This is a genomic window from Yinghuangia seranimata (genome assembly GCF_029953285.1).
In the GTDB taxonomy this organism is placed as follows: domain Bacteria; phylum Actinomycetota; class Actinomycetes; order Streptomycetales; family Streptomycetaceae; genus Yinghuangia; species Yinghuangia seranimata.
Genome location: NZ_JASAOI010000057.1, coordinates 1 through 55,514 on the forward strand (window position 1 = coordinate 1; position 55,514 = coordinate 55,514).

Below are 55,514 nucleotides of genomic sequence, written 5' to 3' on the forward strand. Positions count from 1 at the left end.
AGCCACCCGTCGCTGGCAACAGCGGTGCCAGCACGTCCCATTCGGCCTGCGTCAGATCACCACGACCCACGACCAGCACAACGATCGACCGGGACGACAGTCACAAGATCCTCAAAACGCTGCCTAGCGGGCTGGGCGCGCACTCGTCATGACTCCGCCGCGTCGGCGGCCACCAGCCGGTTGAAGTGCGGGCACGCGGCCACGTCGTCGCGCTCGCAGCCCAGCGCGCACTCCACGATCTCCAGCGCCGCCGTCGCCGCCGCGATCCTGGCGCGCAGCGCGTCGGCCTCGGCCTCGAGGACCGCGCGGCGGTCGGTCGACCCCTCGGCGTCGACCAGGAGGCGGATCGCCTCCAGCCCCAGTCCCGCCTTTTTCGCGCGCAGAATGACCGCGACGCGGCGTTCCTCGGCCGGGCCGTACCGGCGCCGGCCGGCCGGGTCGCGGTCGGGGGTGAGCAGGCCTACGGACTCCCAGTGGCGCAACACGTGCGCGGCCAGCCCGAACCGCGCGGCCAGCGCGCCGATCCCCGTCGCCGTCGCGGGCGTGGCGGTTGACGTCATGTCGGCATTAAGTCGCAGGCCGGCCCGCGTGTCGAAGCGATCCGCCTCCCCTGTCCCGGACTTCGCGCACAACGACCTGCCGGCCCGCCCCGACGGAGCCGGAAAGCGCCCCGACGCCGCGCGTCGCCGCGACCACCCCACCGGGTCTCGGGCCGGACAAAATCCTATAAACAGAACGTTGCGTTTCGTGATCTCCGGGTACCAGTCGATCGGGTGCACCCTTTACGACGAAAGGCAACGTCATGAGCGGTTTTCTCGACCGGGCCATGGAAAAGGCCAAGGAGACGGTTGCCACCGGCAAGCACAAGGCCGACGAGTTCCAGGCGAACCGCGCGCAGGGCGACCTGTACAAGCAACTCGGTGCCGCCTACTACGCCGAGCAGCGACAGGGCGCGTCGCACGACGAGGTCGCCCGGCTGCTGGGTCTGCTCGAGGAGCACGAGCGCGTCCACGGGCGCAGCACCGGCAACCCCGAGGACGGGCCCATGGGCCTCGCCTGACCGCGCCGCGTCCGGCGCACGCCCGACCCATGCAGGCCCGCCCGCCGCACCGCCACGGCGCCTCCGCCGCCCCGCTCAGTCCGTCCCGTCCACCCCTGACTCCGCCTCCGGACCGGCCTTCGGTGTGTCGGTCGCCGCGCCCGGCCCGAACCGCACCACCGTGATCGACGGCCGCCGGTTCCGCACCACCGGGATCAGGTGCGCGTGCGGCGCGACGCGCGTGTAGAAGAACCCGCGTCCGGGAGCGAGCGCGAGGTCGCGGATCTCGACGATGTTCGGGTGGGCGCCGTGCAGCTTCCAGCGCTCCGACGCGTCCATCCCCCACGGCATCGGCGGAGCGACATAGCCCTCGCGGGTCTTCATGCGGCCCTTGACGGTCTGCGCGCTGAACCACCGCGGCACGGCGTCCAGCACCAGTTCGCCGCCGGGGAAGCGTTCCGCGCACCGCGCGATCAGCAGCCGCACCTCGGCGGGCTTGAGGTACATGAGCAGGCCCTGCGCGGTGACGACGACGCCGCGGGACGCGTCGACCTCGTCCATCCACCGGTCGTCCAACGCCGAGCACGCGACGTGCCGCACGCGCGGTTCGGCCGGCAGCAGCTTGCGGCGCAGCTCGACGATGTCGGGCAGGTCGACGGACAGCCAGGTCAGCCGCCCGTTGTCGACGCGCCAGAACTGCGTCTCGAGGCCTTCGCCGAGTGCGACGACGGTCGCCTCGGGGTGCTCGTCGAGGAACGCGCGGATGCGTTCGTCGAACGTGCGCGCCCGCAGCGCCTGCCCCTGCGCGCTGCCCATGTGGGCCTTGCCGAACCGGCGTTCGAACGGATAGTCGATGCCGTCGAGCAGTTCGACGGCCATCGGGTCGTCGAGCACCGCGTCCGGCCGCCGCGCCTCCATCGCGCGGTGGTAGAGCGTCCACAGCAGCGTCTCCGCCACCCCGTCGAGTGCGACCCGGGTACGCGGACCGTTCATCGTCGCCGGCGCCATGTCGACCTCCTCCTGCCGCCCTCTCCCGACCACGCTAGTGCGCACGCCGGGAAAACACCGGCAAGTCGGCCGTGAAGCCGCGCGATCCTGACGACCCGGCGCGCGGCGGCCGTCGCGCGGCGGGTCGTCACGCGTGGGCGACCGCGAGCACCGCGACGCCGGTCAGCACCGCCGCGCCCGCGGTCAGGCGGAGGTAGCCGAGGCGTTCGCGGAAGACGACCGTCCCGATGACGGCCGCGAACAGGATGCTCGTCTCGCGAAGTGCCGCCACGGTGGCGAGGTTGCCGTGCGTCTGCGCCCAGATCACCACGCCGTACGCGATGAGCGACAGCACGCCGCCCACCAGGCCGGGGACGAGCGCGGGTCGCAGCTGTCCCGCGAGCGCACGCCCGCGCCGGGCCCGGGCGGACAGGATCAGGAGCGGTGCGTGGCACAGGAACATCCACGCCAGGTAGCCGACCACGGTTCCCGATTCGCGGCCGCCGGTGCCGTCGACGACGGTGTACGCGGCGATCACCACGCCTGTTCCCGCGGCCGCGCCGAGCGCGGGCAGTTGGGCGCGGCGCGGAAGCCCGTCCTCGAAAGCGAGCCCGACCAGCCCGCACGAGACCACCAGCACCCCGGCTGCGGTGCCCGGCGAGAGCGGCTCGGCGAGGACGGTCGCCGACACCACCGCGACGAGCAGCGGGGCGGTGCCGCGCGCGATCGGGTACATCTGGCCGAAGTCGCCCAGCTCGTACGCCCGCAGCAGCAGCGCCTGGTAGGCCACGTGCAGCACGGCCGACGCCGCGATGTACGGCCACGCCGCGGCGTGCGGCAGCGGCACCAGGCAGACCAGGACCGCCGAGCAAGCCGTGTACGCGATGTTCATCAGCGTGAAGCCGACGAGCTTGTCCTTCATGCCGTGCGCGAGCGCGTTCCACGTCGCGTGCATGACGGCCGCGCCGAGCACGGCCGCAGGGACGACGGCGCCCACCCCGATCGCCGGAAGCATTCCGTACTCCCCTCCGCTCTCGGAATCCCGTTCCGCGATACTATGCATTCATGGAATCTGGTTCCACTGCGGGTCAGGAGCTGGCCGCCCGGATCCGCGCCGGGCTGCCCGAACTGCGCGAGACCGAGGCCCGCGTCGCCCGCGTGCTCCTCGACAAGGGCGCCGATCTGCTGCATCTGAGCGTGAGCGACGTCGCGGAACTCGCCGGCACCGCACCGTCGTCCGTCGTGCGCGCCTGCCAACGGCTGGGTTTCCGCGGATACCAGGAGGTCAAGATCGCGGCCGCCCGCATGGCGCCCGCCGCTGCGCCGGACGCCGACGCGGACGCCGATCCGGCCGCGCGGGCGCTCGCCGACACCGTGCGCGCGGCGAAGGCCGCCCTCGACGGCCTGGCCGTGACCGCGCCGCCCGAACGGCTGCGCGCCGCCGCCGACGCGCTGGCCGCCGCGTCGCAGGTGCTCGTCGTCGGCATCGGCCTGTCCGGCGCGGTGGCGGCCGACGCGGCGTACCGGCTGCGCGCGCTGGGGCTGTTCGTGGACGCGCCCGCAGACGCCATGACGGCGCAGCTCGCCGCCGGGCGGTTGAACGCGGATGCGGTGTGCCTCGCGGTCAGCCACTCGGGCGCGTCCCGCAGCGTCGTCGACGCGGCCCGGCGGGCCCGCGCCGGCGGCGCGTCGGTCGTCGCGCTCACCAGCTACGCCCGTTCACCGCTGACCGAGACGGCCACGCACACCCTGGTCGCGGGCGGCCAGGACGCCGTGTTCGGCCTGGAGACCACCGCCAGCCGCCTCGCGCACCTCGCCGTCGTGGACGCCCTCGCGCTCACCGTGCTGGCGCTGCGCGGCGAACCCGCCGAACAGGCACTGCGGCGCTCGGCGGACGTCAACGCGGATCACGCGTACTGAGACGCCGGCTTGCCCGCAAGGCGGCCCGCGTCCGGGGTCAGTCCGTGCGCGGCAGACCGGGCCAGACCTCGACCGCCCGGGCCGCGGCGTCGCGTACCGCGGTGGCGTCCAGTTCCACGGCGGTCTCCGGGACGCCCTCGGCGGGCCATGCGACCACCAGCGTCAGCGGTCCTGCGGTCGGCAGCTGGGACAGGTGCAGGTCCACGTCGTAGTGGTGGGCGCCGCCGGTGTGCGGGCTCAGGGTCAGGGTCAACGGGTCGGCTTCTCCGCGCTGTTCGCCGTCCAGGGTGGTGACGCGCCGCCCGTCGGACAGCCGCAGGCCGCAGCGCAGCCCGTCGGCCGAGTCCGGGCCCACGTGGTCGAACAACCGACTTGTGCGGACACGGCGCAGGAACACCGCCAACCGCAACGTCACGGAGTACGGCCAGACCTGCCAGCCCGTCAGGAACACGCGTGCGTCCGGCCCGGCGGCGACCGGCCGGGTGTCGTCTATGTACGCCGGGACGAACCAGTCCGTCGGCGCGAACTCCTTGCCGCCGCCGGGGACGTACGCGCTGAGCACCATCTCGTCCGGCACCTGCCGCTGAGGCGGATCAGGCATGACGAGACCTTCGAAGAAACCCATGTGGCCAGCGTCTCAGTTGCCACCGACACCACCACGCGCCCCGCAGGCCAGGCGAGTTCACCGGCGCACCGCACGCGCACCCGGATGCGGCCGAAAAGAGATCCACAAAACGCCGGGCACCGGAGACGCTCCACCACTACCGTGCCCCGCATGCCACTCGCCTACATCGCCCTCGCCTCCGGTCGGTCCGTCGAGCTCACCGACCTGCGTGTGGACATGACGTACGCCGGCGTGCTCGAGGGCGGTCCGTTCAAACGGCTGAACGACGAGATCGTCGCGTCCTCGGTCCGGTACGCCGAAAAGGCCTTCCCCGGGACCCCCGTGCACCTGGTCGAGCCCGTGCGCACGCCGCTCGACCGGGAGCCGAACCCGCGCCGCGGACCGGCCGAACTGCTCCCGTCGGTGCGGTGCGTCGGCGGGTTCAGCTCGGCACCGCTCGACACGGACCTCGAGTCCGGACTCGACTACTCCCGGCTCGTGGTGGTCTGGTTCCAGCCCGAGCCCGCGCTGCCGACGTCCGAGGGCACGCAGGCCCTGCTGCGCGACATCCCGTGGGAGAGCCTGGCCGAGGACCGCGCGGACTGAGCGGCATACCCGAGGGGGTTCCCTCGATCTTGCATCCCCGCTGGCCAGATCACCTGTCGCGGCATCCATACTGCTGCCAGCACGAAGGTCGTCGGGACGGGGGTACGGGGGTGCGACGGTGGCGACAGCGATAGCGCCGGGGAGTTCGGCAACGGGGACGGCACCGGCCGCGCGGCCCGTGCCCGAGCCCCCGGCGGCGCCCGACCCGGGCGTCGGCAGGGTGCGTCGGCTGCGCGCCGCGGTGGCGACGACGCCTGGGCGGCTGCGGCTCGCGAGTGCCGTACTCGCCGTGCTGATGGTCACGTTCGCGGCGGTGGCCGCGTTGCAGGCGTTCGACCGGGCGAGCGCGGCCGACCGGCTCGCGAGCGACACAGGACCGCTCAGCCGCCGGGCCACCGAGATCTACCGCTCGCTCGCCGACGCCGACACCACGGCCGCCGGCGGGTTCCTGCTCGGCGACAAGGAGCCGCCCGCCCTACGTCAGCGGTACCAGGACGACCTGGCGACCGCCGCGCGGCTGTTGACGGAGTCCGCCACGTCCAGCGGCGGTTCGGCCGAGGCGCAGCGGCTCATCGCCTCGCTGAACACGCAACTCCCGCAGTACGCCGGCCAGGTGGAGACCGCGCGGGCACTGTCCCGGCAGCGCCTGCCGCTCGGCGGGGCGTACCTGCGCTACGCCTCCGCGCAGATGCAGGACACCATGCTCGCCGACGCCCAGCGCCTGGTCGACACGCAGCAGCGGCGCCTGGACGACGACTTCGCCGCGGCCGAGGCGTTCCCGACAACGGCCGTCCTGCTCGCCGCGGTCACGCTGCTGGCCCTCGGCTACTGCCAGCTGGCGCTGTTCCGGCGTACGTCCCGGGTGTTCAACATCGGGCTGCTGGCGGCGTCGGCGGCGGTGCTCGTCGGCATGCTGTGGCTCGCCGTCGGCGCGGTGTCCGCGGGCGACGCCCTGGCGAAGGGGCGCGACGACGGCGCGCACCCGCTGCGCCTGCTCGGCCAGGCCCGCATCGACGCGTTGCAGGCGCACGCCGCCGAGAACCTGGACCTGGTGGCGCGCGGCGGCAGCGAGAAGTACACCGTGCGCTGGAACGAGGAGCAGAACACCCTCGCGCCCGCCGACCCGGCCAAGGGCACGCTGCGCGACGCGGTGCGTGCCGCCCCGGACGCCGCACGGACGCAAATGGCCTCCGGTGTGGCCCAGTTCGAGCAGTGGAAGGCCCGCCACGGCGCCGCCGCCGCGAAGGGCACCGACTACGACGCGCAGCTCGCGCTGACCATCAGCGCCACGGCCGCCGACACGTCCGACGCCGCGTTCACCGCGATGGACGGCAGCCTCGCGCAGGCCGCGGCGGCCGAGGACAAGGCGTTCGCGGACGCGGTGCACGGCGTGGACGGCGACCTGCGCATCCTGGGCATCGGCGTCGCCGTGCTGGCCGTGCTCGGCGCGGCGAGCGCGGTCCGCGGAATCGACCGCCGCCTGGCGGAATACCGGTAGGGGGCCGAAGTGCTGCAGCGAATCAACCGGTTCGGCCGCCGGGCGGCCGCCGCCTCGGCGACGCTCGTCCTCGTCGCCGCCGTCGCGAACGCCGACGGCTCCCCCGCTGTCTCGCAGGCGCCGCCCCCCGAGGTCCGGGTCGCCGCCGCGCCGCAGGCCGACGACACCTGCGACACCAAGTCCAGCCTGCCGCCCGCGAAGAACGTGAACGGCGCGAAGATCCAGAAGATCCGCGCCGCCGGCACCCTGGTCGTGGGCATCGACCTGAACAGCTACCACTGGGGCTACCGGAACCCGGGCACCGGCAAGATCGAGGGCTTCGACATCGACCTCGCGCACGCGATCGCCGCGTCGGTCCTCGGCGACCCGAACAAGATCACGTACAAAGCCGTGCCGACCGCGCGCCGCATCGACGCCCTCAAGTCGGGTGAGGTCGACATGATCGTCCGCACGATGACGATCACCTGCGACCGGCTGAAGGACATCTCGTTCTCGGTCCCGTACTTCCGCGTCAGCCAGTCCGCGGTGGTCCCGGTCAGCGCGCCGGAGGCCGCCACGATAGACCAGGCGCTCGTCGGGAAGCGGGTGTGCGCCGCCGACAAGTCGTCCTCGTCCACCGAACTGGCCACCGGCAAGTACCCGGCCACGTCCGTCACCATCGTGGAGAACCAGCTCGACTGCCTGGTGCTCATGCAGCTCGGCAAGATCGACACGACGCTCGCGGACACCGTCCTCGCGTACGCACAGGCCGCGCAGGACCCGGGGGTCCGCGTCGAGAAGCCCCGGATCGTCCCGGCCTACATGGGCGTCGGCATGAACAAGGCCGACACCGACCTGATCGCGTGGGTCAACCAGGTCATCGCGGACTACCGGTCCAGCGGCGGCTGGCAGACCAGCTACGACCAGTGGCTCAGGCCGACGATGGAAGACCCCGGGCAGTACCTGCCGTGACGCCCGCCCGTGGCGCCGTGCCACGGGCACCTCGGCGCGGATGCCCCGCGACCCGACAAGATAGGGGTGCGGGGCACGACGACGAGGAGAGCGCATGAGCGGGTTCGCCGACGACCGATACGACCGGATGGTGTACCGGCGCTGTGGGCGCAGCGGGCTCCGGCTGCCGGAGATCTCCCTCGGCCTGTGGCAGAACTTCGGCGACGAGAAGCCGCTGTCGACGTCGCGGGCCATCCTGCGGCGGGCCTTCGACCTCGGCGTCACGCACTTCGACCTCGCCAACAACTACGGCAAGCCGTACGGCTCCGCCGAGACCAACTTCGGCCGGATCCTGCGCGAGGACTTCGCCGGGCTCCGCGACGAGCTGGTCATCTCGACCAAGGCCGGCTGGGACATGTGGCCGGGCCCGTACGGCGACCTCGGCTCGCGCAAGTACCTGACGGCGAGCCTCGACCAGAGCCTGAAGCGCATGGGCCTGGACTACGTGGACGTCTTCTACTCGCACCGGCCCGACCCGGAGACGCCGCTCGAAGAGACGATGGGCGCGCTGGACCACGCCGTGCGGCAGGGCAAGGCGCTGTACGTGGGCATCTCCTCGTACAACGCGGAGCAGACCCACGAGGCGGTGCGGATCCTGCGCGAGATGGGGACACCGCTGCTGATCCACCAGCCGGCGTACTCGATGCTGGACCGCTGGGTGGAGCCGCACCTGATGGACGTGCTGGGTGCGGAAGGCGTCGGGTGCATCGCGTTCTCGCCGCTCGCGCAGGGGCTGCTGACGAGCCGCTACCTGGAGGGCATCCCGGAGGGCTCGCGTGCGACGCAGGGCTACTCGCTGGGCTCCGACCGGGTCACGGAGGACCTGCGCGAAACGCTGCGCGCCCTGAACGCCCTTGCCGCCGGGCGCGGGCAGACGCTGGCGCAGATGGCGCTCGCGTGGGTGCTGCGCGACCCGCGCATGACGTCGGCCCTGATCGGCGCGAGCAGCGTGACGCAGCTGGAGGAGAACCTCGCCGCCCGCGACAACCTGGCCTTCGACGAGGCCGAGCTGGCAGAGATCGACAAGCTGCTGGCGGGGCGGACGGTCGAGTCCTGACGGCGTGGGACGGGCGCGGCCGGCACTCGTTCCTGCCGGCCGCGCCCGTCCGAGCGTCAATCGTCCAGCGTGCCCATGGTCAGGTTCAGCGTGGTGCCGGTCAGCCCGCCCGCCCGGTCCGACGCCGCGAACACCGCGGCGCCGGCGACCTCGTCGAGGACCATCACGCGGCCGGTGTGGTTCATACCCGCCAGGTAGCCCTGGAACTGCTCCCAGTCCAGGTCGGACGGCTTGGACGCGAAGACCTCCCGCATCAGGCTCGACTCGGGGATGCCGGCCGGGCGCAGGCCGACCACGCGCAGGCCCTGCGGGCCGAGTTCGGCGGAGAGGTCGCGGGTGAGCGCCTCCTTGGCGGCGGCAGCGGCGCCGTACCCGCCGTTCAGCTGCGTGCCGGCCCGCGACAGCAGCGGGGTGACGGTCATGATGACGCCGGACCGGTTCGGGAGCATGTGCCGGGCCGCGGCCGTCGCGGTGAGGAAGTACGAGCGGGTGAACTCCGCGATCGGCGTGTCGAACCGCTCGGCGTCCAGCTCCACGAGCGGCGTGCCGATGAGCCCGCGGCCCGGGACGCCGACCGCGTTGAAGGAGACGTCGACCCGGCCGGCCCGCTCGACCACCGACCGCAGGTGCCGCCCGATCGCCTCCTCGTCGAGCGCGTCGACCTCGGTGGCGTCGGCCGACCCGCCCGCCGCGGCGATCTCCTTGGCGACCGCATCGACGGGGCCGAGGCGACGGCCGGTGAGGTAGACGTCCGCCCCCTCGGCGGCGAACGCGCGTGCCACCGCACCGCCGATCGCGCCCCCGGCGCCGTAGACGACGGCGGCCTTGTTCTGCAGGAACATCTCGATTTCCCCTTCTCGCCCGACGGCCCCACCGCGGAACCGCCGTGCATGCAGACACCCCGGTCCCGGGAAAACGGTCGGCCGAGGACCGCCCAGTTCGGGCCTCGGCCGGTGTCCGTACAGGCAAGGAGTCAACGGACGGAAGGCGAGGCCGAGCCGCGGTGGAGACGACGGACCTGATCACCCGGGCGCGCGCAGGCGACGGCGACGCGTTCCGCAAGCTGACCGAGCCGCACTGGCACGAGCTGCAGGTGCACTGCTACCGGATGCTCGGGTCGTTCCAGGACGCCGAGGACGTCCTCCAGGAGACGCTGCTCGCGGCGTGGCAGGGGCTCCGCTCGTTCCAGGGGCGGGCGTCGCTGCGGACGTGGCTCTACCGGATCGCGACCAACCGCTGCCTCAACGCCCGTCGGTCGGCGGGACGGCGGGCGGCCAAGGAGTGGGACATCCCCGGCATCGAGCCGCCGGAGCCGACGCGGCTCGGCGAGGTCGTGTGGCTGGAGCCGTACCCGGACGCCCTGCTCGCAGACGCGGTCCCGGTCGGACCAGAGGCGCGCTACGAGCAGACCGAGTCGATGACGCTGGCCTTCGTGACGGCGCTGCAACTGCTCCCGCCGCGCCAGCTCGCCGTGTTGATCCTGCGCGACGTCCTCGGCTTCCACGCCCACGAGGTGGCCGACATGCTCGACACCTCCCTCGACTCCGTCAACAGCGCCCTCCGCCGCGCCCGCGCGGGCCTCGAACGCCGCCGCCGGCCCGACACCGACGGTGAGCCCGCCCCCGCCGCCGGGTCCCCGGCCGAGGAGGCCATCGTGGCGCGCTTCGTCAGCGCGTACGAATCGGCGGACCTGGACGCGGTCGTCGAACTGCTGACCGACGACGTGTTCATCTCGATGCCGCCGATGCCGCTGGAGTACGAGGGCCGGGTTGCGGCGGCCGCCTTCTGCGCCGAACTCTTCGGCTCGGGACGGCGCTTCGACCTCGTTCCGACGCGGGCGAACGGCCAGCCGGCCTTCGGCGCGTACCTGAGGACCCCGGGCGGGGTGCGGCACGGCATCGGCCTGCTGGTGCTGAGGCTGAGCGGCGACCGGATCAGCGCGATGACGAGGTTCGAGAGCGGTTCGCTGGCATGGTTCGGGTTGCCGCGGTCGCTACCGAGCTGAGCCGGGTCCGTCCTTGGGGATGCCCTCGCTCTCCTGAGTGGCGTCGCGCGGTCACTTCGTCAGGCCGTGCCTCCGCCGGTAGTCGCGCACGATGAACAGGACCAGCGGCCCCCACAACACCGTTGGCAGGTACGCGAATCCGACCCAGAACGCCCCGCTGTCCGTCATGTCGTCGTGCGGCATGAGCCACCAGAGCAGGAACTGCCCCCACAGGAGGACCAACACGACCCCGACGACCGTCCACGTACGGGCGACACGCCGAGGGGCGAGGTACTTTCCGCCGATGCGCGGGACCCACCTGGGGACGACCTCGCCCCATGGCCGGACGAGGGAGAGCGTGAGCAGCGCGAGGACTTCACTGCCGACGGTCAGGAAGAGCATCCATGCGCCGCCCCAGCCCTGGGCGTTCATGTCGTGGTAGCCGGCATCCGTATAGCCGCTGTGCGACCCGGCTATCAGCGACAGCCGCCACAGGCCCGCCGGCAGGGACACGATCGTGGTGACGTGCGCCGCCCACACCGCCCTGTGCGGGGCCGGGGCGACGGGCGTGGCGGCGGGACGGGACGCGGCGGGATCCGTGGTGGTGGGCACCCTGCCATCGTGACGATCTTCGCGGCGCGGAACCTCGTCCGCGCGGACCGGATCGGAATCCTGCCCGAAGACGATGCCCCTCTGCGCGCAAACCTGCTGCTCGGCGCCCTGATCCCGAAGAACCAGGGCCACCCGAGCCGCGGCCCCTCACCCCAACCGCTCGTCGAGGAACCCCCGGACCAACGCGGCGAACTCAGCGGTATGCGTCAGGTAGAAGTCGTGTCCCGCGCCGCCGATCTCGACGAGGCCGGTGTTGGCGCGCCGAGCGACCATGTCCTTCGCGTGGTGCGGTTCGACGGCTTCGCTGTCGCCGCCGCGCACGAGGAGCGCGGGCATGGTCGAGGCGGTCCACGCGGACCACCAGTCGCCGCGCGTAGCCCGCCTGGCCGCGAAGACGTTCTCGGCGCGCCACAGGAAGCCCCACCCGTCGGGGTGTTCGACGGCGCTCTCGTAGAAGTGGCCGATGTCGCCGCCGACGTACGGCGCGAGCGCGTGGCTGAGGGCGGCGAAGCTCGGGAACCGTCGCGGTAGTCCGGACAGCGGGTCGGGGATACCTCCGGCCGGGGGCCGCAGGTCGACGGCCTGGTCGGCGATGACGAGCGCGCTGACGAGCTCGGGCCGGCGCGCCGCGAGGTGATACGCGACGGCACCGCCCAGCGAGTGCCCGATGACGGCGGTGGGGCCGAGCCCAAGCCCCTCAATCACCGCCGCCGCGTCCCCGACGAGCCCGTCGAGCGTGTACTCGTCGGGGTGGTCGGACAGCCCGTGGCCGCGCTGGTCGTACGCGACGAGCCGGTACGCGGGGCCCAGTTCCGCGCCGAGGCCGAGCAGCGAGCGGCCGCGCCCGTACGCCCCGTGCAGCGCGAGGACGGGCCGTCCGGGCCCGCCGAGGTCGACGTAACTGAGCCGGGTGCCGTCGTGCGAGACCAGGTTGCGGGCGGTGACGGTAGCGGTCATGGAGGTGTCCTCGTCGTCAGCAGGGAGCGTGGGGCGGCAGCCGCGGCTGACTCTAACAGAGTTATCTCGTTTAGAGTTAGCTCGATCACGAGTTATCGTTCTCCCACGCACGAGGAGGAACGTTGCTGACGCTGAGCATCCTGGGGTTCCTGTACGAAGGCCCCCTGCACGCGTACGACCTGCGCGCCCGCATCTCCGGCCTGAGCGGCCACGTCCGCCCGGTCAGCGACGGCGCGCTCTACCCGGCACTCGACCGCCTGGAGAAGGCCGGCCACCTGACCCGCCACACCGAACCGGGCCACGGCGCCGCCCCCCGCCGCGTCCTGACCCTCACCGACACCGGCCGCGCCGAACTCCTCCGCCGCCTCGCGGACCCCGCCGACGTCGAGATCACCGACCGCAACAGCTTCTTCGTCCTCCTGGCCTTCCTCGGCCACCTCCAGGACCGCACCGCCCAGGCCCAGGTCCTCCGCCGCCGCCTGGACTTCATGGACAAGCCCGCCAGCTTCTTCTACGCCGACGGCAAGCCCCTCCGCGCCGAACAGTTCGACGACCCCTTCCGCCGAGGCATGCTCACCCTCGCCCGCGCCACCAGCAAGTCCGACCGCACCTGGCTCCGCGAAACCATCGCCGAACTGGAGGCATAGGGCCGTACGGGCTCAACCGGATTGCCCTGCGGGCCGCCCTCGATCCATGTTCTTCCGCGCTGTCGCGATGAACGGATGCCCTGGGCCAGCGACTGTGCGCAGAGCGATCTTCGCGGCAGGTTGAAGCAGACGCTCCCCGGGCCGCGCGTGCCCCGGGCACGCAGGCGTACCCTCGCGCGGCGCCGCGCGGTCCCTCAACCGGCGAAGGTCACGCCTCTGTGCCTGTCAGCAGTGGCTGGATCAGGGGCACGTACCGGTCGGCGATCTCGTCGTGGGTCATGTCGCGTAGGTGCTTTGCGCGGACCATCGCGTACAGGGCGCCGAGCCCGAGGAGGACGCCGATGGCCATTTCGGCGCGGAGGGGGGCGTCCGGGCCGGGGAGGCGGGCGGCTAGGCGGGTGACGACCTGGGCGCGGAAGTTGATGCGGGCTTCGCGGCCCTGTTCTTCGTGTTGGCGGGAGAAGGCGATGCGGAGGAGCGGGTCGCGGGTCTGTTCGACCTGGGTGGCGAGGAGGTGGAGGACCATGTGGCGGGCGAGGCCGTCGAGGGGGGCGTCGAAGAGGGCGGTGGCGTCTTCTTCGAAGGTGAAGACCTGGGCGAACAGGTGTTCCTTGCTGCCGAAGTACTTCATCACCAGCGCCGGGCTGACCCCGGCGTCGCTCGCGATGGCCGCGATGGTGGTGTCGGCGTACGCGTGCCGGGCGAAGGCCCGCCGCGCCGCGGCGAGGATGTCCGCGCGGCGGGCGTCCGCGTCACGCGGACGGTTCACCGGCGCGGGCGCCGCGCTCGACTCCTGAGGCTTCGGCGGCGTCAGATGTGCTTCGGACAACGGTCTCACTCTCCGGGGTACGCGGTTGCCGCGCGTGGCGCGGGATGAAGCAGGCTGCCGCGCAAGCGAGCAGCGCCACCGCGCCCGCCAGCACGAACGCGATGCGGTACCCGTCGAGCGTAGGCGCGGTCACGCCTTCGCCGAACGCCCGCGTGTGGGACGCGAGGACGGACGCGACCGCCGCGCTGCACAACGCCTGGCCGATGGTGCGCATCAGCACGTTGAGCCCGTTCGCCGCCGCGGTCTGCTCGATCGGTACGGCGCGCATGACGAGCATCGGCAGTGCCGAGTACGCGAGCGCGGTGCCCAGGGACACCACCGCCGCCCCCGCGATGACCGCCCACAGCTCGCGGCTGTCGGCGATGCGGACGACGTAGCCCAGCGCGATCACCGCGGCCCCGATCGCCAGTGTCACCTTCGCTCCGCGCGCGGCGGAGATCCGGGCGGAGACGGGTGCGCACAGGGTCATGATGACGCCCGCCGGGAGCAGGCACAGGCCGGCCGCGACGACGGACAGGCCCAGCCCGTAGCCGGTGGCCTCCGGCGCCTGGACGAGCTGCGCGGTCACCAGCGAGTTGGCGTAGAACGCGAACCCGGCCAGCAGCGCCGCGACGTGCGGCAGCAGGACGGCCGGACGCGCGGCCAGCCGCAGGTCCACGAGCGGCAGCGCCGCGCCCCACTGGTAGCGGCCCCACGCCGCCAGGACGACGAGCCCCGCGCCGGCGAGGCCGAGCGTGCGGGTGTCCGCCCACCCCCAGTCGCCGCCCTTCGAGACGGCGAGCAGCAGGCACACCATCCCGGCGGCGAGCCCGAGGGCGCCGGGTATGTCGAAGCGGCCGGGCGACCGCCCCGGCACCTCGTCGACGAAGCGCCAGGCCAGGACGAACACGAGCGCGCCGAGGCCGGTCGTCGCCCAGAACATCGCGTGCCAGTCGGCGTATTGCACGAGCAGCGCCGCGAGCGGCAGGCCGAACGCGGCGCCGATGCCGACCGTGGAGCTCATCAAAGCGACGGCCGATCCCGTGCGTTCGGGCGGCAGCAGGTCGCGCAGGATGCTGATCGCGAGCGGTATGACGGCGGCGCCGACGCCCTGCAGACCACGCCCGACGATGAGCCACGCCAGGTCGGACGTCAGCCCGCACAGCAACGAGCCGAGGGTGAGCGCGGCGAGGGACAGCAGCAGCACGCGCCGCTTGCCGTACATGTCACCGGCGCGGCCGAGGAGCGGAGTGGCGACGGCCGCGGCGAGGAGCGTGATCGTGACGACCCACCCGACGTCCACGGGCGCCGAACCGGTCAGCCTCGGCAGTTCGGGCAGCAGCGGGACGACCGCGGTCTGCACGAGCGTCGTGACGATGCCGCCGAACGCGAGCACGGGGACGACCCCGCGGCTGCGAATCGCGGGCACGGCTGTGCGCACGGGCGTACTCCTCAGCGAGGTGAATGGCTGTTCACCAACGGTAGGTGAACAGTCATTCACCTCGCAAGGCTGATCCCGGACGGCACCGCATCGTCAATTTCAGATTGACGAGCAGAAGACGTCAACCTACGGTTGACGCATGAGCCCACTCAACATCAGCCTCGCCGACCTGATCGCCCGTATCGACGAGGAACTCCCCGACGCCGGCGACCTGGCCCGCATCAGCGAGGCGCACCTGCGCGCCCAGACCCTGTCCGCCCTCGGCGACCAGCTCCTCGACCACTACGTCGGCAAGGCCAGGCAGGCCGGCGTGCCCTGGAGCGAGATCGGCAACGCCATCGGAGTGTCCAAACAGGCCGCCCAACAACGCCATGCCTTCGAGCGGTTCACCGACCTGAACCGGCACTGCATCGTGCTGGCGCAGGAGGCCGCCCGCACGCACAAGCACGACTCCATCGGCACCGAGCACATCCTGCTCGGCCTCCTCGGTGAGACGCGGGGCCTGGCGTACGAGGTGCTGACGGCGAAGACCGGGTCGGAGCAGCGCGTCCGCGACGCGATCGAGGAAGCGATGCAGCCGGCCGGGACCAAGGCGCCGCGCGGCCACATCGCGTTCCGCCCGGAGAGCAAGGAGGCCATCGAACAGGCGTCCCGGGCATCGGCCGACCTCGGCCACGACTGGGTCGGCACGGAACACATGCTGCTGGGCCTGATCCGCGTCGAAGCGAGCGTGGCGGCCCGGATCCTGCACGACCTCGGCTTCACGTCGGACGAACTGCACGAGACGGTCAGGGCCGGGACCAGCCAACAATCCGCCGCGCGCGACAAGTAGCCGCTGGACGCACGGCGTTCGGCCCAGCCCGAAAGGCATGACGCATCAGGTGCCGCGCCCCAACGATGAACGGCCGACCGCCCCTGTCGCCGTGTCGCGGGACGGCCCTTGTGCGGGTCGCCGCGACGGCGGCCCTCGCGTCCGGGTCGCCGTGGGCGAGCGAGGCCACCCAGGTCGGCGCCCGGCTACCCGCCCGACACCACCGGCAGCACGGCCAGTCCGCGCACCCGCAGCGACGGACGCCACTCCGCCGTACGCGACGCCGACAGCCGCAGCCCCGGCAGGCGGTCGAGCAGCACTCCCAGCGCCACCTCCGCCTCCAGCCGGGCGAGCGGGGCGCCGATGCAGTAGTGGATGCCCTGCCCGAAGCTGAGGTGCCGCTGCAGGTCCTCGCGTGCGGTGTCGACCACGTCGGGGGCGACAAAACGGCGCGGGTCGCGGTTGGCGGTGGCCAGGGACAGCATGACGGTGTCGCCCGCCGGGATCTTCGTTCCGCCGATCTCGACGTCCTCGACCGGGAAGCGCCGGATCGCCAGCAGCGCGGGCGACTCGTGCCGGGCGACCTCGTCCACGAGTGCGGCGATCCCGGCCCCGTCGCCCTCCGCCGCGGCCGCGCGCACCGCCGGGTCGGCCAGCAGCGCATGCGCCGAACTCGCGATCAGGTTCGCCGAGTTCTCGTAGCCCGCGAACAGCAGCAGGAACGCCAGCGAGGTCAACTCGTCCTCGCTGAGCCGGTCGTCGGCGTCCCGCGCGGCGACCAGCGCCGACAGCAGGTCGACGCCCGGGTCGGCGCGCTTCTCCGCCACCAGAGCGGTGAAGAACGCGTACATCTCGCGGACGACCGCCGCCATGCCCTCACGGGTCGCGCCCGCACCCAGCAACCCCGCCGTCCAGTCGCGGAAGCGGACCCTCGACTCCTCGGGCACGCCCAGCAGTTCGGAGATGGCGAGCACCGCGTACGGCGTCGCGAAGCCGGCCACCAGGTCCGCCTCGCCCGCCGCCTCGAGGTCCGCCGCCAGGCCGTCGGCGAGCCGCTGCGCCGCGGCCTCCAACCGGGGCCGCAGTTCGGCGACGCGGCGGGCCGTGAACGCCGGCCCTGCGAGACGCCGCAGCCGGGTGTGGTCCGGCGGATCGAGGTTGAGCAGGTTCGCGTCGAGCGCGGGCGGCAGCGAAAAGCCCTGGTAGCCACCGGGCTTGGCGTTGCGCTTGGACAGCGACAGGCGCGGGTCCGCGAGCGCCGCGTGTACGTCGGCGTAGCGGGTGACCAGCCACACCGAGGTGCCGTCCGGCATCGCCACCTGGTGCACGGGCCCGGCTTCGCGCAGCCGGGCGCCGATGCCGTGCGGGTCCTCTGCGTACGCCGTCGCCATGTCGCTCATCCGGCGATCATGCCATCGGTGCGGACGCACCGCTAATGAGCTGGACACGGCACGTGACGGTGACGCAAGATCGGTGCAGAGCACGGCGCGAAGAGCACGCGGGGCCCACCCGCGAAGGCGCTTCGGCCGACTGTGAACGCACCTCCCGGTGCGCCACGTCCCGGTTACTTCTTTCCTCAAGAATCCGATACCGGGCGTATTTCGATCTCGGGAGGACGGGTGTGGTGGGTGTCCGGTGCGCAGGCATCGGTTACTTCATTGGATATCGCTGTCGCGGGTTCAAATCCCGCTCGCCGGCCTTCGGGCCGGCGGTAGCTCAGCTTGGTAGAGCACGATAATTACCGAAGCCGCTTTGATCTCGGGCGCCCTCCACACCCTCCGATCCTCCCCTCCGCAGCCTTTCCCACGGGGGGATTTCCGCATGTCCAAGTTCAACACCCGCGCCGCGCGGGCCGTTCCGACCGGCCCGGTGCGGACCACGTCCGACACCGCCCGAACGTACGAGGGCGGGCCTGCCTACCTGCGCGAACCGCGCGGTGAGCTGCTGCTGTTCGCGCTGACCAACATGGTCGGCGAGGACACCTTCTACGAGTCGGCCACCGCCCGCGACCAGCGCTTCAACGACCTCGTGCACACCGTCGCCGTCGAGGACGGCTACTGGATGCTCGGCTTCGTCGGCTGGCTGCGGGACGCCGCCGGCATGCGCTCGGCGAGCCTGGTCGCCGCGGCCGAGGCCGTGCACGCGCGGCTGACGGCCCGCACGCTGAACGGCTTCAACCGGCAGATCATCGGCGCGGCGCTGAAGCGCCCCGACGAGCCGGGCGAGATGCTCGCGTACTGGACGGCACGGCACGGCCGGAAGATCCCGAAGCCGGTCAAGCGCGGTGTCGCCGACGCGGCGGCGCGGCTCTACAGCGAGCGGTCGCTGCTCAAGTACGACACCGACAGCAAGGGCTTCCGGTTCGCCGACGTCCTGGAGCTGACGCACGCCTCCCCGGCCGACGACAAGCCGTGGCAGGGCGAGCTGTTCAAGCACGCCATCGACCGGCGGCACAAGCGGGACGAGACGGTGCCCGAGCGCCTGCGCACGATCGCGGCCAACCGCGCGCTGCGCGAGGCGGCCGAGGCCGACCCGGAGGTGCTGCTCGACGCGGAGGCGCTGCGCGCGGCGGGCATGACGTGGGAGGACGTGCTCTCGCTCGCGGGCCCGCGGGTCGACAAGGCGAAGCTGTGGACGTCCATCGCTCCGTCGATGGGCATCATGGCGCTGATCCGCAACGTGCGGAACTTCGACCAGGCGCGGCTGCCGGACGACGTGGCCGAGGCCATCGCGGCGCGCATCTGCGACCCGGAGGCCATCGCCGCGTCGCGGCTGTTCCCGTACCGCTTCCTGTCCGCGCACCGCGCGGCGCCGACGCAGCGGTGGGGCCACGCGCTCGACAAGGCGCTGACCGCGGCGACGGCGAACGTCCCGGCGCTGCCCGGGCGGACGCTGGTCCTGGTCGACACGTCCGGCAGCATGCTCAGCACCGTGTCGAAGCGCTCGCAGGTGCGGCACGTCGACATCGGCGCGCTGTTCGGCGTCGCCCTGGCCCACCGCGGCGCGGAGGTCGACCTGGTCGGCTTCGCGAACGGGCACTTCAGGCAACCGCTGCGCAAATGGGGCTCCGCGCTGGCCGACATCGACCGGTTCTGCGCGCGCGTCGGCGAAGTCGGCCACGGGACGGAGACGGTCGCGGCGCTGAAGGCCACGTACAACGGGCACGACCGCGTGGTCCTGATCTCGGACATGCAGGCGTTCCGCTGGGCGGGCGACAGCGAACTGACGGTGTCCGAGGCCATCCCGGCCGACGTGCCCATGTTCGGCGTGAACACGACCGGCTACGCCCCGACCGTGATCGCGAGCGGCACCCCGAACCGCTACGAGATCGGCGGGTTCAGCGACAAGCTGTTCACGCTGATGGAACTCCTGGTGCAGGGCAAGGACGCCGGCTGGCCGTGGGAGTAGCGCGCCCTAGTCGATGAGGGCGGCCGGCAGTTCGTCCAGCGTCTGCAGGACGCGGATGCCCGGCTCGACCGTCGTGGCGGAAGCGGTACGCCCGCGGTCGAGCCAGTAGGCGCGCAGCCCCGCCTCACGGGCGCCGACGGCGTCGAGGTCGTACTTGTCCCCGACGTACGCCACTTCGTGGGGCGGGAGTCCGAGAGCGCGGCAGCCCGCGGCGAAGATACTCGCCGCGGGCTTCGCCGCGCCGTGCTGCTCCGAGCAGACCAGCGCGTCGGCGACGTAGGGCAGCAGGCCGATGACGTCGAGCTTGTGGCGCTGGTGGTCGGCCGAGGAGTTGGACACGATGCCGAGGCGGTAGTCCGGGGCGAGCTTGCGGAGCACGGGCTCGGCGTCGGGGAACGCCGCCCAGTTGGCGTTGCGGAGGACGGTGTAGCGGCCGAACCATGCGGCGGCCTCGTCGTCCGAGACCTCCGACGGCCCGGCGTGGGCGAGGAACCTCCGGGCGCGCTCGCGCTGTTGCTGCGCGAAGGTGAGCTCGCCGTTCAGGAAGCGCGTGTACTCCTCCACCATGATCCGATGCCACAGGTCGAACGCCGCGGCCGGCTCGGGGAACGCGTCGATCAACCCCTCCGCCCGCAGATGGGCAATAACACCGACCCGGTCCGAGCCGGTGTAGTCGAAGAGGGTGTCGTCCACGTCGAACAACACACCACGGATCGGCATCAGGTCTGTCCCTTCGGGGCTGTGCGGGAGGTCGAACGGTCAGCGAGGCGGTTCGGGACCGCCACGACGATCCTGCCTCAGCCCGCCTCCTCCATGATCACCCGGGCCCGGCCGTCGGCGAGCCTGAACCGCCCTGAGCACCCGCAGCTCCGGTGACACCCTGCGGGTCACGCCGACCCGGTCGAGGTGTTCCATCAGGGGCACGGCCACCCGACGTGTCGTGCCCAGCGCCTCGCGGGCCTGGCTCAGGGTGAAGGGTTCGGCCAGGAGGGAGAGTTCCGCGGCCGCGAGCTCCGCGGCGGACGGCAGCAGGTAGACGTCGCCGCCCACTCTGAGCAACCGCCCCGCCGCCACGGCGACGGAGAGCTCACGCGTTGTCAGCCCGGCCGCGTCCAGCTCCGCAGCCGACGGTGCCGTGAACGGCGTTGCCCGCAGGGCGGCTTCGACCTGCCGCAGGGCGCGCTCCGCTCGCTCGGGCAGCGTGGCCGCCACGCCGGGACGGTGGACCCCCCACCCGTCCGAGACCAGACGCGTCTCGGCCACCAAGGCGTCGAGCAGCTTCACGTCGGGCAGCCCGAGGTCGCGTGCCGCCGCCTCGCCGGGCAGCCCCGGGGCGAGCGGATGGGCGGCGGCGCGGGTGTCCACGGCAGCGAGCAGGGCCTCGCGCCACGCATCCCATCGCGCCGGGTCGACGAGCCATCCGGCCGCTGACACCACCGTCGCAGGATCGGCATCGTCCGCACTCAAAATGTCCAGGGCCAGGAGGAGTTCGCGACGTACCGCGCCCCGCCGCACGACCTCACCCGCTGGATCGGGCCGCCGCGCCACCCCCTCCAACACGAGAGCCCGCGCGGCCCGTGCCCTGCGGCCGCTCAGTCTCGGCGGGGCGGCGTCGATGACGTCTGCCCCCGCGACGACGCTTCGCCGTCCCGGGTCGTGCAACGCCACGCGTTCCCCGTGGGCGACCGGCAGCGGGGTGGCCAGGGTCAGGCGTGCCGTGTCCGAGCCGCCGAGCGTCCGGGTGCGCACGGGCACCGCCGCCGATCCGATGTGCAGGGTCAACTGCTCGGGCAGCGCGCGCCTTCGCGCCTCGTCCGTCGGCCGAAGGTCGTGGAGTCGTACGTCGAGTTCGGCGGTGCTGTGCCATCCTCCCGGCGCGATCAGGGCATCCCCGCGCCGGACTTCGTCCCTGCCGACACCCCGCAGGTTGACCGCGACCCGGGCCACCGCGTCGGCGCGGTCCACGGTCGTCTTGAGCGACTCGAGGCCGCGGATCCCGACCGGTCGCCCGGAGGGCACAAGCACCAGCTCGTCCCCGGCCGCGAGCGTCCCGCCGCCCAGGGTTCCGGTGACCACAGTCCCGGCGCCGCGGACGGTGAACACCCGGTCCACCCACAGCCGGGCGGGCCGAACGAGGTCCGGCGCGGGCAGCCGTCGCGCCAGCCGGTCCAGGGCGTCGCGCAGTTCCGGCAGTCCTTCCCCGGTCACGCCGCTGACCGCCACGTGCTCCGCGTCCGCGAGCGGCGTGCCGGCCAGATGCAACGCGGCTTCCTCCGAGGCCAGTTCGGCGTCCCCGAGGTCGGATCGGGTGATCGCCACGACGCCGTGCCGTACGTCCAATGCCCTTAGCGCCGCGACGTGTTCGCTCGTCTGCCGGCACCAGCCCTCGTCCGCCGCGACCACGAGCAGCACGGCCGGGACGGGCCCGAACCCGGCCAGGGCGTTGCCGAAGAACCGCTGGTGTCCCGGGACGTCCACGAAGGCCGCGACTGCGCCCGACGGCAGCGTCGTCCACACGTACCCGAGGTCGATGGTCATGCCGCGCCGCCGTTCCTCCGCCCAGCGGTCCGGCTCCATGCCGGTCAGGGCGCGCAGCAGCGTCGACTTGCCGTGGTCCACGTGCCCGGCGGTCGCGATGACGTGCATGTCAGGCCGCGCCCAGTGCCCGCGCCACCACGTGCACGGCGTCATACAGCAGGTCGTCGTCGTGCGGCGGCACACACCGCAGGTCCAGGACGCACCGGCCGCGTTCGACCCGGCCCACCACGCACGGCCGTCCGGTGCGCAGCGGTTCGGCGTACGCCTCGGGCACCCGTACCGCCCAGCCGGGCAGCACCACGCCGGGCGCGCCTCCCCCGCCGACCGCACCGTCGCTTGAAGCGGCCTCCGCGTCGATCCCGTCCACCGCCAGCCGCGCCGCAAGCGCCCGGGCGCGTGCCTCCAGCAGCCCGGCGTCGGCGTGCAGTGCGGCGTGTGTGGGGGTGGCGGGCACCGCCAACGTGGCCTCCAGCGCGGCCAGGGTGAGCTTGTCGACGCGCAGTGCGCGCGCGAGCGGGTGGCGCCGCAAGCCTTCCACCAACTCCCGCTCCCCCAGCAGGAGTCCGGCCTGGGGCCCGCCGAGGAGTTTGTCGCCGCTGGCGGTGACGAGGTCGGCGCCGGCGGTGAGCCAGGTGGCGGCGTCGGGCTCGTCGGCCAGGAGCGGGTCGGGGGCGAGCAGTCCGGACCCGATGTCGGCGACGACGAGGGCGTCCAACGCGGCGAGTTCGCGCACCGGGACGTCGCGCGTGAAGCCCTCGATGCGGAAGTTCGACGGGTGGATCTTGAGGATGAACCCGGTGTCGGGGCCGATCGCGTCCGCGTAGTCGCGCAGGTGGGTGCGGTTGGTGGTGCCGACCTCGCGCAGCCGCGCGCCGGTGCTCGCAAGGAGGTCAGGGATGCGGAACCCGTCGCCGATCTCGACGAGTTCGCCCCGGCTGACGATGATCTCGCGGCCCGAGGCAAGCGCGGTGGCGGCCAGCACGAGCGCGGCCGCGCCGTTGTTGACGACGTGCACGGCCCCGGCGGCGGGCACCTTGCGGGCGAGCAGGTCGAGCGCGCCGCGGCCGCGCCGGGCGCGGCCGCCGGTCGCGGTGTCGAACTCCACGTCCACATACCCGGCGGCCAGCGCCACCGCGTCGACGGCCTGGCGCGCCAGCGGGGCGCGACCGAGGTTGGTGTGCAGGACGACACCGGTCGCGTTGACCACCGGGGTGAGGCCGACGGGCGGGTCCGACACACCCTCGTGCCCCGTGCCCAGCAGGGCCCGGACGGTGTCCGGGACGGCCTCCGGTGCGATGTGCCCGTCCCGGGCGCGCTGCTGCGCCTCGCGGACGGCGGCCTTGACGACGTCGCGGCCGAGCCGCGCCTCAGCGGCGTGCAGTTGCGGGTGCGAGAGAAGGATGTCGGTGCGCGGGATGGCACGCCGCGGGTCGGCGGCGGCGCGTTCGTCCGCGGTCACCGCACCACCAGCGTCCGCTCGCCCCGCGCGACGAGTTCGCCGATCACCGGCGCCCCCGGCACCTCGCCCGCGACCAGGAGCCCGCCCGACGTCTGTGCGTCGGCCAGCAGCAGACGGTCCTCCTCCCCCACGTGCGGCCCCCATGCGGTGTGCGGCTCCACCCAGGCCAGGTTGCGCCGCGTGCCGCCGCTCACGTGCCCGGCCCGCACCGCCTCGCGCGCGCCGTCGAGGTACGGCACGGCCGCCGCGTCCACGACCGCGGTGACGCCGCTGGCGCGGGCCAGCTTGTAGAGGTGGCCGAGCAGCCCGAAGCCCGTGACGTCGGTCGCGCACTCGGCCCCTGCGGCCAGTGCCGCGCGCGAGGCGTCGGCGTTGAGCGCCGTCATGGCCTCGACGGCGGCGGGGAACGCCTCGCCGGTGGCTTTGTGACGGGTGTTCAGCACCCCGATGCCCAGCGGCTTCGTCAGCGACAGCGGCACTCCCGCCCGGCCGCGGTCGTTGCGCAGCAGGCGTTCCGGGTCGGCGATGCCGGTGACCGCGAGCCCGTACTTGGGTTCGGCGTCGTCGACGCTGTGCCCTCCGGCCAGGTGGCAGCCCGCCGCCGAGGTGACGTCGAGGCCGCCGCGCAGCACCTCGCGGGCCAGTTCGAGCGGCAGCAGGTCGCGCGGCCAGGCCAGCAGGTTGACGGCGACGAGCGGCGTGCCGCCCATCGCGTACACGTCCGAGAGGGCGTTGGCGGCGGCGATGCGGCCCCAGTCGTAGGGGTCGTCGACGACCGGGGTGAAGAAGTCCGTGGTGAGCACGACGGCCCGTCCGCCCTCGATCCGGACCACCGCCGCGTCGTCGCCGTGCTCCAGCCCGACGACGAGTCCGTTCGATGCCAGGGGAGTTCCGGAAGCGCCGGGCAACGACGCGACGACCGCCTCGAGTTCGCCCGGAGGGATCTTGCAGGCGCAGCCGCCGCCGCGCGCGTACTGCGTCAGCCGGGAGGTCGGCGCCGAGGCCGGTCGGCGTGCCTCGTCGGCCTGTTCGGCGGCGGTCTGCGGGTCTCCCACATGCGTCATACGCTGCGCTGCTCCGTATCGGTGATCGACTGCGCGGGTGGCGGGATAGGGTGTGCGGCGGTGGCGTGTGGGTTCCTGGTGGGCCCCTCCGCCTTCAAAGCGGCTGGGGCGGGGCGTGCCTCGCCCGGCGGGTTCGATTCCCGTCCGCCACCGCCGACTTCCCTCCCCGGCGGCCCCGAACATGCCGGGGCTGCCGGGGTGTTCCGGGTCTCAGCCGCCGAGCAGCGGCCCGTAGCCCCGGTTGCGGCCGCGGATGTGGACGACGTGGCCCGCGTCCTTGGTCACCTGCACGGCCTCGGTGGTGCGCCGCATCGCGCCGACGGCGACGGTGCGCACGTCGTCGGCGACGGCGACGCGGTCGCGGTTGAAGTGCACGGCGAAGATGTCCTCGGGCGCGTCGTCGGTGCCCACCCCGACGGCCACGTAGACATCCGTGGTGCCGTCGGCGTTGGTCTTCAGGTACGCGTAGCCGCGGTCGGTGGGGCTGGCCCTCATGTCGGGCTCCTCTCGTCTTCCAGGTGGCGGGCGGGCGTGCTGGGGCGCAGGGGTTCGGCGCGTTCGGGGACGGGGCCGCCGAACAGGACGGCCCGCCAGTCCCCGCTGAACGCGTAGAGCCCGCTGCTGGTGGTGATGCCGTAGCGGCCGGGGACGCGCGCGGCCAGGATGTGGCGTTGCGAACTCCCCATGCCGTACAGGCTGTCGAGATCGGACCAGAGCGTGACGCTGAGCACGGTCCGGCGGCGCCAGTCGACGATGTGGGCGGCGCCCAGGAAACCGTCGGCGACCCGCCGGACCTCCTTCTCGATCGAGCGGTGCATGTGCAGGATCCGCAGCAGGTTGCGCAGCGTGTGGCACTCGAACCGCGTGACGGCGACGTGCCCGCGCGGATCGCTGGCCCGGTAGTGGGACGTGGTTCCGGTCATGTCACACCCACCCGGCCCCCGCGGTCGCGGCGGCGGCGAGCACGACGAGCCCGGCTCCGGAGAGCAGCCGGACACGGCCGTGCCAGCGACGTCCCCGGTCGCCGCGCCACGACGGCCGGGTGAGCATGAACCAGATGCTGCGGACGCTGATCACCGCCATCCCCACGGTGGTCATGCCCGGCAGCACCAGCCACGCCGACGACGGTGCCAGCAGCACCACGCCGACGAGTGCGCCCCACGTCAGGGAGGTGCTCTTCTGGGTGGTGAACAGCAGCCCCAGGTCGAATCCCCAGACCAGCCCGAGCCGCCCGGGGGCGAGCTTGCGGACGTACGCCTGGGGCACCTGCCGCCACACGTGCCAGGTCCGGTCGCGGGCGTCGGCGATGCCGAGCACCAGCAGGACCAGGCCCGCGGCGATCTGCCGGCCGAGGGTCGGGACGGCCCAGGCGATGAGCTCGCCCAGTCCGTACGCGATCGAGGCCAGCAGCGCGGCGGCGCCCAGCCCGCCGACCAGGAGGCCGAGCAGGAAGCGCGTGCCCTGGAGCTTGCTGCGTTGGAGCATCGGGCCGGCGACCCCGGCCATGGACTGGCCTCAAGGGCTGTAGACCTGCAGCGTGGCCGCGACGCCCGCGACCACCAGCCATGTCACCATGCGGCCTGGCTCCTGCCTTCCTCGATGCGGGGGGTGGGTGTGCGCCGGTCAGTTGTAGCGGCAGTCGGCGGCCGAGTAGCGGTCGTTGTCCGCCTCGCAGCAGGAGCAGTGCAGGGAGCCGTTGACGCTGCAGTACCAGATGTAGGTCTTGTGGTTGTAGCACCACGTATAGGTGGTGTTGGCCGGGTAGTTGGCGAGGCTGCAGCACAGTGGCGCGGCGGACGCCTCTTGCGTCGCGGCGAAGACGCCGGCCGAGGTCATGAGGCCGAGTGCGCCGATGCGGCCGAGGATCCGGCGGCGGCCGACCTTCTCCGGCGCTGCCGCGTCCGGTTCGGCGGCCTCGTCCCGGCCGGCTTTGGCGGAGTTGCGGAACTTGATCATTGCGCTCCTTCCGGTGCGTGCGGGGTGTGCACGGGCTGCGGTGCCCGGTGCGGTGCGGTGGCGCCGATCCGGGGGCGACGGGTGCGTTCCTCGAGGTGGTCGAGGATGTTGGTGAGCCTGCCGAAGGAGTAGGCCTCGGCGACGGTGCCGGTCTCCAGGACCAGCGCGGTGGGGCTGAGGTTCACCCCGAAGGTCCCGGTGGACCATTCGCCGCCCTCGTCGACGAGGCACGGCACGCCGGCCTGGGCGAGCGGGTGGCGGTTCAGGAACTCCTGGCCGGACGCGGCGTCGCGGCAGGAGACGACGACGGCGAGCGGCGCGTCGTCCGCGGCGTGGCCGTGTCCGGCGTGCTTGCGGCGGTGCTCGACGAGCTGCCCGGCGACCTTGTCGCAGGTCGCGCAGATCGGGCTGAGGACGAGGATCGCGGCGTCGCGGCGGCCGGCGAGCGGCGCGAGCGGCTCCGGCCACGTGTCGGGCGTGACGCCGAGCGGGACGTCCTCGAGCGGCGTCAGGTGCCCGGGGTCCTCGGCGGGCGCCGCGTCGCGCGGCAGGCGGGACGCGAGCTCGCCCATCATGGCGTACAGCAGCACGACCGCCGCCGCCAGCACGAGCAGGGCGATGGAGCCGACGACGATCACCCGGATACCTCCGACCGTTGGGCGGACTGGCGGACGCGCTGGCGGAGCAGTTCGCCGACGACGACGCGGGCCTCGGCGCGGACGGCGACGAACTGCCAGACCATGAGTACGACGACGCCGGACAGTGCGGTGGCCGCGGCCTCGTCGGACGACATGCCGCCACGGAAAGCGAGGTTCGCGCCGGCCACGGCGGCGAGGGCGAGCCCCATGAGAACGTTGCCGGCCCCGAGCGGACGGCTGCTCGCGGCGCCGAAGCAGCCGCAGGGCTCACTGCTGCCGCGCAGCGCGCCGAGGACACCGGCGGCCGCGAAGACCAGGCCGAGGATGATCACCAACGCCCGGTCCGCGACGCGCAGTTGCGGAACGGCGGCGGCGATGCCGGCGGCGAGTTCGGCCACGGCCAGCGCCCGCACGGCAGCGGTGGGCGGCGGCATCCCGCGCCCACGCGGCACGAGTTCGGCCACGGCGGCCGCACCGGCGGCCGGGGAGACGAGTTTGACGGCGCCCGCCTGGACGAGCACCGCGATCACGAGTGCGTCAATGAGCGTTAAGAGCCAGTCCGCGGAATCCATGTGCCACCCCGTGCCCGCAGGAAGTCCCCGGCCGTTCAAGCCGGTTCACGCGTCCACTGATCGAGGTCGGATGCTGGCACGCACCTAGGGGGCGGACAAGACGCCGCGCGCCATCGGGATGATCCGCCCGGAACCCCCGAAGGAGAACCACGATCTCGTCTACACGAACGCGCCTCCCCCGAACTCCCTTGTCCTGCAAGGGATACAGCCGACCAACGGCCTCCCGGTCACGCAACACCACCGGATCCGGAATCTCATCCGCCGGGACACCTGTCAGCTTGCTGCCAAAAGTGTTTGCGGAACCGTCTCCCGTGGCACGCCGTGCCGAATCAGGCCTCCCCGGGCGGGATTTCCTCCGAACGCGCCCGCTCCCCCGGCCAGTCCAGCTTGAGCCGCTCCATCCGCGGCAGCTTGGAGACGATCAGGTCGTACGAGTCCTCGATCATGTCGAGCACCAGCGCGTCCTCGAGCGACCCGTCGAGGGTGACGGTGTTCCAGTGCCGCTTGTTGAGGTGGTAGCCCCCGACGATCGCCGGATACTCCGCCCGCAACCGCAGCGCCAGCTCCGGATCGCACTTGAGGCTCACCGTCAGCGGCTTGTCCGTGAGCGTCGACAGCGCGAAGATCTTCCCGCCGACCTTGAACACCGACACGTCAGGGTTGCGGGGAAACGGAAACTCCTCACCACTCCCGTTGAAGGCAAGACAGGCGGCCTTCAGCTGCTCAGGCGTCATGATCACAGTATGTCGGGCCGGGCCGACGTCGCCGTGTACGCGCTCCGGGCGTCCCGCACTCTGGACCACCGTGCGGCCTAGCGCCGCGACACGCCCCGGTCGCGGGCCCACGAGCCGAGGTCGGCCGCCACGGTTTGGTACTGCTCGGGCGAGTGGGCGTTGCGGCCGGCGATGAGGGTGAGCGCGTCGGCGAGCACCTGGGCCGGCGTGTCCGTTCGGAACGTGTCGGTCAGCGTCTCGAGCGGAATCCCGCCGCCGAAGCGCCCGTCCACCGACGCCCAGCCGGCGATCAAGGCCGCGGCCCTCGGTGCGAGCAGGACCGCGTCTTGGCCCTCGCGGTAGACCGTCACGAACTCCTTGAACCGCTCGGGGACCGGGTCCGGTGGGGGCGGGGGCGGTTTGGGGGTGCAGTAGTGCACGATCACGCTCTCGGCGACGGCCTCCAGTTGGACGGCCAGTTCGTCGGCGACCGTCGTCACGGTCGGCGTGACGGCGTCGAAGGCGGTCGTGACCGCCGCCTCCTGGTCCGCCAGTGCACGCCCGAGCCCGGAGCGCAGGGCGCGGTCGGCGTCGGCGCCCGCCCGCGCCGCGTCCGAGAGCAGGGCGTGGCCGGATCTGTGGGCCTCCCAGAACGCGGGGTCGATCGCCGCGAGCAGGGCCACGCGGTCGGGGTAGACGTCGACGAGGGCCTTGATCCGGTCGCCTCGCGCGACGCGGCCGGCCAGTCGGCGCGACGCGGCGGTGAGTTCGGAGTCCTTGCGGACGCGTACCGTCTCCAGCCGCAGCGCGCCGCCGGCCAGGTCCGCGATGCGCTTGGCGAAGTCGGCGGTGATCGCGGCCAGCTCACGCCCGGCGGCCGTCGCGGCGACGGCGTCGGCGAGCATACGGTCGGTGGCCGGGCCCTGGGCGAGGTCCTGGTCGGTCGGACGCGGGGTGGTGTCCCGCAGTGCGGCGTACGCCTGTTCCCCGGCCGGGCCGCGGCGCTTGGCGGCCTCGGCCGCGAGTTCGCGAGCGCGTTCCTCGACGAAGGTCCTGAGTAACTCCCGCCACAGCTCCAGGCGTTGCTCGGACGGAACGCCGCCCAGCAGCCGGTCGGCGGTCGCGGGCGCGCGCCACGTGAGCTCGAACTCCTTCGGCCTGTCGCTGGCCCATCGCTCCGCCGCCCGCTGGGCGCTCGCCCGTAACTGCGCGTCGCTCGCCGGAATCGGTGTCGGCATCAGGCTTCCCCCCTGTGTCGCCGCCAAGGCATACCTGGGGAGTGTCGCACCGGCGGCCGCGCCGACTCCGGCGAACCGCATTAATTCCCAAGGACCTTGACAGGACGCTCCACCGGCGGTTCCGCGCTCGGCCGTGTCGAGCTGTGGGGCTGTGCGTTGTTGGCGGCGCGACTGATTCCGCGCAGCAGCAGGACGGCGGCGGCTACCACCAGTGGCGCCGGGGTCGGCTCGACGACGACGGCGCACACGGTGCTCCACGCCAGCACCGACCAGCCGAGGAACGCGGGCGGGGTGATGCCGTGGCGGTCCATCCACACCACCAGCAGGCCCACGAGAGCCAGCGGCAGGCCGAAGCCGGCCGGGTTGGCCCAGAAGGCGTTGGCCGGCGGGGTGTCGTTCCACCAGTTCCCCCACAGTCGCAACAACAGCCAGTCCCCGAAGGAGGCGTGGCTGAGCAGCAGCCCGACGGCCAGGTGCCCGGCGCCGATGATCGCGATGACGCGGCCGGCCCATGTGATCACGTGAGTCATCCTCCATCCATACAGTGCTGTACTGTATGGACAGAAGCTAGACTCCTCACGACGACAAGCGCAAGGCGGCGTGGCACACACCGCGCCGAGAGGAGAAGACGATGGCGGCGCCGGCACGCACCCCGCGCAGCACGTGGATCGAGCAGGCGCTCGCGGCCCTCGCCGAGGGCGGCCCCGACGCGGTCCGGGTCGACGTGCTGGCCAAGGAACTCGGCGTCACCCGAGGCAGTTTCTACTGGCACTTCAAGGACCGCGGCGCCCTCCTGGAGGCGCTGCTGGACACCTGGGAGCAGAAGGGCGCCGACGAGGTCATCGCGCGCGCGGAGGCCGCGGGCGCGGATCCGCGGGACAAGGTGCGGGTGCTGGGCACCTCCGTCCCGGCCTCGCCCCTGATGCCCGTCGACCTCGCGATCCGCGACTGGGCCCGCCGCGACCCGGCGGTCGCCGAGCGCCTCCGCCGCGTCGACAACCGGCGCATGGACTACCTGCGCACACTGTTCAGGTCCTTCTGTCCCGACCCCGACGACGTCGAGGCCCGCTGCATGCTCGCGTTCTCGCTCGGCGTCGCCAACCAGTCCCTCGCCGCCGAACACGGCCCCCGCAGCCGCGCCGACGTGCTCGACCTGGCCGTCGAGTACTTGCTCGCCTAATCCGCTATCAGCGACTCGGCGCGGCCCCGGGCTTCGCGAGCGCTGCGAGGACCTCGTCGGCGAGCCAGGCCATGGCGTCGTGCAGTTGGGGTGTGGGGACGGGGAGCCACAGCGAGTACGAGGACAGGCCCGTCTCGGCGAGCTCGGCCAGTTCGTCGAGGATGCTAAGGGCGGTGGCGCGTTCGCCGCCCAGCAGGTGGCCGGGAGCTCGGCCGACCGCTGTGAAGCCGGGCGGGACGACGAAGCCGCCCGCGGTGAGGGCGGTCGGGGACGGGGCGCGGCCGTCGCGTTCGGCGTGGGCGTCCGCGAGCTCGGCGAGCCGGCCGCGCACCTGGGCGAGCGCGGCGGGCTCGACGGCGGAGCCGTGCCAGGCGTCGCCGTGCCGGACCGCGCGGCGCAGCGCGGCGTCGCTGTGGCCGCCGACCCATACCTTCGGCCCGCCGGGGGTGCGGGGCGCGACGCCGAGTCGGAGGCCGGGGTCCTCGCCGCGCCAGAGCGTCCGCAGGCGGGCGAGGTGGGCATCGGCCCGGGCGCCCCGCCCGTCGAACGGCACGCCGACCGCGTCGAACTCGGCGCGGTCCCAGCCGGTGCCGACGCCGAGCGTGAAGCGGCCACGGGAGAGCCGGTCGAGCGTCGCCGTCTGGTGCGCGAGGACGACGGGGTTGTAGAGCGGCAGGATCAGCACGCTGGTGACGACGCCTATCCGGGTCGTGGCCCCGGCGATCGCGGACAGCGTCACCAGCGGGTCGGGGGTCACGCCGACCTCGGTCTCCAGGACGTGGCTGCTCGCGATGACGTGGTCGAAGCCGAGCTCCTCGGCGAACACGGCGGCCTCCAGCACGCCGTCGAGCTCGCGCTCGCCGTCGGCCCAGAGGCGGTGCGGTGCCACGCCGAGGCGCAGGGTCGTCATGGTGGGGCCCTTTCGTCTGCCGGTTACGGTCCGCGGCCGCACACGGCGACCTCGTGGTCGCGACAACGCGCACGGCGGCGGATCCCATCCGGCGGGTCCGGGCCCGGGAGGCTAATCGGCGCGGAGAGCCTTGGAGTTGACGTGGTGCGCGGCGATGAACATCCCGGCGGGGACGACGCCGAGGAGGAACCCGGACGGTAGCAGGATGCCGCCGCACACCACGATCCAGGCGGCGAACGTCCAGCCGACGTAGCCGGGCAGCGCGCGGCCGCTGCGGGCGAGGCGGGAGGCGACGAGGGCGAGCAGCACCATCGGGACGACGAAGCTCGCGGGAAGCTGCCAGAAGTCGCGGGCCGTCTCCATGTGCGCGGCATCGCGGGCGCCGGATCCCCACAGCTCGCCGGTCAGCCAACCGCCCCAGCTGCCATGGGTTCTGACGGCGAAGTAGACGGTGTGGGCGACTCCGATGAGGACGGTGGCACGGGCGCCCCAGACGGTGAGCGTGCGTGCGCGGGCGCTGACCAGTGCGTCGGATATCGGGCGGTCGACGGACGGCACGACTTCCGCTACTCGAGTTTCGAAACTCATGTTTCGTATAGTAGGGAGATGCCCCCGCCCCCGCAACGCCGCGGCCGTCCGCGCGACGACCGCATCGACACCGCCGTCCTGCGCACAGCGCGCGAACTCATGGACGAGGTCGGCTACTCCGCGCTGACCGTCGACGCGGTCGCCGCCGCGGCGGGCGTCAGCAAGACCGCCATCTACCGGCGCTTCCCGTCCAAGGCGGAGATGGCCTTCGCCGCGGCCGTCCACGACACCGAGCTGCCGGCCCCGCCCGACACCGGGACGCTGCGCGGCGACCTGCGCGCGATGATCCGGATCATTCACGGCGCCATGACCGCCCCGGCCGCCCGCGCCCTCGCCCCGGCCCTCATGGCCGAACTGGCGAAGGACCCGGGGACGGCCGAGCGGTTCCAGAAGTCCGTCCTCGCGGCCGAACGGGCGCACTTCGCCGCGATCCTCGGGCAGGCGGCCGCGCGCGGCGAGGTGCGGGAGGACGTCCGCGCCGACGTCGCGCACCTGCTGCTCGCGGGGCCGGTCTTCTACGCGCTCTTCGGCTTCGGTCTGGTGGTCGACACCATGCTGGACGCGATCGCGGACACCGTGGCGGCGGGACTGGCCGAGGACGGGACGCCGGCGTCCGGCTGACCTGCGCGGAACTCCCTGGAACCACATTCGGTTTCGTCGCGTCCAACCGGCCTTATCAGCACGACGCAAGGGGGCACCATGGCCCAGCACGACGCGACACCGACACCAAAACCGGAAGGCTCCGCCGACGGCGGTGCGGAGACGACCGCGGCGGCCGCCGCCGGGGACCGGGTCGGGCCGCTCGAATCCGGGACCTTGGAAAGCGGTTCCGCACTGACTGACAACCCTGGAACGCCGTCGACGTCGACCGCGCGGTCGCGGAAGCGGCTGTGGGGCATCACCGCGGCCGTCGCCCTGGTCGTGGCCGCCGCGGCGGGGACGACCGTGTTCGCCGCTTCGAACGGTTCGGACGGTGCGGGCGGTTCGGGAACCGCCGCGAAGCCGCAGGCCGGATCGGCGCCCGGCGGCGCGCCGACCGCCGCACCGCTCGACTGCCCGGCGACACCCGACGCGGTCCCGCCGCTGCCCGCCCCGGACGGCCTCCTGCTGCCGAAGGGCGCGGTCGCGGCGCGGTTCTGCGTGTACCCGTTCCCGACACCGGCGGGTCAAGCCCAGCCCCCGGCCCGTCCGGCCGACACGCTGCCGAACCGCGTCCCCACACCGACGACCCTCTACCTCGACGCCGACGCCCTCGTCGACGTGGTCAACACGCTGCCCGACAAGCCGCGAGGCGACGGCTGCACGCTCGAGCTGGCCGCGCCGCGCACTCTGCTCCTGCGCTACGCCGACGGCCGGACCGCCTCCGTCGCCTACGGCTCCTGCAGCAGCGTGACCGTTGGCGATCAAAAGCGCTACGAGTCCTACAGCGTGGAGGGCCGCTTCAACCAACTCCTGGAAGCCCAAAGGCTCGCCGGGCCCACCGTCACCACGCCGCCGGTCTGCGACCCCGTCCGGCACACGATGGGCGAGGGCATCCCTGAGGTGTGGCCGCGCAAGGACTCGCTCGCACCGATGAACCAGCCCGTGCCGTACGCCCCGACCGGGGCCGTCCTGTGCCAGTACGCCCTCGGCCCCGGCACCGGCGAACTGCACCTGACCGGCACCGTGGACGTCACGGCGAAGGCCGCGGAGCTGCGCACGAGGATCAACGACGCCTACCCCGACGACATGATGGGGCTGGGGGTGGGCTGCCCGAACCTGCAGCCCGGGAACATCTCGGTCCTGACCTTCGGCGACACCGTCGGCGGCCAGTACGAGGTGATCTTCCGCCAGGGCTGCACATCGATGTTCGCAAACCTGCACACCAGCAGGGGGTCCGGCCTGATGGGGGCCACCGCACCGCCGGAGGTCCTGCAGGCCCTCGGCCTCCCCGCGGCGTGACACACGCGGTTCCCCCGGGCCGGCCCCCGGGGGAACCGCCGTCCGGGAACGACGAACCGCAGCAGTCGCCGACGCCGGAAGCCGACGTTTCCGACATCGCCGACGAGGAAACGGCTGCCGGCCGTACGGCGCGAAGCTTCGCGTTAAGAAGACGTCAAGGCCTCAAGACAGTTGGTGGGAAGGCGCGCACAATCGCCGCGTCGTGTCCGGGCGCCCGCCCGGATCGCACCACTGGGGGACCACCATGTCGTCGCCGCAAGACCCGTACGCCCAACCCGCGCCCGCTGCCGGCCCCGCGCCGGTGTCGGCCGTCGGGCCCGACCCGCTGCCCGGCTCCGCGCCGGGCCCGATGCCCGGTCCTGTGCCCGGCTACGTGCCCGGCCTCGCCGTCGCGCCACCGCCCGGGCCGTGGGGCGTCCGGACCATGCGCCCGCTGGGCACGCTCGCCGGATGGCTGTACGGGCTCATCGCAGCCTCCATGCTCGGCGCCGCGGTCGCCGTCTGGGCGTACCTCCACCGCGCCTCGGTGATCGACGACGCGCTCGACGGCAGTCCCGTGTCGTCGAGCGACGCCGACGACGCCGACGGCCTCGTCGGCACGGCCGGGTTCACGATGCCGGTCGTGCTGGCCGCCGGCATCGTGTTCATCGTGTGGCTCCACCGCGCACGCAAGAACATCGAGCTGTTCAGCCCCCACCGGCCCGACCTGACGGCCGGGTTCGCGGTCGGCGCGTGGTTCATCCCGATCGCGAACCTGTGGATGCCCAAGACCGTCACCGACGACGTGTGGAAGGTGTCCGACCCCGCGCCGAGCCCCACCGGCACCGGACTCCGGCTCGCGTGGTGGCTGACCTGGGCGCCGAGCCAACTGCTGTTCTTCGTCGCGACGTTCTACCGCGGCAACGACGGCACCACGAACGGCGTGCAGAAGCTCACCGACGCGACCGACCTCGACAAGTGGCAGACAGCCGACGAGATGACGGCGGCCGCCTACGCACTGCTGGTGGTCGCCGGCGGCTTCGCGATCGCGGTCGTACGCCGCATCACGGGATTCCAGGACGCCCGCGCCGCAGGGTCGGTCGGCTCGATTACCGCCTGACTCCCTTACTCCCGAAGCCTCGTGCTCCGGCCGCACGGAACCGCTGTCCCGCCCCTCGCGTCCAACCGCCACAGCAGCGCGACGCGAGGGGCGGACGCCATGGCCGATCTCCACGAACCCGGACCCGCACCCGACCCCGCCTCGGGTCGACCGCGGAGGCGGTGGCCGATCGTCGTCGTGGTGGTGCTGGTAGCGGCGTTCCTGGCCGCCGTCGCCGTCCTCTCCTCGACCCGCTCCTCGCCCGCGCGGACTGACCCGCCGTCACGACCGCGCTCAGCTGCCGGTTTCCCGCATCCGCGGGGTACGCTGCCGCCGCAGGTCCCCGCCGCACGGCGCCGGCCGGCGCAGCGGCCACGTCAGGTGGAGGACGCGTGAGCAGTGAAGCGAACCTGATCCCCGCCCCTCGCCGGGTCGAACCGCACGGTGGTGTGGGGCCGTTCCTCGGCGAAGTCCGCGCGATCGTCGACACCACCCTCGGGCCCGAGGCGTACCGCCTGACCGTCGCCGCGGACGGCGTCGAGATCGTCGGCGGCGACGAGGCCGGGGTGTTCTGGGGCCGCCAGACGCTGCGCCAGTTGCAGGGCCCGGACGCGTTCCGGCAGGCCTCGATCGACCCGGCGCCGACCGAACTCCCCTACCTGACCGTCGAGGACGCACCACGCTTCGCTTGGCGCGGCTTCATGCTGGACGTCGCACGGCACTTCCTGCCCAAGGACGACGTGCTGCGCTTCGTCGACGCCCTCGCCGCGCACAAGCTCAACGTCCTGCACCTGCACCTGACCGACGACCAGGGCTGGCGGATCGAGATCAAGCGCCACCCGAAGCTGACCGAGGTGGGCGCATGGCGACCGCGCACCAAACTCGGTTGGGGCGGCGAGCCGTTGCTGTGGGACGAGCGTCCGCACGGCGGCTTCTACACGCAGGACGACCTGCGCGAGATCGTCGCCTACGCCGCCGAGCGCCACATCACCGTCGTCCCCGAGATCGACCTGCCCGGGCACTCGCAGGCCGCCGTCGCCGCGTACCCGGAACTGGGTAACCGCGACGTCGTCGACACCGCCGCGCTCGGTGTGAAGACCGACTGGGGCATCAGCCCGCACGTGCTCTCCCCGCTCGACAGCACGATCGCGTTCTACGAGGGGGTGCTGGAGGAGGTCCTCGACCTGTTCCCGAGCCGGTTCGTCCACATCGGCGGCGACGAGTGCCTCAAGGACGAGTGGCGCAAGTCCCCCGCCGCGCAGGCCCGCATCGCCGAACTCGGGCTCGCCGACGAGGACGAGCTGCAGTCGTGGATGATCCGGCACTTCGACCGGTGGCTCGCCGCGCGCGGCCGCCGGCTCATCGGCTGGGACGAGATCCTGCAGGGCGGCCTCGCGCCCGGTGCGGCCGTCATGTGCTGGCGCTGGTACCGCGGCGGGGTCGCGGCCGCCGAGGCCGGGCACGACGTGGTGATGTGCCCTCAACAGGAGGTCTACTTCGACCACGTGCAGTCCGACGACCCGCGCGAGCCGGTCCCGTTCGGCTGGGTGCACACCCTCGAGGACGTCTACCGCTTCGAGCCCGTTCCACCGAGCCTCGCGGGAACTCCCCACGAGACAAGGGTGATCGGCGCGCAGGCCAATCTGTGGACCGAGGTCGTGGAGAGCAGGGCGCGCGTCGACTACCAGGCGTTCCCGAGGCTGGCGGCGTTCGCCGAGGCGGTGTGGTCGGACCTCCCGGGGCCGGGCGACCGGGACTTCGCGGACTTCGCGCGCCGGATGGACACGGCGCACTACGCCCGGCTGGACGCACTGGGCATCGCCTACCGGCCGCCGGGCGGCCCACACCCGTGGCAGCGGCGCCCGGGTATCCCGGGCCGCATGCACGGGTCGGCGCGGAAGACATGGGAGAACGCCTGAACTACGGGTCGTCGTCGGGCACGGCGGCAAGGCGGCGGTCGGACCGGAACCGCGACAGGCCAGGCGCGCCCTGGGCACCAAGCCGTCAACCCGCAACCGCCGCCGTCAGTGCCGCGACGAGTTCCGCCGCCGTGTCGCCCGTGCGTGCCGCGTGCAGGGTCTCCGTGCGGTGGACGACACGCGGCTGGCCGACGGGCACGGCGGTCACACCCGCCATGCCCTCGAGGGCCGGCGTCGGCAGGACGGTGAGCCCGTGCCCCGCGGCGGCCAGGCCGACGAGGGCGCGGACGTCGTCACCCTTGTACCGCAGCGCGGGCCGGAACCCGTCGCCGCCCACGGCCCGCCGCAGTTGGGCGAGCGGGATCCCGGTGTCCGGGGCGTCGATCCACTGCGCGTCGGTCAGGTCGGCGAGCCGCAGGCCGGGGCGCCCGGCGAGAGGGTGCCCGGCCGGGAGCGCGACGGCGAGCGGCTGCTCGGTGACGCGCGCGGAGGTGAGCGGGGTGGCCTCCCCCATGTGGAGGGGGTCGGTGGGGGCGGCCATGCCGTCGACGAGGCCGACGTCCAGCGCGCCGGTGGCGACCTCGCGGGCGACGGACTCGCGGCCGAGCACCCGCACCGTGACGACGAGGCCCGGGTGGGCGCGGCGGACGGCGGCCAGGGCGCCCGGGAGTTCGGCGGCCCCGAGCGGGGTGGCCCCGATCGCGAGGCGGTCGGTCGGCGCGGACGTCAGCCGGGCGATATCGGCCCGCGCGGCGTCGAGCCTCAGCAGCAGCGGGCCGGCGTGCTCCAGCAGGCGTGCGCCGACCGGTGTCGGCGCGACGGGGCGGCGGCCCAACAGCGGTGCGCCGAGGTCGTGTTCGAGGGCGGCGATGTGCTGGGACACCGCCGACTGCGTGTAGCCGAGTTCGCGGGCCGCCGCCGAGAACGAGCCGAGGCGGGCGACGGCCACGAACGTGCGGAGCAGGTGCGGGTCCATGGTCCATCAGTATCACTGATGGACCGGTCACAGATCATCGTTGGCGCTGAACTCGCCGAGGGAGCCACGATGGCGTCATGAACACACCACCCGCCACCGCCCCGCGCCTCGCCGTCGTCGCCGACCGCTCCCCCGGCGTCAGGGCGCACGCCCGCATCCCCGGCCTGCTCGAAGCCCTGGCGACCGACCACGGGCTGGTGCTCGACGCGTACTGGATCCCCACCGAGGACGTCACCTCCAGCACCGCACTCGCAGGCTTCGACGGCGTGTGGCTGCCGCCGGGCAGCCCGTACGCCAGCGAGGCGGGAGCGCTGACCGCCGTCCGCACCGCCCGCGAGCTCGGCATCCCGTTCCTGGGCACCTGCGCGGGATTCCAGCACGCGCTCCTGGAGTTCGCCCGCAACGCCGCCGGGCTCCCCGACGCGGCGCACGCCGAGAACGACCCCTCCGCCGCGGACCCGCTGATCACGCAGCTGGCCTGCTCCCTCGTCGGCCACGAGGGCGCCGTGGTCCTGGCCCCGGGCTCCCGCGCCGCCGCGATCCTCGGCGCCGAACGCACCGTCGAGCGGTACCACTGCAGCTACGGCCCCAACCCGGCCTACCTCGACCAGCTCCGCGCACATGGCATCGAGTTCACCGGAACCGACGAGTCCGGCGACGCCCGCATCGCCGAACTCCCGGACCACCCGTTCTTCATGGCCACCCTGTTCCAACCGGAACTCGCCGACGACGGCACCCGCCCCCACCCGGTCATCCGAGCCTTCGCCGAGGCGGTGGCCGCCCACGCAAGCGTGGGCGTGTAAGGCACCCGGTTTCCACGAGTTCTACGAGCGGGAAGGCGGCACCTCGCACCTGCACAGCCACCTGGACGCCGTCCCGGACATCGGCATTCGTGCGTGCCGACCAAGATCAGCGGAATTTTCGTTCGCGGCGACGAGATCTGCGCGAGAATAGGTACGTAGCCTGCTGAAATGATGCCGCTCGTGACTGCCGGCCCCCGCAAGAGCCTCCGCCGTGTCCTCGAGGACTTCGGTCCCACGCTCCTGGATCTGGTGCACGGCGACGCCCAGTCGGACCGGGCCGTCGGCGGGGTGGTCATCCATGACCCACGGGACGAGCCCGCCTACCCGCAGCACGCGATCGTGCTCGGGATCGCGCTGTACGACGCCGACGGGATCGCCGGGCTGCTGCGCGATCTGGGGGCGCACGATGCGGCGGCCCTGGTCGTGCGCGCGCCGGTCGAGGACACCCCGGGCATTGCGGCGGCCGCGCGGGAGTCCGGGGTGGCGCTGCTGGCGCTCACGCCGGGGGCGGCGTGGTCGCAGTTGGCCGCGATGCTGCGCACGCTGATCACCGAGGGGGACGTCGGCGACGCCGGGAGCGAGACGCTCGGCGGCGTCCCCTCCGGTGACCTGTTCGCGCTGGCCAACGCGGTGGCGACGCTGTTGGACGCGCCGATCACGATCGAGGACCGCCAGTCGCGGATCCTGGCGTTCTCCGGCCGGCAGGACGAGGCCGACTACTCGCGGGTCGCGACGATCCTCGCGCGCAAGGTCCCGGAGGGGTATCTGCGGATCTACGACGACCGCGGGGTCTTCGGCGAGCTCTACCGCAGCGACCGCCCCGTCATGGTCAGCCCGGCCACCGTGGAGGAGGGGGAGACGGCACTGCCGCGCGCGGCCATCGCGGTCCGGGCCGGCGGCGAGATCCTCGGGTCGATGTGGGCCGCGGTGAAGGAGCCGCTCAGCCCGGCGCGCGAAGAGGCGTTCCGGGAGGCCGCCCAGTTGGTGGCGCTGCACATGCTGCGGGTGCGGGCCGGCGCCGACGCCGAGAACCGGCTGCGGGCGGACCTGGTGACCACGGTGCTCGAGGGCGGCCGGGGCGCGGGGGACGCGCTGGACCGGCTCGGCCTGGTGCACGAGCCGACGGTGGTGATCGCCCTGGGCCTCGCCCCCGGCGGTGCCGCCGACCACGCGTTCGTCGCCGCGGAACGGGAACGGCTGGCGGGCGCGTTGGCGATCCACCTCAATGCGGTGCAGCCGCGCTCCGCGGTGGCGCTGCTGGGCGAGGTCGCGTACGCGATCGTCCCGGTGCCGGACGGGCCGGCGGCGGGCCGCGAGCGTGCCCGGCAGATCGCGTCGAGCTTCCTGGAACGGACCGGCAGCCGGGTCCCGGCGGTGATCGGGATCGGGTCGACCGCGACCGAGCCCGGCGCGCTGGGGCGTTCCCGGGCGAACGCGGACCGTGCGCTGCGGGTCCTGTTCAGCGGGCAGGTCGCCAAGCGCGTCGCGGTGATCGCCGATGTGCAGATCGAGGCGCTGCTGCTGGAGATGCGCGACCTCGCGGCCGCGAACGGCGACGAACTGCTGGGTTCCATCGCACGGTTGGTGGCGTACGACGCCAAGCACCAGTCGAGTCTCGTCGAGACGCTGCGGGCGTGGCTGGACGCGTTCGGCGACATCGTGGCGGCGTCCTCGAGTCTGTTCGTGCACCCCAACACCTTCCGGTACCGCATCCGCAGGGTGGCCGAGGTGAGCGGCATCGACCTGCAGGACCCCGCGGAGCGGTTCGCCGCCATGGTGCAGCTGCGGCTCATGCGGCCGGCGCCGCACTCCGCGGACGGATCCCGGGCCGCCGGGCGCCCCGAGTAGGTCCACGGAGCGGGCCCGCGGTCGTGGGCGGCGCCGGGCGAGTGCCGGACAGACCGCGCGCGGGCAGGCCGAAGGGGGCCGCCCCGCCCTTCGGCTCGGGGCGGCCCCCTTCGGTACGGCTCAGAGTTCGATCCACTCCGTGGACGTGGTCACGTCGTCGAGGATGTCGGCGACCGGTTCGACGCCCAGGCCCGGGCCCGCGGGGACGGCCAGGTGGCCGTCGGCGAGCTCGAACGGCGCGGTGACGTCGGTGGCGAAGTAGCGCCGCGAGCCGGACGTGTCACCCGGGAGCGTGAAGCCGGGAAGCGCGGCGAGGGCCACGTTGGCGGCCCGGCCGAGGCCGGTCTCCAGCATGCCGCCGCACCACACCGGGACACCGTGGGCGACGCACACGTCGTGGATGGCCTTCGCCTCCAGGTACCCGCCGACGCGTCCCGGCTTGATGTTGATGATCGACGCCGCCCCGAGGGTGATCGCGGCGGCGGCGTCCTCGGCCGACTCGATCGACTCGTCCAGGCACACCGGGGTCTTCAGCAGCTTCGCGAGGGCGGCGTGCTGGACCATGTCGTCGTCGGCGAGCGGCTGTTCGATCAGCAGCAGGTCGAACGCGTCGAGTTTGGCGAGCTGCCGCGCGTCGGCCAGCGTGTAGGCGGCGTTCGCGTCGACCTGCAGGAGCAGGTCGTCGCCGAACCGCTCGCGCACCGCGCGGACCGGCGCCACGTCCCAGCCCGGTTCGATCTTCAGCTTGATGCGGACGTAGCCCTCGTCGAGGAACCCGCCGACCGTGTCGAGGAGTTCGGGGATCGAGTCCATGATTCCGACCGAGACCCCGCACGGGACCCGGTCGCGCGCTGCGCCCAGGTAGCCGCCGAACGACTCGCCGGCGGTGCGGAGCTGGGCGTCCAGGACGGCGGTCTCCAGCGCGGCCTTGGCCATCTTGTGGCCCTTGAACGGGGCGAACGCCCGCTTGACGGCGTGCGCGTCGGCCCGGCCGGCCGGAAGTGCCGGGATCAGGAAGCGGCGCAGCACGTCCGCCGCGCCGTCGACGTACTCGGAGCAGTAGCGGGGCTCGGACATGGCCACGCACTCGCCCCACCCCTCCGCCTCGGGGGTGACGACGCGCACGAGCAGCACGTCGCGTGTGGTCTCGACGCCGAAGGAGGTGCGGAACGGGGCCCGCAGGGGCATGGCGATCCGCCGCAGTTCGATGCCTGTGATCTTCATGGTGCCGGACTCCTGGAGAGGGTCGTGGGTCGGTGTCGGGTCATGCGGAAGAGCGGGTGACGATGTACCCGGCCCGCCGGTCGAAGCCGGTGACCGCGGCGCCGTCCGCCATGAGGCCGCCGAGCACGTCGCGCAGCGCCGCGCGCCAGCTCCGTGCGGCCGCCGGGTCGGTCCGGCGGAGCGATTCGATGTCCGGGGGCAGGCCCACGAGCAGCGTCGCGGCGTCCGTGCGCCCGGTCACGGGTCGGCCGTCGCGGTCGTACAGTGCGATCGCCGCGCCGTCCGGGACCCGCGCGGGCAGCGGCGCGAGGGCGGCCGCCGCGACGGCTTCCGGCGATGCCAGCTCCCACGAGACCAGGACGCGGTCGGTCTCGTCGCCGCCGTTGATGGCGTCGTGCATGTGCCCGTAGAAGCGGGGCAGGTACTCGGCCGGGCGGGCGCCGAGCTTGGCCAGGTTGAAGTGGGCGTTGCGGCGGATGAGCGGGTCGAACGTCCAGGTGACGCGTGTGAGTCCGCGTTCCAGGGCCCAGTCTCGCTGGTGCTGCTTGAGCGCGAACCCCGCCGCGTAGCCGGGCAGTGCGCCCGTGACGTGCGAGTGCATGGCCTGGCCGACCGGGGCGGCGAAGAACCCCACCGTCGCGCCGACCAGCCGGTCCCCGGAGTACGCGCCGGCGACGTAGTTGCCGGCGTGGGACAGCGCCCGCATCTGCTCCGCCGTGATCGGCGCGCTGCCGGGCTCGGAGCGCCAGATCGTGTGGAAGAGCGCGTAGACGGCTTCGAGGTCGTCGAGCGCGTGCAGCTCGCGGACCGTCAGGTCGCTCATCGGGTCACCGCCTGGGTCAGGGCCGCGAGCAGCCGCGAGCGCGGCACCATCTCCGCGACCAGTACGTGTTCGTGGTCGGCGTGCGCGCCGCCGCCGACCGCGCCCAGGCCGTCGAGGGTCGGGCATCCGACACCGGCGGTGAAGTTCCCGTCGGACGCGCCGCCGACGGCCGCCGACTGCGGCGGCGCAAGGCCCTCCGCGGCGGCGACGACGCCGGCCAGGTCGAACAGGGCACGGGAGGAGGCCTCTTCGAGCGGCGGGCGGTTCGGGCCGCCGACGACGTCGACCGTGGCGCCGGGCACCGTCGTGGCCAGGCCGCGGATGATCCGGTCCACGTGGTCCTGTGCCTTGAGGGTGGGGACACGCACGTCCACGGTGACCGTGGCCCGCGCGGGGACCGTGTTGGTCGCGGAACCGGCCTGCACCACCGTGGGTACTACGGTCGTCCGCCAGTCGGCGGGCGCACCGTCGTTGACCTCCGCCGCGACGCGGTCGAGGGCCAGGACCAGGTGCGCCGCCTCGACGGCCGCGTTGACGCCCTTCTCGGGCTCCAGGCCCGAGTGCGCGGCGCGTCCGTGGACGACCAGCTCGTAGAGCGAGGTCCCCTTGCGGCCCGTCTTCAGCGCACCGCCGTCGGCGGTCGCTTCGAGGACGAACGTGGCCGCGCAGGCGCGTGCCGCCTCCTCGACCAGCGCCCGCGACGTCGTCGACCCGACCTCCTCGTCGCCGGTGACCACCACGCAGACGCCGTCCAGCGACGGCAGGGCGGCCAGGGCGTGGAACATCTGCACCAGGCCCGCCTTCATGTCGAAGACCCCGGGGCCGCGCGCGACGCCGCCGTCGACCGACCACGGGTGGGTGGCCAGCGAGCCCGTCGGCCACACCGTGTCGTGGTGGCCGAGCAGCAGGACGCGGGGCGTGCCGAACATCCAGCGCAGATGGGTGACACCGTCGATCACGATCCGCTCGGGACGCCCGCCCAGGTGCCGCAGGCCCTGCGCGGCGACGACGTCGGCGCTGCGGGCGACCGCGTCCAGGTCGGCGGAGTACGACTCGCAGACCACGAGTTCCTCGAGGTCCGCCAGCATCGTGTCCACCTCGAAGACGGCTCCGGCGCTCATCGGGACCACCCCCGGTTCTCGCGGAACAGCCGCAGCACCTTCCCGCCCAGGACCGCCGTGATGTCCTCCTCGGGCATGCCGCACGTGAGCATGGCCTCGGTGAGGGCGGGCAGTTCGGCGGGGCCGTCGAGACCGGGCAGCGAGGTGTCGAGCGGAATGCCGGTGTGGTCGGCGTCGCAGCACGGCGGTGTTGCGCACTCGATCATGCGAAGGGTACGGCGCAGCGCGCCCTCCGGACGGAACTGGTCGTCGACGAACACGGGCAGCACCTGCACGTCGACCCCGCCCGTGCGCAGCTGCGGAAGCCACCGCTCGCGGAAGAACTCCGCCCAGCGCTCGGGTGGCCGCTCGACGACCGCCATCAACAGGTCGTTGTGCGTGTCCGCGACGACCGCGCGGTCGTGCAGTTCAACGCTCACGTCGATTCCTCCCTATAGGTCTTCCGTCGACGCTATGAGAGGAGGGGGGCGAGGGCTTCGTGCCTGGCTCCAATACCGGGCGCCGATTCCGTGCCCGCGCACCAAGCGCGCCGCGGCGGACTATGCGCTCGAACCCGGGCCGGCGGCGACGTACCGGTGGTCCCGCAGCTGCGCGACCACCGTCTCGACCGGGCTCGCGGTCGAGTCGACCACCGGAAGCAGCCGTGCCGCCCGGCAAGCTGACAAGGGGGATCTCGGTGCATGCCGCGATCACCACCTGCGCGCCCTGTGCGCCGAGCGTCTCGGCGGCCGTCTCGTACAGCTCGGCCGCGCGCGTGCCCCGGGTGGACAGCACGCCGACACGCGACACGTCGGGCGTCCCGCAGCGCGGCGCCGATCATGTCGAGGACGGAGAGGTGACTCGATTCAGCTTCGCGTTGTCATCCTCTGCTCGCGGGGTCGGTGGGGGCGGGCAGGGAGTACCGGAGGGTCCCGTCGGCGGCGTGTTCGAGGAGTCCTGCGCTGGGTGTGGGGAAGTGCGTGCCGATGACGAGCGTGCCGGTGTCGGCGTACCGCGCGACGAACTTCCTTCGGGTCTCCGCGGCTTGGTCGGCATCGGTGTCGGCGAGGCTGGCCACGTCCGGCTGGACGAACTGCACCGGGTGGTGGACGAGGTCGCCGGTGATCACCGCCCGCTCCCCCGCGGACTCGACGACCACCGCGACCTGCCCCGGGGTGTGTCCGGGAGCCGGCTCGAGGCGAACGCCGTCGCACACCTGGTGGTCGGCGTCGACGAAGTCGACCAGTCCCGCGTCGACCAGCGGATAGACGGTGTCGCTCAGGGTCCCGGGCTCCGTCGCGGTCCAGTACTCCCACTCGGTGCGGGTGATCAGGTGGCGTGCGTTGGGGAACGTCGGGGTCCACGCGCCGTCCACCAGACGGGTGTTCCACCCGACGTGGTCGAAGTGGAGGTGCGTGCACACCACGGTGTCGATCGTCTCCGCCGGCCAGCCGAGCGCGGCGAGGTCGTCGAGCCAGGTGGTGTCGAGCATCTGGAGCATGGGCACCGAGGCCCGGCCGTTGCCCACGCAGGTGTCGACCAGGATCCGGGCGGCACCGGTGTCGATCAGGAGCGCGTGGACGGACAGCAGGTACGTACCGTCCTCGCGGCTGTAGTCGGGGCCGGGCCACTCGTGGCCCTTGAGGAGCCCCGCGTCCTCAGTACGCAGGGCGCCCGCGGCAGGAACGGGCAACTCCGTTTCAAGAACCTTGTGGACAACCGTTGTTCCGATGCGCCACGACGTCATACGACCTCCTCCGAGAGACCGGACAGTTGACGCATCAGTATTGACGATCGTCGCCAACGGGCGCCGGAAATACGCCGACGAAGGGCCGAACGCGCCGCGCGGCGGGACCGCCCGCCCGGGCCTGGTTAGCCTCGGCGTATGACGACCTCGCTCTGGGCCCCCGACTCCCCTGGTGTGCTGCGACTGCCCTCGGGGCGCCTCGTGCGCGGGCGCGGGCTGCGGCGCCCGTTGGCGGACGACGGGCCCGCGCCCACGTTCGGGCTGTACCTGCTCGGCCACGAGCCGCCGGAGGTCGCGTGGGCCTCCCGGTGGCTGCGCTGGCCGGATTTCCGACTGCCTTCCGATCGAACGGACGCCGCCGATGCGCTGCGCGACGCGTGGTCCCGCGCCGCCGCCGAACGTGTCGAGGTGGCGTGCGGCGGCGGGCGCGGGCGCACGGGAACGGCCTTGGCGTGCCTGGCGGTTCTCGACGGCGTACCGAACGACGAGGCGGTCGCCTACGTGCGGACCCACTACGCGAAGGGCGCGGTCGAGACGCCGTGGCAGCGGAGGTACGTGCAGCGGTTCGGCTAGGACGACGCCGTCCAACTCGTGTCGCGCACCCCGTGCCGCGGTCGCACGTCAACGGTCCGAGCGGTGACACGCACCTGAGCGCACCCCGCCCACGCGCGCTACGGCTTGGCGTCCGCCACCACGTTGTCGCCCCCCGCACCGCCCGGGCCCGGGACGGCGCCCGCCGGAAGCTCGCCGCCGTCCGCACCCTCGCCGGCCTCGACCGCGGCCGCCTCCTGCTGGGCCTTCCGCAGCCGCTCGGCCATCGCGTCGGTGCGGGCGCGCAGGGCGCGGACGCGCTCGGCGTCGTCCTGGGTGATCGGGGCCGCCGCCGTCACCTGAACGCCCTTGGCCCGCGCGGTCGCCAGCAGGCTCGCGGAGACGGCGGGCTGCTGGGCGAGCAGCGCGGTCGCGAACAGGCTCGCGCGCAGCGTCTTCTGACGCCCCAGCAGGCCCTTGTACGTGATCTCGCACGGCACCTCGATCAGGTCGAGCCGGTCCTCGGCCGCCTGTTCGAGGGACGCCAGCGCCACCGTCGCGACCGCTTCGACGACCTTGGTGACCGCCCACTTGCGGCCCGGCACCGGCGGCAGGACCTCGCGGACGCGGTCGACCTCACCGTCCAGCGCGTCGGTCGTCATGGCCGCGAACGCGTCGTGCACCCGCAGGCCGAGGACCTTCTCCCACGGCACGAACTCGCCGTCGAAACCGATCCCGTCCGGCCCGAACTTCACGGCGCCCAGCGAGTCCAGCGGACGCAGGAGCCGAGCCGTCGCGGACGGAATCCGCGGGTGCAGGCACACGAGGACGCCGACCGAGTATTCCCAGGTCGCGACGGCGGGCGAGGCCGGCACCGGCAGCGCACCGAGCGCGTTGCGCGCCCAGTCCCCGGACACGACACTCGCCCGACCCGCGCCGACCCGACGGCTGACCGCGTCCCGCCCGCCAGCCGCCGCCGACCCGATCGCGCCGCCGATTCCCCGTATCCGGTCCCTCATGCCCAGCCTTTCGCCTTCGTCGTGACACGGCGGCCGGGCGCACTCAAGTACCGATACCGGCCACCGCCAACCCGCGACTCTACTGGGCACAAAGTCGCACCGCTGACCTACGGAACCAGGGCATGTCCCAGGACTGACCAGGTGAGACCCGGTCGGCCCTCACCCCCGCTCCGGGCGACGCTCGGCCAGCCCGCAACCCGCCGGCAACCGTCGAGTTGCAAAGCGTCGGGAAGGATCGTTTGACTCTCCCCCGGGTGGAGACCCGAGGGTGGGGGCATGGACGGCAGCAGGCTGTACTCGATCGGTGAACTCGCGCAACGCACGGGTCTGACCGTCAAGACGATCCGGTTCTACTCCGACCGCGGCGTCGTGACCCCGGCCGGGCGCACCGCCGCCGGATACCGGTGCTACGGCGCGGACGCCGTGGCCCGGCTCGCCCTCGTGCGCACCCTGCGCGAACTCGGGCTCGGGCTCGACGACATCCGGCGCGTCGCCGACCGCGAGCTCACGCTCGGCGAGGTCGCCGCCGAGCACGCGGCCGCCCTGGACGTGCAGATGCGCGTCCTGCGTCTGCGGAAGGCGGTGCTGACCGCCGCCGCCCGACGCGAACCCACCTTCGAGGAGATGGAGCGCATGCACCGACTCGCCATGTTGTCCGAGGCCGAACGGCGGCGGCTGACCGAGGCGTTCCTCGCCGACGTCTTCGACGGCCACCGCGACGATCCCCGCCACGCCGCTCCGCAGCGGTCGATGACGCCCGAACTCCCCGACGACCCCACGCCCGAACAGGTCGAGGCCTGGGTCGAGCTCGCGGAACTGTCCCTCGACCCGGGCTTCCGCGCCGCCCTGCGCAGCCTGGTCGACGACCACACCGCACACCACCCGGCGGACGGCTCCACGCCACCACGCCCCGACCCCGTCGCGATGGTCCGCGACACCGTCGCCGCGGCCGTGGCGTCCGGCATGAGTCCCGACGCGCCCGAGGCCGATCCGGTGGTCGCCGCGTTCACCGCCCGGTGCGCGGCCACCACCCACCGCCCCGACGACGCCGACCTGCGCACCTGGCTGCTGGAGCGCCTCGAGCCCGCGAGCGATCCCCGCAAAGACCGCTATTGCACGCTGCTCGCCACGGTCAACGGCTGGCCGCCGCCGGAGCCCCTCGCGCCGGCGATCGTCTGGACCGTACGCGCGCTGAAGGCCCGAACGCCGGTGACGGGTCCACCTCGCCGGACTGACCGACGCCCCGCGCCCGAAGACCCCCGGCTCGCTTGAGGGCCTGCGACCGCCGCCAACCTCTCAACCGGTTGTTCCTTCACCGGAACCCCGCCGAGCCCCTTTCGTGACCGCCGCACGGCGCCGAACAGTCATCATCCGTAAATGAGTTCACGGGGGGAGCGGATTCTCAGGACCGTGGTGAACACGGTCGGCTTTCTTGTCGCGTTCGGGATGCTGGCTGCGTTCGCGGCCGCGGTCTACGTCAGCCACGTCCTGTCGGAGGCGGCGAAGGACCCGGAACCGCCGGATGTCGACCGCGTCGCCGCACAGCCGCAGGTGCGGCAGGCGCAGGCGGACGCCGCTCGCGCGATCGAAGCGGCGTACACGTCGTTCGAACAAGCCCTCGACGCACAGCCGGGCGGCGGCGCGCAGGCGGTGTGGGACGTGTGCGGAAGTGACCTCCAGTACGGCGGGTTCTTCTCAGGAGGCTCGTGGTCGCAAGTCGCCTGCGAGCGGACGGTCACGCGGGCTTACGTCGTCCCGTCCGGCAGGTCCGAGGCGGCGGCCCGCGTGAGTCTCACGCTCGACGGCCACGGGTGGAGCATCGACGCCGCGAGTCGGGCCAAGGTGGCTACTCCTCCGCCTCCGAACCCGTCCGCGAGCCCGGACGCCGGCGTGCCGACGAGCCCGCCTCCGTCCGCACGTCCCCCGTTCTGCGGTCGGGTTCCGTCGTCGACTCCGACCACGGCGGGCGGGACGGTCGACGCCGAGAACCCGTGCAAGATCACCGGAACGAACCTCGCCGGGCCGGAGTTGCAGGCCGACTTCTGGGAACACGACCGAACCGTGCACCGGCCCACGGCGCCCATCCAGTCGTCGAGAACGTCGAGAACGTCGACGACGAGCATCACCGAAGCCCTCCGCACGCCGAACAGCACGACCACGGACCGGCCGGAAGGCACCACGCTCGTGATCGTGTCGATCCGCGTCGCGTACTTCCATCAGCAGTAGCGGCACATCCCACAGTCCGAACGCCCGACTGCGTCCAAGGACTTCGTCGCCGCTGCCACGGGGCCCTGACCACGCACCGCTCGGCGGTGAAGGCGAGGTCGGCGCGCAGGCAACCGGCACGGGTGCCGCCGTTCGGGGGACACTGTGGCGAAGAAATGAAAATGATCCGAAATCAGGCTGGGATCGATATTTCTCCGTTTTGAGTAACTTGACCCCTCGGGAGCCGTTAGCGTCTTCGCGGGAACAGGTCCCGCCTTCTGTCGCCGAAGGGGCTGGGGTTCCCGTGCAGCACATCTCAAGGAAGAGCCTGTTGGTCGCTGTCGCCGCGTCTGGCGCGCTTGCCGCCGCGGTCGGGGGCGTCGCGCATGCCGAGAGCGGTGCCAACGGGGCCGCCGCGGATTCACCCGGCGTGGGCAGCGGGAACACCGTGGGCGTCCCGGTCGACGTTCCCGTGAACGTGTGCGGCAACGGCCTTCACGTGGTGGGCCTGCTGAGCCCCGTCTTCGGAAACACCTGCGCCAACGCGGCTCCGGCCGAGACCGCGCCGGAGATCCCCCTCCCGCCTTCGGAGACGCCGCACCCGCGCACGATGCCGACGCCTCCCCCGCCGCAGAACCCCGTCACGCCTCCCCCGGTCCAGCGCGAGGCACCGGTCGCGGCCCCCGCGCCGCGGCCTGTCCGTCTCGCGGAGACCGGTGCCGGCACCGAAACCGCCGCGCTGGCCGGGGCCGGCATCGCGTTCCTTCTCGCCGGCACGATCCTCTACCGCCGCGCCACTCCGCTGCCTGCCTGACGGTTGACGTCGCCGGGAACCGTCGTGGGGTCCCCCTAGGCCCCCGCGAGGGCCTGCCTCGACGAGGTCGAAGTCGGCTTCGACCTCGTCGAGACAGAAGGGAGCGGAGCCCGGGACGGAGCCGACGGTGGGAGCGCGCTGCAACGGCGCCGGGTCGAGCCGTACCGCCGGGTCGCCTCGGACCGGCGCTGGTACCTGCTCGCCTATGACCTCGACCGATCGCCCCGCGAGCCCCGGCGCCACCGGCTGAAGAGGGAGCGGCGCTGCGGCCGGTCCGGCTCAGGCTGCGCCTGCACGCGTCCCGACGTATGTTCCGGCTCGCCGTCCTCCGCGTCCCGGCAGCGGCGGGCCAGGTCGCGCAGGGCCGGCGGCATGCTCGGGGTCGCGAGGACCAGGTCCGCCAGCGAGGACAGCACCGAGACCTCGCGGGTCTGCGTCGCCTTCACCGCGTCGAGGAACCGGTTCCCGACCAGTTCCGCCACGTCGTCGCGAACGTCCGGCACCAGCCACGCCGTCGCCACCAGCGCGAACAGCGCCGCGTCACTCACCCAGTCCTCGGGTCCGAACGCGAGGTCCACCAGGACCTCGCGCCGCACCGATCCCTCCCACGGCTCGTCGGCCTTGTGGTGCGCGATGCCGAGGCACGCCCACACCTGGACGATCCGCAGCCACAACGCCGCGTGTTCGCGTCCGAGCGGGAGCCCGTCCGCGGTGGCCTCAGGCACCGCGGGCGGGTGGACGAGTGCACCCAGCAGGTCGCCCAACGGGCACCCCGCGAGCAGCACCGCCTGGTCGTACGCGGCTGCCGGATGTGTCCACGCCGGCCCCGCGACGCCGGCGACCGCGGCCGCGACCTGCGGAGCCGGCGGCCCCGGCACCGGCCGCGCCTGTGTCTCGCCGGACGGGTAGGACCACACCGCGTACTTCCCCGCCCGCAGCGGCACCCGCATGTCGGGCTCGCGCACGGACTGCACGGTGACACCGAGCCGCGGGTACAGGAGGTGCACCGCACGCACCGCGCTGGGCACCTCCAGGGCGCTCACGTCGAAGCGGATCCCCTCCGCATCGCCCGGAGTGCCCTTCTCCACCAGCACAGGCAGCAGCTTGGTCACGGCCTCGGTGGGCAGGGGTACGTGCCGTAGCCACGTCCCTTCGCAGGCACCGGTGAGCAGGTGGAGCGCGTACGGGTGGTCCGGGTGCGCGCGCAGGTGGTCGGCGAGGGCCACCAGGTGCGCGACGTCGTGGTCGCGCGCCCACCGCACGCCGTGTACCGCCGGGCCCGCCGTGGGGTGCGCGGGGTCGATCGCGAGCCCGCGTTCGATCCACTCCTCCGCCTCGTCGAACCGCCCCATGCGGGCGAGCAGTTCGCCCAGGTCGACGTGCATCTCGACGTCGTCCGGGTGGTCCCGCAGCACCGAGGTCCACAGTTCGACCGTGTCGGCTTCGCGGCCCATCCGACGCCAGACACCGCCGAGCACGGCGGCCGCCGGCTTCGACTGTTCAAGCGTCCACGCGAGGGACGCCCAGTCGACCGCCTCGTCGAACGCCCCCAGCCGGCGCATGAACGCCGCCGACGCCCACAGCAGCACTCCGTGCTCCGGGTGCGCGGCGGTCATAGCGCGCGTGAGCTCGGCGAACGGGCCCATGGCCGAGAGCCGTTCGTCCCCCAGCGTGCGGTCGAGGGTCTGCGCCGCCTGCATGACGTCCACGGCGAACGCGTCGGGGTCCAAGCGGGCCGCGAGCCCGGGGACCAGCCACGGTGCGGACGCACCCCACGGCCGGTCCGGCTCGCTCACGGCGACCTGCAGCAGCCCTGACACGGCGCGGTCGACGTCGCCCGTCGCGGCGTTCAGGTGCGCGAGCGCGGCCGCGCTGCCGGCGAACATGCCGCCGTGCTCGTCGGGTCCGTACAGTCCGGTCCCGCCCGCGGGGTCGAGTGCGGCCAGTTCGCGCAGCAGCTCGTGCGCTTCGGGCAGCGCGGGCTCGTGGAACAACGCGCCGGCCACGTGGGCGGCCGCGTGGGCCACGTCCCCCTCGGCCAGCGCGAGCCGGGCGACGGCCACCTCCCCGAGCGCCTCCTGAACGGGATCCCCCACACCTTCGGCGTGGCCGCACGTGTCCTGCTGCGGATGCGGAAACTGCTGTGCTGCCACGTTGAGTTGAGCCCCCACCCGGGTCCTTGACGACACGCCGACGGCCCGCGGCCCGACGGCGCGGAGGGCCGTCGGCCCGGACCCGGCGCCGATGATCAGCAGAAGGTATCCGAGCCCACGGACAAGGCCCGGTCCGGGGTCACGCGCCCCAGGAGCACGATCACGTGCCCTTCCGCTGGAGCGGCGCTGGCGGGCAGGCGGCGCGCCGAGCGCTTCGAGGAGCCGAGCGGCCAGCCGCGCCGAGGAGGCGGGGTTCTGCCCGGTGTGGAGGTTGCGGTCGACGGTGATGAAGGGCATCAGCGGCAGCCGGGCCTTGACGTAGCGGGCGCCGTTGCCGCGCAACCGGTCCTCGAGCAGCCAGGGGGCCTTGCGGCCGAAGCTGTTGAGCTTCTCCTCCATGTTGGACAGGCCGGTCATCCGGTAGCCGGCGAAAGGCCAGGTCCCGTCCTCGTTGCGCGCGGCGAGCAGGGCGGCGGGAGCACGGCACAGCAGGGCGAGAGGTCGGCCGGACTGCGCCGACCGACCCGCCTGGCGTGCCGCCGACCGGCGGAGGGCCTGCCGCGCTGCCGCGGTCCACGCCCTACCTCACGCGGCCGGCCTACGGCTCGGGATCGAGGGCGCCGTGCCACAGTTCGCGCTCGAAGGAGCGCGGGTCGTTCACCATTCCGGTGGTGTCGGTGTTGTCGGTGCAGAAGCTCATCACGGGTCGTTCCCGCAGGTGGTACTGCTCCCAGTCCTCGAGGTGGCCCTTCTTGGCGAACTCCACCCATCGTGCGTGTATCCGCCGGGCCAGGCCCGCGGGCGGGTCGGCGATCAGCTTGTCCACACCTTCGGCCTCGACGGTGTCCCACACGAACGGGATCTCGCTGACGTGGCAGGCCCCGAGCGCGACTCCGGGCAGGTAGTCGGCCTTGCCGGTGCGCCAGCCGAGCTCGTAGACGTACGTGGTGGACGGCGACGGGACGTTGGCGCGGGCCTCGGCGACGCGGTAGCTCGGGATCCGGAAGAGCCGGTCGGTCATGACCGCCGCGAAGACCTCGGCGGGGAGCTCGCGGGGGTAGGCCTCTTTCCGGGCCTCCACGTACCAGTCGTACAGGGCCTTCGCCTTGGGGACGCCGTACACCGTCAGGCGCTGCTGCCAGTCCTCCGGGCGCGGCGGGAACTCCGGCGCCTCGTTCTGCAGGACGAAATAGCGGTTCTCCTCGACCGTGGTGCCGATCAGCAGCGGCACGCCGCTGCCCGCGCCGCGGTTGGCGATCAGGTCGATCGGCCGACCCCTCAGGGGCGAGGCGTCGACCACGGGCTGGAAGGACATGCCGCACGAGTCGATGGTGGTCTGCCCGAAGCGGACGGCATCGGCGGTGGCCACCACGTCGTTGTGCACCGACTGCTGGGCCGCGATCAGGCTTTCGGGCGAGAACTTGCTCAACGCGGCGAAACTCGGCTCCACCGGGGAACCCTGCTCGGCGCTCAGCTTCTCGGCGAGCTCCTTGGTCAGCAGCAGCGCGTCGGTGGAGGTCTGGGACAGGTGGGCGGTACCGCTCTGCACGATGGCCCGCTCGAACAGCCCGAGTTCGGCCGAGAGCATCGCGAGGATGCTCATCGCGCCGGCGGACTCCCCGAACACGGTGACGGTGGACGGGTCTCCGCCGAAGTGCTGGATGTTGTACCGCACCCATCGCAGGGCCAAGGCCTGGTCGAGCAGGCCGCGGTTGGCGGGGACCGGGGCGTCGGGGATGTAGGCGAACCCCTCGACGCCCAGCCGGTAGTTGACGCTGACGCAGACCACGCCGTCGCGCGCGAACGTGGACCCGTCGTACGCGGTCCCGGCCGAGGACCCACGCAGGAACGCGCCGCCGTGGATCCAGACCATGACGGGCAGACGTTCCGACGGCTGGGTGTCGGGTGTCCAGACGTTGACCGTCAGCCACCCGTCACCGGGCACCGGGGTTCCACCCAGCAGCCGGTCGAACCTGCCGCCGCTGTCGCGCGGAGCGGTCGGGCCGAAGGCCAGTGCGGGCAGCGGCTCGGTCCACGCGTCGGGCTCGACCGGCTCGTTGAACCGGTTGGCGCCGACCGGCGGTGCCGCGTACGGGACTCCGAGGAAGCTGGTGACGCCGTCCGTGGTTCGTCCGGTAACCGGACCGTGCGCGGTCTGGACTTCGACGTTCGAGGGCATCGGATCAAGGCCCTTTCTGTACGCGACGGGTGGGCGCCCTGGTGCTCGGGCTCGCCGGTCCTACCCGCCGGTACACACGCGCCACACCTACCGGATGGGTGGCGTGGACTGGCGAATCACGGACGAACTCGCCGGTGCGTCAGGCGTCGCCGCGTATCTCCGCGACGCCGTCGCACGAACCGCGCCCGCGGCGCGGGGTCAGCCCTGTGTGATCCCCAGCGCGCTCCCGATCAGGTCGCTCAGCCCGGTGCGCGTCCCGGCGAGGAAGCCGCCGTCGACGGCGAGGGCCTGGCCGGTGACGAACGACGCCTCGTCGGAGGCGAGGAACAGCGCCGCGGCGGCGATCTCGTCCGGCCGTCCGAAGCGGCCGAGCATGTGGAGTTCGCGGTACTCCTCGCGGTACTGCGTCATGTTGCCGGTGCCCATCACGGCCCGGAACATCGGCGTGTCGATGAAGCCGGGGCAGATGGCGTTCACCCGGATGCCGGCCCGCCCGTAGTCGATCGCCATGTTGCGCGTCAGCGTCACCACGGCGCCCTTCGAGGCGTTGTACGCGCTGCCGCCCTCGGTGCCCTGGAGGCCCTCCACACTCGCGATGTTGACGATGCTGCCGGACTGCTGACGGATCATCACGCGCAGGGCGTGCTTGGCGACCAGGAACGTGCCCTTGAGGTTCACGTCGATGACGCGGTCCCACTCGGCGGTCTCCAGCGCGTGGACGACGCCTCCGCCGGAGACCCCCGCCGAGTTGACGACCACGTCGAGCCGCCCGTGCTCCGCGGCGACCCGCTCGACGGCCGCCGCGACCGCCGCCTCGTCCCGCACGTCGGCCCCGACCAGCTCCGCGCCCGCGAACTCCGGGTCCGGCTTGGCGAGATCGAGGCCGACCACGACCGCGCCCTCGGCAACGAAGCGCTCGACACACGCGA

55 protein-coding genes, 1 tRNA gene and 3 pseudogenes (1 of these 59 running past the window's edge) are annotated in these 55,514 nt (G+C 73.0%); 23 read left to right on the plus strand and 36 right to left on the minus strand.

Translation table 11 applies throughout. The annotated features are described in order from the left end of the window. Positions 1-146: 146 nt before the first annotated feature. A complete protein-coding gene (locus QI554_RS33390; protein ID WP_281475508.1) occupies positions 147-560 on the minus strand; it encodes a MerR family transcriptional regulator in 414 nt (137 codons plus the stop codon). A 242-nt stretch (positions 561-802) separates the two neighbouring features. Here QI554_RS33390 and QI554_RS33395 point away from each other — a divergent pair, with 242 nt between their 5' ends. Next, positions 803-1,060, plus strand: coding sequence for a hypothetical protein (locus QI554_RS33395; RefSeq protein ID WP_281475510.1), 258 nt, complete (start codon positions 803-805; stop codon positions 1,058-1,060). A gap of 75 nt (positions 1,061-1,135) precedes the next feature. Here QI554_RS33395 and QI554_RS33400 read toward each other — a convergent pair whose 3' ends face one another. Both QI554_RS33400 and QI554_RS33405 read right to left on the minus strand, forming a co-directional pair. Then, positions 1,136-2,047 carry a class I SAM-dependent methyltransferase gene (locus QI554_RS33400; protein WP_281475512.1) on the minus strand — a complete coding sequence of 304 codons (912 nt, stop codon included), beginning with the start codon at positions 2,045-2,047 and terminating at the stop codon, positions 1,136-1,138. A gap of 127 nt (positions 2,048-2,174) precedes the next feature. Then, complete coding sequence (locus QI554_RS33405; RefSeq protein ID WP_425528100.1) at positions 2,175-3,041, minus strand: EamA family transporter; 867 nt, start codon at positions 3,039-3,041, stop codon at positions 2,175-2,177. Between the two features lie 50 nt (positions 3,042-3,091). On the opposite strand from QI554_RS33405, the gene QI554_RS33410 reads away from it, so the two are divergent. Further along, a complete protein-coding gene (locus QI554_RS33410) occupies positions 3,092-3,946 on the plus strand; it encodes a MurR/RpiR family transcriptional regulator (RefSeq protein WP_281475514.1) in 855 nt (284 codons plus the stop codon). A 37-nt stretch (positions 3,947-3,983) separates the two neighbouring features. On the opposite strand, the gene QI554_RS33415 is transcribed toward QI554_RS33410, so the two are convergent. Continuing rightward, positions 3,984-4,547, minus strand: coding sequence for a hypothetical protein (locus QI554_RS33415; protein ID WP_281475516.1), 564 nt, complete (start codon positions 4,545-4,547; stop codon positions 3,984-3,986). A 174-nt stretch (positions 4,548-4,721) separates the two neighbouring features. Between QI554_RS33415 and QI554_RS33420 the strand changes: the two genes are divergently transcribed. From QI554_RS33420 to mgrA, 4 genes are all read left to right on the plus strand, one after another. Continuing rightward, positions 4,722-5,156 carry a hypothetical protein gene (locus tag QI554_RS33420; protein WP_281475519.1) on the plus strand — a complete coding sequence of 145 codons (435 nt, stop codon included), beginning with the start codon at positions 4,722-4,724 and terminating at the stop codon, positions 5,154-5,156. Positions 5,157-5,274: 118 nt separating this feature from the next. Then, a complete protein-coding gene (locus QI554_RS33425; protein ID WP_281475520.1) occupies positions 5,275-6,654 on the plus strand; it encodes a hypothetical protein in 1,380 nt (459 codons plus the stop codon). Between the two features lie 9 nt (positions 6,655-6,663). After that, positions 6,664-7,605, plus strand: a complete 942-nt coding sequence (locus QI554_RS33430; protein WP_281475523.1) for a glutamate ABC transporter substrate-binding protein — start codon at positions 6,664-6,666, stop codon at positions 7,603-7,605. 94 nt (positions 7,606-7,699) lie between these two features. After that, a complete protein-coding gene (gene mgrA, locus QI554_RS33435; protein WP_281475524.1) occupies positions 7,700-8,701 on the plus strand; it encodes an L-glyceraldehyde 3-phosphate reductase in 1,002 nt (333 codons plus the stop codon). A gap of 56 nt (positions 8,702-8,757) precedes the next feature. Here the strand turns inward: mgrA and QI554_RS33440 are convergent, their stop codons facing one another. After that, positions 8,758-9,543 carry an SDR family NAD(P)-dependent oxidoreductase gene (locus tag QI554_RS33440; protein ID WP_281475526.1) on the minus strand — a complete coding sequence of 262 codons (786 nt, stop codon included), beginning with the start codon at positions 9,541-9,543 and terminating at the stop codon, positions 8,758-8,760. A gap of 161 nt (positions 9,544-9,704) precedes the next feature. On the opposite strand from QI554_RS33440, the gene QI554_RS33445 reads away from it, so the two are divergent. Continuing rightward, positions 9,705-10,706 carry a sigma-70 family RNA polymerase sigma factor gene (locus QI554_RS33445; RefSeq protein WP_281475528.1) on the plus strand — a complete coding sequence of 334 codons (1,002 nt, stop codon included), beginning with the start codon at positions 9,705-9,707 and terminating at the stop codon, positions 10,704-10,706. Between the two features lie 51 nt (positions 10,707-10,757). Here QI554_RS33445 and QI554_RS33450 read toward each other — a convergent pair whose 3' ends face one another. Together QI554_RS33450 and QI554_RS33455 are read right to left on the minus strand one after the other, a co-directional pair. Further along, a complete protein-coding gene (locus QI554_RS33450) occupies positions 10,758-11,297 on the minus strand; it encodes a hypothetical protein (RefSeq protein WP_281475529.1) in 540 nt (179 codons plus the stop codon). 147 nt (positions 11,298-11,444) lie between these two features. Beyond that, positions 11,445-12,254 (minus strand): alpha/beta fold hydrolase, encoded by an 810-nt coding sequence (locus QI554_RS33455; RefSeq protein WP_281475530.1) that lies wholly within the window; start codon positions 12,252-12,254, stop codon positions 11,445-11,447. Between the two features lie 122 nt (positions 12,255-12,376). Here QI554_RS33455 and QI554_RS33460 point away from each other — a divergent pair, with 122 nt between their 5' ends. Further along, positions 12,377-12,901: a PadR family transcriptional regulator gene (locus tag QI554_RS33460; protein ID WP_281475531.1), complete on the plus strand. Its 525-nt coding sequence runs from the start codon at positions 12,377-12,379 to the stop codon at positions 12,899-12,901. 208 nt (positions 12,902-13,109) lie between these two features. Here QI554_RS33460 and QI554_RS33465 read toward each other — a convergent pair whose 3' ends face one another. Both QI554_RS33465 and QI554_RS33470 read right to left on the minus strand, forming a co-directional pair. Beyond that, positions 13,110-13,670 (minus strand): TetR/AcrR family transcriptional regulator, encoded by a 561-nt coding sequence (locus QI554_RS33465; RefSeq protein WP_281475532.1) that lies wholly within the window; start codon positions 13,668-13,670, stop codon positions 13,110-13,112. Next, entirely contained in the window at positions 13,654-15,150 is a 1,497-nt protein-coding gene (locus QI554_RS33470) for an MFS transporter (RefSeq protein ID WP_281475534.1), read from the minus strand. The genes QI554_RS33465 and QI554_RS33470 overlap by 17 nt, the downstream gene beginning before the upstream one ends. Before the next feature lie 139 nt (positions 15,151-15,289). On the opposite strand from QI554_RS33470, the gene QI554_RS33475 reads away from it, so the two are divergent. After that, positions 15,290-15,982 carry a Clp protease N-terminal domain-containing protein gene (locus tag QI554_RS33475; protein WP_281475536.1) on the plus strand — a complete coding sequence of 231 codons (693 nt, stop codon included), beginning with the start codon at positions 15,290-15,292 and terminating at the stop codon, positions 15,980-15,982. 185 nt (positions 15,983-16,167) lie between these two features. Here the strand turns inward: QI554_RS33475 and QI554_RS33480 are convergent, their stop codons facing one another. After that, on the minus strand, positions 16,168-17,361 hold the full coding sequence (locus QI554_RS33480; RefSeq protein WP_281475537.1) for a cytochrome P450 family protein: 1,194 nt from the start codon (positions 17,359-17,361) through the stop codon (positions 16,168-16,170). Between the two features lie 421 nt (positions 17,362-17,782). Between QI554_RS33480 and QI554_RS33485 the strand changes: the two genes are divergently transcribed. Next, a complete protein-coding gene (locus QI554_RS33485) occupies positions 17,783-19,369 on the plus strand; it encodes a TROVE domain-containing protein (RefSeq protein WP_281475539.1) in 1,587 nt (528 codons plus the stop codon). A 6-nt stretch (positions 19,370-19,375) separates the two neighbouring features. Here QI554_RS33485 and QI554_RS33490 read toward each other — a convergent pair whose 3' ends face one another. Genes QI554_RS33490 through selD form a run of 4 tightly spaced genes read right to left on the minus strand, consistent with a single transcriptional unit; the run spans position 19,376 to position 24,430 of the window. Then, the gene (locus tag QI554_RS33490; protein WP_281475541.1) at positions 19,376-20,089 is read right to left on the minus strand and encodes an HAD family hydrolase; all 714 of its coding nucleotides are present in this window, start codon (positions 20,087-20,089) and stop codon (positions 19,376-19,378) included. Between the two features lie 39 nt (positions 20,090-20,128). Continuing rightward, positions 20,129-22,060: a selenocysteine-specific translation elongation factor gene (gene selB / locus QI554_RS33495; RefSeq protein WP_281475543.1), complete on the minus strand. Its 1,932-nt coding sequence runs from the start codon at positions 22,058-22,060 to the stop codon at positions 20,129-20,131. Beyond that, positions 22,017-23,366, minus strand: coding sequence for an L-seryl-tRNA(Sec) selenium transferase (gene selA / locus QI554_RS33500; RefSeq protein ID WP_281475544.1), 1,350 nt, complete (start codon positions 23,364-23,366; stop codon positions 22,017-22,019). Before selA ends, selB begins: the two co-directional genes overlap by 44 nt. Next, complete coding sequence (gene selD / locus QI554_RS33505; protein WP_281475545.1) at positions 23,363-24,430, minus strand: selenide, water dikinase SelD; 1,068 nt, start codon at positions 24,428-24,430, stop codon at positions 23,363-23,365. Before selD ends, selA begins: the two co-directional genes overlap by 4 nt. Positions 24,431-24,489: 59 nt before the next feature. On the opposite strand from selD, the gene QI554_RS33510 reads away from it, so the two are divergent. Continuing rightward, a tRNA-Sec gene (locus tag QI554_RS33510) sits at positions 24,490-24,583 on the plus strand. A gap of 57 nt (positions 24,584-24,640) precedes the next feature. Here QI554_RS33510 and QI554_RS33515 read toward each other — a convergent pair. The 9 genes from QI554_RS33515 to QI554_RS33555 form a co-directional block, all read right to left on the minus strand. Continuing rightward, entirely contained in the window at positions 24,641-24,925 is a 285-nt protein-coding gene (locus QI554_RS33515) for a hypothetical protein (protein ID WP_281475547.1), read from the minus strand. Next, positions 24,922-25,353 (minus strand): hypothetical protein, encoded by a 432-nt coding sequence (locus QI554_RS33520; RefSeq protein WP_281475550.1) that lies wholly within the window; start codon positions 25,351-25,353, stop codon positions 24,922-24,924. Before QI554_RS33520 ends, QI554_RS33515 begins: the two co-directional genes overlap by 4 nt. 1 nt (position 25,354) lies before the next feature. After that, complete coding sequence (locus QI554_RS33525; protein WP_281475551.1) at positions 25,355-25,936, minus strand: hypothetical protein; 582 nt, start codon at positions 25,934-25,936, stop codon at positions 25,355-25,357. Positions 25,937-26,053: 117 nt separating this feature from the next. After that, positions 26,054-26,386, minus strand: coding sequence for a hypothetical protein (locus QI554_RS33530; protein WP_281475553.1), 333 nt, complete (start codon positions 26,384-26,386; stop codon positions 26,054-26,056). Next, positions 26,383-27,024, minus strand: coding sequence for a hypothetical protein (locus tag QI554_RS33535; RefSeq protein ID WP_281475554.1), 642 nt, complete (start codon positions 27,022-27,024; stop codon positions 26,383-26,385). The genes QI554_RS33530 and QI554_RS33535 overlap by 4 nt, the downstream gene beginning before the upstream one ends. Further along, positions 27,021-27,596, minus strand: coding sequence for a MauE/DoxX family redox-associated membrane protein (locus QI554_RS33540; protein ID WP_281475555.1), 576 nt, complete (start codon positions 27,594-27,596; stop codon positions 27,021-27,023). Before QI554_RS33540 ends, QI554_RS33535 begins: the two co-directional genes overlap by 4 nt. Positions 27,597-27,925: 329 nt before the next feature. Beyond that, the gene (locus QI554_RS33545; RefSeq protein ID WP_281475557.1) at positions 27,926-28,330 is read right to left on the minus strand and encodes an MmcQ/YjbR family DNA-binding protein; all 405 of its coding nucleotides are present in this window, start codon (positions 28,328-28,330) and stop codon (positions 27,926-27,928) included. Positions 28,331-28,407: 77 nt separating this feature from the next. Then, complete coding sequence (locus tag QI554_RS33550) at positions 28,408-29,547, minus strand: hypothetical protein (protein ID WP_281475560.1); 1,140 nt, start codon at positions 29,545-29,547, stop codon at positions 28,408-28,410. Positions 29,548-29,627: 80 nt separating this feature from the next. Beyond that, on the minus strand, positions 29,628-30,068 hold the full coding sequence (locus QI554_RS33555; protein WP_281475562.1) for a DUF6463 family protein: 441 nt from the start codon (positions 30,066-30,068) through the stop codon (positions 29,628-29,630). 110 nt (positions 30,069-30,178) lie between these two features. On the opposite strand from QI554_RS33555, the gene QI554_RS33560 reads away from it, so the two are divergent. Then, the gene (locus QI554_RS33560) at positions 30,179-30,727 is read left to right on the plus strand and encodes a TetR/AcrR family transcriptional regulator (protein WP_281475564.1); all 549 of its coding nucleotides are present in this window, start codon (positions 30,179-30,181) and stop codon (positions 30,725-30,727) included. A gap of 7 nt (positions 30,728-30,734) precedes the next feature. On the opposite strand, the gene QI554_RS33565 is transcribed toward QI554_RS33560, so the two are convergent. Together QI554_RS33565 and QI554_RS33570 are read right to left on the minus strand one after the other, a co-directional pair. Then, on the minus strand, positions 30,735-31,637 hold the full coding sequence (locus QI554_RS33565; RefSeq protein ID WP_281475566.1) for an LLM class flavin-dependent oxidoreductase: 903 nt from the start codon (positions 31,635-31,637) through the stop codon (positions 30,735-30,737). A gap of 111 nt (positions 31,638-31,748) precedes the next feature. After that, on the minus strand, positions 31,749-32,225 hold the full coding sequence (locus QI554_RS33570) for a DUF6463 family protein (RefSeq protein WP_281475567.1): 477 nt from the start codon (positions 32,223-32,225) through the stop codon (positions 31,749-31,751). 18 nt (positions 32,226-32,243) lie between these two features. On the opposite strand from QI554_RS33570, the gene QI554_RS33575 reads away from it, so the two are divergent. From QI554_RS33575 to QI554_RS33590, 4 genes are all read left to right on the plus strand, one after another. Then, positions 32,244-32,846: a TetR-like C-terminal domain-containing protein gene (locus QI554_RS33575; RefSeq protein ID WP_281475568.1), complete on the plus strand. Its 603-nt coding sequence runs from the start codon at positions 32,244-32,246 to the stop codon at positions 32,844-32,846. Between the two features lie 78 nt (positions 32,847-32,924). Next, entirely contained in the window at positions 32,925-34,166 is a 1,242-nt protein-coding gene (locus QI554_RS33580; RefSeq protein ID WP_281475569.1) for a hypothetical protein, read from the plus strand. A 244-nt stretch (positions 34,167-34,410) separates the two neighbouring features. Then, on the plus strand, positions 34,411-35,265 hold the full coding sequence (locus tag QI554_RS33585; protein ID WP_281475570.1) for a DUF4328 domain-containing protein: 855 nt from the start codon (positions 34,411-34,413) through the stop codon (positions 35,263-35,265). Between the two features lie 371 nt (positions 35,266-35,636). Continuing rightward, a complete protein-coding gene (locus tag QI554_RS33590) occupies positions 35,637-37,163 on the plus strand; it encodes a beta-N-acetylhexosaminidase (protein WP_425528101.1) in 1,527 nt (508 codons plus the stop codon). Between the two features lie 85 nt (positions 37,164-37,248). Here the strand turns inward: QI554_RS33590 and QI554_RS33595 are convergent, their stop codons facing one another. Further along, positions 37,249-38,139 (minus strand): LysR family transcriptional regulator, encoded by an 891-nt coding sequence (locus QI554_RS33595; RefSeq protein WP_281475572.1) that lies wholly within the window; start codon positions 38,137-38,139, stop codon positions 37,249-37,251. Positions 38,140-38,216: 77 nt separating this feature from the next. On the opposite strand from QI554_RS33595, the gene QI554_RS33600 reads away from it, so the two are divergent. Further along, positions 38,217-38,942, plus strand: coding sequence for a CTP synthase C-terminal region-related (seleno)protein (locus tag QI554_RS33600; protein WP_281475573.1), 726 nt, complete (start codon positions 38,217-38,219; stop codon positions 38,940-38,942). A gap of 180 nt (positions 38,943-39,122) precedes the next feature. After that, entirely contained in the window at positions 39,123-40,790 is a 1,668-nt protein-coding gene (locus QI554_RS33605; RefSeq protein WP_281475574.1) for a PucR family transcriptional regulator, read from the plus strand. Positions 40,791-40,910: 120 nt separating this feature from the next. On the opposite strand, the gene menC is transcribed toward QI554_RS33605, so the two are convergent. The 5 genes and pseudogenes from menC to QI554_RS33630 all read right to left on the minus strand — a co-directional run bounded on the left by menC (position 40,911) and on the right by QI554_RS33630 (position 45,630). Beyond that, positions 40,911-42,014, minus strand: coding sequence for an o-succinylbenzoate synthase (gene menC / locus QI554_RS33610; protein ID WP_281475575.1), 1,104 nt, complete (start codon positions 42,012-42,014; stop codon positions 40,911-40,913). Between the two features lie 40 nt (positions 42,015-42,054). After that, positions 42,055-42,837, minus strand: a complete 783-nt coding sequence (locus QI554_RS33615; protein ID WP_281475576.1) for a GNAT family N-acetyltransferase — start codon at positions 42,835-42,837, stop codon at positions 42,055-42,057. Then, complete coding sequence (locus QI554_RS33620) at positions 42,834-43,925, minus strand: M20 family metallopeptidase (protein ID WP_425528103.1); 1,092 nt, start codon at positions 43,923-43,925, stop codon at positions 42,834-42,836. The genes QI554_RS33615 and QI554_RS33620 overlap by 4 nt, the downstream gene beginning before the upstream one ends. Positions 43,926-44,149: 224 nt before the next feature. Further along, a pseudogene (locus tag QI554_RS33625) lies at positions 44,150-44,377 on the minus strand (membrane dipeptidase); the annotation flags it as partial. Positions 44,378-44,817: 440 nt separating this feature from the next. Beyond that, a complete protein-coding gene (locus tag QI554_RS33630; RefSeq protein ID WP_281475580.1) occupies positions 44,818-45,630 on the minus strand; it encodes an MBL fold metallo-hydrolase in 813 nt (270 codons plus the stop codon). Between the two features lie 192 nt (positions 45,631-45,822). Here QI554_RS33630 and QI554_RS33635 point away from each other — a divergent pair, with 192 nt between their 5' ends. Further along, positions 45,823-46,257 carry a protein-tyrosine phosphatase family protein gene (locus QI554_RS33635; protein ID WP_281475582.1) on the plus strand — a complete coding sequence of 145 codons (435 nt, stop codon included), beginning with the start codon at positions 45,823-45,825 and terminating at the stop codon, positions 46,255-46,257. A gap of 98 nt (positions 46,258-46,355) precedes the next feature. Here QI554_RS33635 and QI554_RS33640 read toward each other — a convergent pair whose 3' ends face one another. Further along, complete coding sequence (locus QI554_RS33640) at positions 46,356-47,234, minus strand: hypothetical protein (RefSeq protein WP_281475583.1); 879 nt, start codon at positions 47,232-47,234, stop codon at positions 46,356-46,358. A 276-nt stretch (positions 47,235-47,510) separates the two neighbouring features. Here QI554_RS33640 and QI554_RS33645 point away from each other — a divergent pair, with 276 nt between their 5' ends. The 4 genes and pseudogenes from QI554_RS33645 to QI554_RS43450 all read left to right on the plus strand — a co-directional run. Beyond that, complete coding sequence (locus QI554_RS33645) at positions 47,511-48,506, plus strand: MerR family transcriptional regulator (protein ID WP_281475585.1); 996 nt, start codon at positions 47,511-47,513, stop codon at positions 48,504-48,506. Between the two features lie 105 nt (positions 48,507-48,611). Further along, the gene (locus QI554_RS33650; protein WP_281475587.1) at positions 48,612-49,460 is read left to right on the plus strand and encodes a hypothetical protein; all 849 of its coding nucleotides are present in this window, start codon (positions 48,612-48,614) and stop codon (positions 49,458-49,460) included. A 310-nt stretch (positions 49,461-49,770) separates the two neighbouring features. After that, entirely contained in the window at positions 49,771-50,253 is a 483-nt protein-coding gene (locus QI554_RS33655; RefSeq protein ID WP_281475588.1) for a chaplin, read from the plus strand. A gap of 144 nt (positions 50,254-50,397) precedes the next feature. Then, a pseudogene (locus tag QI554_RS43450) lies at positions 50,398-50,472 on the plus strand (WYL domain-containing protein); the annotation flags it as partial. Here QI554_RS43450 and QI554_RS43455 read toward each other — a convergent pair. The 4 genes and pseudogenes from QI554_RS43455 to QI554_RS33670 all read right to left on the minus strand — a co-directional run. Next, the gene (locus QI554_RS43455; RefSeq protein WP_343230838.1) at positions 50,457-52,139 is read right to left on the minus strand and encodes a tetratricopeptide repeat protein; all 1,683 of its coding nucleotides are present in this window, start codon (positions 52,137-52,139) and stop codon (positions 50,457-50,459) included. The pseudogene QI554_RS43450 and the gene QI554_RS43455 overlap by 16 nt on opposite strands. Positions 52,140-52,622: 483 nt before the next feature. Beyond that, a pseudogene (locus QI554_RS33660) lies at positions 52,623-52,928 on the minus strand (type 1 glutamine amidotransferase family protein); the annotation flags it as partial. A 76-nt stretch (positions 52,929-53,004) separates the two neighbouring features. Further along, positions 53,005-54,585: a carboxylesterase/lipase family protein gene (locus tag QI554_RS33665; RefSeq protein WP_281475589.1), complete on the minus strand. Its 1,581-nt coding sequence runs from the start codon at positions 54,583-54,585 to the stop codon at positions 53,005-53,007. A gap of 198 nt (positions 54,586-54,783) precedes the next feature. Next, positions 54,784-55,514, minus strand: the 3' portion of a protein-coding gene (locus tag QI554_RS33670; RefSeq protein ID WP_281475591.1) for an SDR family NAD(P)-dependent oxidoreductase. 64 nt of this gene lie beyond the right edge of the window; only the last 731 of its 795 coding nucleotides appear in the window; the start codon falls outside the window, past its right edge — the gene reads right to left on this strand; the stop codon is at positions 54,784-54,786.

Coding starts and splice junctions, on each gene's coding strand:
- QI554_RS33525 (WP_281475551.1), bottom strand. CDS start 25,936: ATGGCCGGGGTCGCCGGCCCGATGCTCCAACGCAGCAAGCTCCAGGGC.
- QI554_RS33540 (WP_281475555.1), bottom strand. CDS start 27,596: ATGGATTCCGCGGACTGGCTCTTAACGCTCATTGACGCACTCGTGATC.
- QI554_RS33620 (WP_425528103.1), bottom strand. CDS start 43,925: ATGCTGGCGGACCTCGAGGAACTCGTGGTCTGCGAGTCGTACTCCGCC.
- QI554_RS33665 (WP_281475589.1), bottom strand. CDS start 54,585: ATGCCCTCGAACGTCGAAGTCCAGACCGCGCACGGTCCGGTTACCGGA.
- QI554_RS33645 (WP_281475585.1), top strand. CDS start 47,511: ATGGACGGCAGCAGGCTGTACTCGATCGGTGAACTCGCGCAACGCACG.
- QI554_RS33400 (WP_281475512.1), bottom strand. CDS start 2,047: ATGGCGCCGGCGACGATGAACGGTCCGCGTACCCGGGTCGCACTCGAC.
- QI554_RS33545 (WP_281475557.1), bottom strand. CDS start 28,330: ATGACGCCTGAGCAGCTGAAGGCCGCCTGTCTTGCCTTCAACGGGAGT.
- QI554_RS33515 (WP_281475547.1), bottom strand. CDS start 24,925: ATGAGGGCCAGCCCCACCGACCGCGGCTACGCGTACCTGAAGACCAAC.
- QI554_RS33455 (WP_281475530.1), bottom strand. CDS start 12,254: ATGACCGCTACCGTCACCGCCCGCAACCTGGTCTCGCACGACGGCACC.
- QI554_RS33575 (WP_281475568.1), top strand. CDS start 32,244: ATGCCCCCGCCCCCGCAACGCCGCGGCCGTCCGCGCGACGACCGCATC.
- QI554_RS33410 (WP_281475514.1), top strand. CDS start 3,092: ATGGAATCTGGTTCCACTGCGGGTCAGGAGCTGGCCGCCCGGATCCGC.
- QI554_RS33570 (WP_281475567.1), bottom strand. CDS start 32,225: ATGAGTTTCGAAACTCGAGTAGCGGAAGTCGTGCCGTCCGTCGACCGC.
- QI554_RS33550 (WP_281475560.1), bottom strand. CDS start 29,547: ATGCCGACACCGATTCCGGCGAGCGACGCGCAGTTACGGGCGAGCGCC.
- QI554_RS33440 (WP_281475526.1), bottom strand. CDS start 9,543: ATGTTCCTGCAGAACAAGGCCGCCGTCGTCTACGGCGCCGGGGGCGCG.
- selD (WP_281475545.1), bottom strand. CDS start 24,430: ATGACGCATGTGGGAGACCCGCAGACCGCCGCCGAACAGGCCGACGAG.
- QI554_RS33490 (WP_281475541.1), bottom strand. CDS start 20,089: ATGCCGATCCGTGGTGTGTTGTTCGACGTGGACGACACCCTCTTCGAC.
- selB (WP_281475543.1), bottom strand. CDS start 22,060: ATGACGCCGTGCACGTGGTGGCGCGGGCACTGGGCGCGGCCTGACATG.
- QI554_RS33530 (WP_281475553.1), bottom strand. CDS start 26,386: ATGATCAAGTTCCGCAACTCCGCCAAAGCCGGCCGGGACGAGGCCGCC.
- mgrA (WP_281475524.1), top strand. CDS start 7,700: ATGAGCGGGTTCGCCGACGACCGATACGACCGGATGGTGTACCGGCGC.
- QI554_RS33405 (WP_425528100.1), bottom strand. CDS start 3,041: ATGCTTCCGGCGATCGGGGTGGGCGCCGTCGTCCCTGCGGCCGTGCTC.
- QI554_RS33640 (WP_281475583.1), bottom strand. CDS start 47,234: ATGAGGGACCGGATACGGGGAATCGGCGGCGCGATCGGGTCGGCGGCG.
- QI554_RS33485 (WP_281475539.1), top strand. CDS start 17,783: ATGTCCAAGTTCAACACCCGCGCCGCGCGGGCCGTTCCGACCGGCCCG.
- QI554_RS33390 (WP_281475508.1), bottom strand. CDS start 560: ATGACGTCAACCGCCACGCCCGCGACGGCGACGGGGATCGGCGCGCTG.
- QI554_RS33600 (WP_281475573.1), top strand. CDS start 38,217: ATGAACACACCACCCGCCACCGCCCCGCGCCTCGCCGTCGTCGCCGAC.
- QI554_RS43455 (WP_343230838.1), bottom strand. CDS start 52,139: ATGTTCGCCGGCAGCGCGGCCGCGCTCGCGCACCTGAACGCCGCGACG.
- QI554_RS33560 (WP_281475564.1), top strand. CDS start 30,179: ATGGCGGCGCCGGCACGCACCCCGCGCAGCACGTGGATCGAGCAGGCG.
- QI554_RS33635 (WP_281475582.1), top strand. CDS start 45,823: ATGACGACCTCGCTCTGGGCCCCCGACTCCCCTGGTGTGCTGCGACTG.
- QI554_RS33565 (WP_281475566.1), bottom strand. CDS start 31,637: ATGACGACCCTGCGCCTCGGCGTGGCACCGCACCGCCTCTGGGCCGAC.
- QI554_RS33580 (WP_281475569.1), top strand. CDS start 32,925: ATGGCCCAGCACGACGCGACACCGACACCAAAACCGGAAGGCTCCGCC.
- QI554_RS33480 (WP_281475537.1), bottom strand. CDS start 17,361: ATGAGCGACATGGCGACGGCGTACGCAGAGGACCCGCACGGCATCGGC.
- QI554_RS33520 (WP_281475550.1), bottom strand. CDS start 25,353: ATGACCGGAACCACGTCCCACTACCGGGCCAGCGATCCGCGCGGGCAC.
- QI554_RS33595 (WP_281475572.1), bottom strand. CDS start 38,139: ATGGACCCGCACCTGCTCCGCACGTTCGTGGCCGTCGCCCGCCTCGGC.
- menC (WP_281475575.1), bottom strand. CDS start 42,014: ATGAAGATCACAGGCATCGAACTGCGGCGGATCGCCATGCCCCTGCGG.
- QI554_RS33420 (WP_281475519.1), top strand. CDS start 4,722: ATGCCACTCGCCTACATCGCCCTCGCCTCCGGTCGGTCCGTCGAGCTC.
- QI554_RS33650 (WP_281475587.1), top strand. CDS start 48,612: ATGAGTTCACGGGGGGAGCGGATTCTCAGGACCGTGGTGAACACGGTC.
- QI554_RS33475 (WP_281475536.1), top strand. CDS start 15,290: ATGAGCCCACTCAACATCAGCCTCGCCGACCTGATCGCCCGTATCGAC.
- QI554_RS33615 (WP_281475576.1), bottom strand. CDS start 42,837: ATGAGCGACCTGACGGTCCGCGAGCTGCACGCGCTCGACGACCTCGAA.
- QI554_RS33415 (WP_281475516.1), bottom strand. CDS start 4,547: ATGCCTGATCCGCCTCAGCGGCAGGTGCCGGACGAGATGGTGCTCAGC.
- QI554_RS33585 (WP_281475570.1), top strand. CDS start 34,411: ATGTCGTCGCCGCAAGACCCGTACGCCCAACCCGCGCCCGCTGCCGGC.
- QI554_RS33395 (WP_281475510.1), top strand. CDS start 803: ATGAGCGGTTTTCTCGACCGGGCCATGGAAAAGGCCAAGGAGACGGTT.